The 57671-nt window shown below is 62.6% G+C and carries 49 protein-coding genes (1 of these 49 running past the window's edge); 14 read left to right on the top strand and 35 right to left on the bottom strand.

The window, feature by feature from the left end; translation table 11 throughout:
- The 3 genes in view from holA to HGQ17_RS08785 are tightly spaced (at most 31 nt apart) and all read right to left on the bottom strand, a layout consistent with a single transcriptional unit that may run on beyond the window.
- Positions 1 to 955, bottom strand: partial view of a DNA polymerase III subunit delta gene (holA, locus tag HGQ17_RS08795; RefSeq protein WP_168887579.1) — the 5' portion only. Its footprint begins 50 nt before the window's first position; the window shows 955 of its 1005 coding nt (coding positions 1–955); the start codon lies at positions 953 to 955; its stop codon lies beyond the left edge, outside the window.
- Positions 956 to 986: 31 nt separating this feature from the next.
- Positions 987 to 1475: a redoxin domain-containing protein gene (locus tag HGQ17_RS08790; RefSeq protein WP_324615235.1), complete on the bottom strand. Its 489-nt coding sequence runs from the start codon at positions 1473 to 1475 to the stop codon at positions 987 to 989.
- Positions 1466 to 1903, bottom strand: a complete 438-nt coding sequence (locus tag HGQ17_RS08785) for a DUF3052 domain-containing protein (protein WP_168887578.1) — start codon at positions 1901 to 1903, stop codon at positions 1466 to 1468. The genes HGQ17_RS08790 and HGQ17_RS08785 overlap by 10 nt, the downstream gene beginning before the upstream one ends.
- A 206-nt stretch (positions 1904 to 2109) precedes the next feature.
- On the opposite strand from HGQ17_RS08785, the gene aceE reads away from it, so the two are divergent.
- From aceE to fabF, 6 genes are all read left to right on the top strand, one after another.
- Positions 2110 to 4836 carry a pyruvate dehydrogenase (acetyl-transferring), homodimeric type gene (aceE, locus tag HGQ17_RS08780; RefSeq protein WP_168887577.1) on the top strand — a complete coding sequence of 909 codons (2727 nt, stop codon included), beginning with the start codon at positions 2110 to 2112 and terminating at the stop codon, positions 4834 to 4836.
- Between the two features lie 56 nt (positions 4837 to 4892).
- The gene (locus HGQ17_RS08775; RefSeq protein ID WP_168887576.1) at positions 4893 to 6068 is read left to right on the top strand and encodes a PucR family transcriptional regulator; all 1176 of its coding nucleotides are present in this window, start codon (positions 4893 to 4895) and stop codon (positions 6066 to 6068) included.
- Between the two features lie 92 nt (positions 6069 to 6160).
- Positions 6161 to 7096 carry an ACP S-malonyltransferase gene (locus HGQ17_RS08770; RefSeq protein ID WP_168887575.1) on the top strand — a complete coding sequence of 312 codons (936 nt, stop codon included), beginning with the start codon at positions 6161 to 6163 and terminating at the stop codon, positions 7094 to 7096.
- A 34-nt stretch (positions 7097 to 7130) separates the two neighbouring features.
- Complete coding sequence (locus HGQ17_RS08765) at positions 7131 to 8189, top strand: beta-ketoacyl-ACP synthase III (RefSeq protein ID WP_324615234.1); 1059 nt, start codon at positions 7131 to 7133, stop codon at positions 8187 to 8189.
- Positions 8190 to 8250: 61 nt separating this feature from the next.
- On the top strand, positions 8251 to 8496 hold the full coding sequence (locus HGQ17_RS08760; protein WP_168887574.1) for an acyl carrier protein: 246 nt from the start codon (positions 8251 to 8253) through the stop codon (positions 8494 to 8496).
- 90 nt (positions 8497 to 8586) lie between these two features.
- Positions 8587 to 9831: a beta-ketoacyl-ACP synthase II gene (gene fabF / locus HGQ17_RS08755; RefSeq protein ID WP_168887573.1), complete on the top strand. Its 1245-nt coding sequence runs from the start codon at positions 8587 to 8589 to the stop codon at positions 9829 to 9831.
- Positions 9832 to 10081: 250 nt separating this feature from the next.
- Here fabF and HGQ17_RS08750 read toward each other — a convergent pair whose 3' ends face one another.
- The 14 genes from HGQ17_RS08750 to ffh form a co-directional block, all read right to left on the bottom strand.
- Positions 10082 to 10588 carry a DUF3145 domain-containing protein gene (locus HGQ17_RS08750; RefSeq protein WP_168887572.1) on the bottom strand — a complete coding sequence of 169 codons (507 nt, stop codon included), beginning with the start codon at positions 10586 to 10588 and terminating at the stop codon, positions 10082 to 10084.
- A gap of 151 nt (positions 10589 to 10739) precedes the next feature.
- The gene (locus HGQ17_RS08745) at positions 10740 to 11681 is read right to left on the bottom strand and encodes a tyrosine recombinase XerC (protein WP_324615233.1); all 942 of its coding nucleotides are present in this window, start codon (positions 11679 to 11681) and stop codon (positions 10740 to 10742) included.
- Positions 11682 to 11691: 10 nt separating this feature from the next.
- A complete protein-coding gene (dprA, locus tag HGQ17_RS08740) occupies positions 11692 to 12918 on the bottom strand; it encodes a DNA-processing protein DprA (protein WP_168887570.1) in 1227 nt (408 codons plus the stop codon).
- 10 nt (positions 12919 to 12928) lie between these two features.
- The gene (locus tag HGQ17_RS08735) at positions 12929 to 14524 is read right to left on the bottom strand and encodes a YifB family Mg chelatase-like AAA ATPase (protein WP_168887569.1); all 1596 of its coding nucleotides are present in this window, start codon (positions 14522 to 14524) and stop codon (positions 12929 to 12931) included.
- Positions 14521 to 14898 (bottom strand): YraN family protein, encoded by a 378-nt coding sequence (locus HGQ17_RS08730; RefSeq protein WP_168887568.1) that lies wholly within the window; start codon positions 14896 to 14898, stop codon positions 14521 to 14523. The genes HGQ17_RS08735 and HGQ17_RS08730 overlap by 4 nt, the downstream gene beginning before the upstream one ends.
- 127 nt (positions 14899 to 15025) lie before the next feature.
- Entirely contained in the window at positions 15026 to 15694 is a 669-nt protein-coding gene (locus tag HGQ17_RS08725; RefSeq protein WP_168887567.1) for a ribonuclease HII, read from the bottom strand.
- The gene (gene lepB, locus HGQ17_RS08720; protein WP_168887566.1) at positions 15691 to 16425 is read right to left on the bottom strand and encodes a signal peptidase I; all 735 of its coding nucleotides are present in this window, start codon (positions 16423 to 16425) and stop codon (positions 15691 to 15693) included. The genes HGQ17_RS08725 and lepB (HGQ17_RS08720) overlap by 4 nt, the downstream gene beginning before the upstream one ends.
- Positions 16422 to 17066, bottom strand: a complete 645-nt coding sequence (gene lepB / locus HGQ17_RS08715; protein WP_324615231.1) for a signal peptidase I — start codon at positions 17064 to 17066, stop codon at positions 16422 to 16424. The genes lepB (HGQ17_RS08720) and lepB (HGQ17_RS08715) overlap by 4 nt, the downstream gene beginning before the upstream one ends.
- Before the next feature lie 24 nt (positions 17067 to 17090).
- Positions 17091 to 17489, bottom strand: a complete 399-nt coding sequence (gene rplS, locus HGQ17_RS08710; protein ID WP_168887565.1) for a 50S ribosomal protein L19 — start codon at positions 17487 to 17489, stop codon at positions 17091 to 17093.
- Positions 17490 to 17689: 200 nt separating this feature from the next.
- Positions 17690 to 18418, bottom strand: coding sequence for a tRNA (guanosine(37)-N1)-methyltransferase TrmD (gene trmD, locus HGQ17_RS08705; protein ID WP_168887564.1), 729 nt, complete (start codon positions 18416 to 18418; stop codon positions 17690 to 17692).
- Positions 18419 to 18514: 96 nt separating this feature from the next.
- Positions 18515 to 19036 carry a ribosome maturation factor RimM gene (gene rimM / locus HGQ17_RS08700; RefSeq protein ID WP_168887563.1) on the bottom strand — a complete coding sequence of 174 codons (522 nt, stop codon included), beginning with the start codon at positions 19034 to 19036 and terminating at the stop codon, positions 18515 to 18517.
- A gap of 7 nt (positions 19037 to 19043) precedes the next feature.
- Positions 19044 to 19301: an RNA-binding protein gene (locus HGQ17_RS08695; RefSeq protein WP_168887562.1), complete on the bottom strand. Its 258-nt coding sequence runs from the start codon at positions 19299 to 19301 to the stop codon at positions 19044 to 19046.
- The gene (gene rpsP / locus HGQ17_RS08690; RefSeq protein ID WP_168887561.1) at positions 19298 to 19732 is read right to left on the bottom strand and encodes a 30S ribosomal protein S16; all 435 of its coding nucleotides are present in this window, start codon (positions 19730 to 19732) and stop codon (positions 19298 to 19300) included. Before rpsP ends, HGQ17_RS08695 begins: the two co-directional genes overlap by 4 nt.
- A gap of 292 nt (positions 19733 to 20024) precedes the next feature.
- Positions 20025 to 21626 carry a signal recognition particle protein gene (gene ffh / locus HGQ17_RS08685; protein WP_168887560.1) on the bottom strand — a complete coding sequence of 534 codons (1602 nt, stop codon included), beginning with the start codon at positions 21624 to 21626 and terminating at the stop codon, positions 20025 to 20027.
- Between the two features lie 118 nt (positions 21627 to 21744).
- Between ffh and HGQ17_RS08680 the strand changes: the two genes are divergently transcribed.
- The 4 genes from HGQ17_RS08680 (at position 21745) to HGQ17_RS08665 (ending at position 25860) form a co-directional block, all read left to right on the top strand.
- A complete protein-coding gene (locus tag HGQ17_RS08680; RefSeq protein ID WP_168887559.1) occupies positions 21745 to 22284 on the top strand; it encodes a hypothetical protein in 540 nt (179 codons plus the stop codon).
- 35 nt (positions 22285 to 22319) lie between these two features.
- Positions 22320 to 23258: a DUF2730 family protein gene (locus tag HGQ17_RS08675; protein ID WP_168887558.1), complete on the top strand. Its 939-nt coding sequence runs from the start codon at positions 22320 to 22322 to the stop codon at positions 23256 to 23258.
- A gap of 37 nt (positions 23259 to 23295) precedes the next feature.
- The gene (ftsY, locus tag HGQ17_RS08670) at positions 23296 to 24480 is read left to right on the top strand and encodes a signal recognition particle-docking protein FtsY (RefSeq protein ID WP_324615230.1); all 1185 of its coding nucleotides are present in this window, start codon (positions 23296 to 23298) and stop codon (positions 24478 to 24480) included.
- Between the two features lie 129 nt (positions 24481 to 24609).
- Positions 24610 to 25860 carry an ammonium transporter gene (locus HGQ17_RS08665; RefSeq protein WP_168887557.1) on the top strand — a complete coding sequence of 417 codons (1251 nt, stop codon included), beginning with the start codon at positions 24610 to 24612 and terminating at the stop codon, positions 25858 to 25860.
- Positions 25861 to 25970: 110 nt separating this feature from the next.
- On the opposite strand, the gene HGQ17_RS08660 is transcribed toward HGQ17_RS08665, so the two are convergent.
- Positions 25971 to 27023, bottom strand: coding sequence for an ATP-grasp domain-containing protein (locus HGQ17_RS08660; protein ID WP_168887556.1), 1053 nt, complete (start codon positions 27021 to 27023; stop codon positions 25971 to 25973).
- Entirely contained in the window at positions 27016 to 28077 is a 1062-nt protein-coding gene (locus HGQ17_RS08655) for an ATP-binding protein (protein WP_267873180.1), read from the bottom strand. The genes HGQ17_RS08660 and HGQ17_RS08655 overlap by 8 nt, the downstream gene beginning before the upstream one ends.
- An 839-nt stretch (positions 28078 to 28916) precedes the next feature.
- On the opposite strand from HGQ17_RS08655, the gene HGQ17_RS08650 reads away from it, so the two are divergent.
- Positions 28917 to 30332, top strand: a complete 1416-nt coding sequence (locus HGQ17_RS08650) for an ATP-binding protein (RefSeq protein WP_168887554.1) — start codon at positions 28917 to 28919, stop codon at positions 30330 to 30332.
- 119 nt (positions 30333 to 30451) lie between these two features.
- Positions 30452 to 31843 (top strand): IS1380 family transposase, encoded by a 1392-nt coding sequence (locus tag HGQ17_RS08645; RefSeq protein ID WP_407670768.1) that lies wholly within the window; start codon positions 30452 to 30454, stop codon positions 31841 to 31843.
- Positions 31844 to 32005: 162 nt separating this feature from the next.
- Here HGQ17_RS08645 and HGQ17_RS08640 read toward each other — a convergent pair whose 3' ends face one another.
- From HGQ17_RS08640 to HGQ17_RS08615, 6 genes are all read right to left on the bottom strand, one after another.
- Positions 32006 to 33259, bottom strand: coding sequence for an MFS transporter (locus HGQ17_RS08640; RefSeq protein WP_324615229.1), 1254 nt, complete (start codon positions 33257 to 33259; stop codon positions 32006 to 32008).
- Positions 33260 to 33352: 93 nt separating this feature from the next.
- On the bottom strand, positions 33353 to 34408 hold the full coding sequence (locus tag HGQ17_RS08635) for a hypothetical protein (RefSeq protein ID WP_168887552.1): 1056 nt from the start codon (positions 34406 to 34408) through the stop codon (positions 33353 to 33355).
- On the bottom strand, positions 34405 to 35622 hold the full coding sequence (locus tag HGQ17_RS08630; RefSeq protein WP_229503436.1) for an ATP-grasp domain-containing protein: 1218 nt from the start codon (positions 35620 to 35622) through the stop codon (positions 34405 to 34407). The genes HGQ17_RS08635 and HGQ17_RS08630 overlap by 4 nt, the downstream gene beginning before the upstream one ends.
- Positions 35623 to 35719: 97 nt before the next feature.
- A complete protein-coding gene (locus tag HGQ17_RS08625; protein WP_168887550.1) occupies positions 35720 to 36544 on the bottom strand; it encodes a hypothetical protein in 825 nt (274 codons plus the stop codon).
- Positions 36545 to 36926: 382 nt separating this feature from the next.
- Positions 36927 to 39758, bottom strand: coding sequence for an ATP-binding protein (locus HGQ17_RS08620; protein ID WP_168887549.1), 2832 nt, complete (start codon positions 39756 to 39758; stop codon positions 36927 to 36929).
- Entirely contained in the window at positions 39755 to 43090 is a 3336-nt protein-coding gene (locus HGQ17_RS08615) for a chromosome segregation SMC family protein (RefSeq protein ID WP_168887548.1), read from the bottom strand. The genes HGQ17_RS08620 and HGQ17_RS08615 overlap by 4 nt, the downstream gene beginning before the upstream one ends.
- Positions 43091 to 43181: 91 nt before the next feature.
- On the opposite strand from HGQ17_RS08615, the gene HGQ17_RS08610 reads away from it, so the two are divergent.
- A complete protein-coding gene (locus HGQ17_RS08610) occupies positions 43182 to 44399 on the top strand; it encodes a sugar-transfer associated ATP-grasp domain-containing protein (protein WP_168887547.1) in 1218 nt (405 codons plus the stop codon).
- A 25-nt stretch (positions 44400 to 44424) separates the two neighbouring features.
- Here the strand turns inward: HGQ17_RS08610 and HGQ17_RS08605 are convergent, their stop codons facing one another.
- From HGQ17_RS08605 to ileS, 10 genes are all read right to left on the bottom strand, one after another.
- Positions 44425 to 44967: a hypothetical protein gene (locus HGQ17_RS08605; RefSeq protein ID WP_168887546.1), complete on the bottom strand. Its 543-nt coding sequence runs from the start codon at positions 44965 to 44967 to the stop codon at positions 44425 to 44427.
- The gene (locus HGQ17_RS08600) at positions 44960 to 46675 is read right to left on the bottom strand and encodes an asparagine synthase-related protein (RefSeq protein WP_168887545.1); all 1716 of its coding nucleotides are present in this window, start codon (positions 46673 to 46675) and stop codon (positions 44960 to 44962) included. The genes HGQ17_RS08605 and HGQ17_RS08600 overlap by 8 nt, the downstream gene beginning before the upstream one ends.
- Complete coding sequence (locus HGQ17_RS08595; protein ID WP_168887544.1) at positions 46672 to 47877, bottom strand: glycosyltransferase; 1206 nt, start codon at positions 47875 to 47877, stop codon at positions 46672 to 46674. The genes HGQ17_RS08600 and HGQ17_RS08595 overlap by 4 nt, the downstream gene beginning before the upstream one ends.
- Positions 47878 to 47896: 19 nt before the next feature.
- A complete protein-coding gene (locus tag HGQ17_RS08590; RefSeq protein ID WP_168887543.1) occupies positions 47897 to 48952 on the bottom strand; it encodes an ABC transporter ATP-binding protein in 1056 nt (351 codons plus the stop codon).
- A gap of 9 nt (positions 48953 to 48961) precedes the next feature.
- Positions 48962 to 49894: an ABC transporter permease gene (locus tag HGQ17_RS08585; RefSeq protein ID WP_168887542.1), complete on the bottom strand. Its 933-nt coding sequence runs from the start codon at positions 49892 to 49894 to the stop codon at positions 48962 to 48964.
- A 117-nt stretch (positions 49895 to 50011) separates the two neighbouring features.
- On the bottom strand, positions 50012 to 51121 hold the full coding sequence (locus tag HGQ17_RS08580; protein WP_168887541.1) for a hypothetical protein: 1110 nt from the start codon (positions 51119 to 51121) through the stop codon (positions 50012 to 50014).
- A 1-nt stretch (position 51122) separates the two neighbouring features.
- Entirely contained in the window at positions 51123 to 51536 is a 414-nt protein-coding gene (ndk, locus tag HGQ17_RS08575) for a nucleoside-diphosphate kinase (protein ID WP_168887540.1), read from the bottom strand.
- Complete coding sequence (locus HGQ17_RS08570) at positions 51533 to 52009, bottom strand: DUF4233 domain-containing protein (RefSeq protein WP_168887539.1); 477 nt, start codon at positions 52007 to 52009, stop codon at positions 51533 to 51535. The genes ndk and HGQ17_RS08570 overlap by 4 nt, the downstream gene beginning before the upstream one ends.
- A complete protein-coding gene (locus HGQ17_RS08565) occupies positions 52009 to 53394 on the bottom strand; it encodes a bifunctional folylpolyglutamate synthase/dihydrofolate synthase (protein ID WP_168887538.1) in 1386 nt (461 codons plus the stop codon). Before HGQ17_RS08565 ends, HGQ17_RS08570 begins: the two co-directional genes overlap by 1 nt.
- On the bottom strand, positions 53387 to 56698 hold the full coding sequence (ileS, locus tag HGQ17_RS08560) for an isoleucine--tRNA ligase (RefSeq protein WP_168887537.1): 3312 nt from the start codon (positions 56696 to 56698) through the stop codon (positions 53387 to 53389). The genes HGQ17_RS08565 and ileS overlap by 8 nt, the downstream gene beginning before the upstream one ends.
- Before the next feature lie 367 nt (positions 56699 to 57065).
- On the opposite strand from ileS, the gene HGQ17_RS08555 reads away from it, so the two are divergent.
- Positions 57066 to 57671 (top strand): MgtC/SapB family protein (locus tag HGQ17_RS08555; RefSeq protein ID WP_168887536.1); only part of this gene is annotated, 606 nt, incomplete at its 3' end.

Raw genomic sequence — 57671 nt, 5'->3', positions numbered from 1 at the left:
ATTCCGGCGCACGTGAGAGACCTTTGACCTCGGCATCGGCCTGGGCGACGGCTTCTACGGCATCTGCGGCGGCCCGCGGGCTCCACCGCCGGGCGGTCTCAGCGGCCTGGCGCAGCTGCCAGGGCGGCAGGCCCAGAGCCGATGCCAGCTGGTTCTGCGGACCCCGGTGATCGACCAGGGCCGCGATCTGCCGGCCCTTTCTGGCCAGGGCGGCGGTGATCGCAACCGGGGAGACACCGGTTGCCACCGCATGGCGGTAGAGCCGGGTAGCGGCCTCAGTTCGCCCTTCAAAGGCGGCATCGGCGACTTTGAAGGCACTGGCCTCAACGCGGCCGCCGAAGTATTTATCCACCTCTTCGGCGGTGATGTCACCGGTGATATCGCGCATCAGCTGCTGGGCAGCACTGCCGAGATCCGAGAGTGTGGAACCGGCGGCGGCCACCAGGGCCCGGGCGGCATCGGGGTGGATAGTCCGGGCAGCGGCCCGGAACTCCTGGCGCAGGAAGTCGAGTTTGTCGTTATCGGATTTCACCGGGGCACAGTCGACGACGACGGCCTTGGCACCCAGTGCATCCAGCAGCTTCTTGCCTCGGTTGCCCCCGGAGTGCCGGAAGATCAGGGTGACATCGGCATCGGCGGGCTCCTCCAGAAATTGCAGGGCCTCGCCGAGGAAGGTGTCGTTCATCTGGGCCAGATCCTCGGCCAAGATCAGCCGGGGTTCCCCGAAGAGGGAGGGTGAGGCCAGGGTGCTCAGTTCCCCGGGGGTGGCAGCGGAGACATCCAGGCGGGTGTACTCCAGTTCGGGGTGCCGGGACTTCAGCTCAGCTTTGACCCGGTCCAGGGCGCGGGTGGCCACATAGTCCTCGGAGCCTTTGAGCAGGATCAGCGGGGCAGGCTCCACGGCCCGGAAGTCTGTGCCGGTGGATTTGGCCCGGCTGCCTGAGCGTGGCGGCATGGTCTTCAGTCTACTCAGCGGCGCAGTCTACTCAGCGGGCCCGCGCCAGCGCCGCCAGTACCTCGTCGAGATCCCGCGGCTGGCCCATGGGGCTGGAGATCACCTGGGTGATCCGCTGACCGGGGTCCAGGATGAAGGTATTGCGCACTGGGCAGCCCTTTTCGGCGTCGAAGCTGTCATAGGCCTGAGCGACCTCGCCATGGGGCCAGAAATCGCTGAGCAGTTCGAAGCCCAGCCCCTGCGCATGATCCTCGGAGGGTTCAGCACTGAGTGCTTCGGCGTAGGCCCGCAGGGTATGCACCGGTTCACAGCTGATGGCCAGCAGTGCGGCATCGATATCGGCGAACTCCGCCCAGCGCTGGTGGATCTGGGCCAGCTCGGAGCCGCAGACGCGGCTGAAGGCGAAGGGGTAGAACATCACCGCAACTGGGCGCCCCGACCGCGCGGAGAGCGCTACAGTCTCACCGTGCTGGTTGCGCAGGCTGAACTCTGCCGCCTGCTGCCCCGGGGTCAGGACCACGATTTGCGGTGCACCAGCCGAGTGGCCGACCAGTCGGCGCTGACTCCGGCTGAGGATGTCACATGGAGTCCGGCATCGGTGGCGGCATCCTGGATCTCCACCGGGGCCACGGCACCATCACGGCCCGGCCGTGGAGTCATCAGCCAGACCACACCGTCCTCCTCGAGAGTGGTCAGCGCATCCATCAGCGCCTCGGTGAGATCATCCTCACCTTCGCGGAACCACAGCAGCACCGCATCAACCACCTCCTGCTCATCCTCATCGAGCAGCGGCTCAGCCAACTGCTCATCGAGGGCATCGCGCAGCGCATCGTCGACGTCGTCGTCAACGCCGATCTCTTGCACCAACGAATCGGTGCTCAGCCCAAGCTCCTCAAGGAGGTTTTGGTTGTCAACAACATTCGTGGCGGCATCGTAGTTCTGTCCCACAGAGCCAACGTTACGCGGATTCCGGCCTCAGCGGGAAGTGCGACACAACGTGAAACCGGTAGAGTTGCCACAAAAGACCCACGGCGGCCGCCACCCATGCGGACCACCGGGAGGTTGCCCCGGCTGTCTGGAGCGGCCTCAAAGACCTCGACAACGCCCCGCCAGAAGCGGAGCATAGGCAAGACAACGTCAGAAAGGTGCCCACAGTGAGCGCTGGCGAAGAGACTTCCCACATCCGCAGCAGCCTGATCGACCAGCTGCCGGATAAGGATCCTGAAGAGACTAGCGAGTGGCTAGAGGCCTTTGACCAGCTGGTCGAAACTCATGGCACCGGCCGGGCCGAATACATCATCCGGACCCTGCTGCAGCGTGCCGGTGCGAAGTCCATCGGCGTGCCGATGGTCACCACCACCGACTACGTCAACACCATCCCGGCCGATCAGGAGCCGGAGTTCCCCGGTGATGAGGAGATGGAGCGCCGCTACCGTCGCCTGCTGCGCTGGAACGCCGCAATCATGGTCCACCGGGCACAGCGTGAGGGCATCGCCGTCGGCGGTCATATCTCCTCCTACGCCGGTGTGGCCACGCTCTACGAAGTCGGGCATAACCACTTCTTCCGCGGTCAGGACCACCCCGGCGGCGGTGACCAGATCTTCTTCCAGGGGCACTCCTCCCCCGGCAACTACGCCCGCGCCTTCCTGGAGGGCCGGCTCTCGGAGGAGCACCTCGACGGTTTCCGCCAGGAGATCTCGGCTGCCCCGCACGGACTGAGCTCCTACCCGCATCCGCGGCTGATGCCCGAGTTCTGGCAGTTCCCCACCGTTTCGATGGGTATCGGCCCGATGAACGCGATCTACCAGGCGCAGTTCAACCGGTACCTGCACAACCGCGGAATCAAGGACACCTCGGATCAGAACGTCTGGGCATTCCTGGGCGACGGCGAGATGGACGAGCCCGAATCCCGTGGTCTGCTGCATCTGGCGGCCAACGAGAAGCTGGACAACCTGCACTTCGTGATCAACTGCAACCTGCAGCGCCTCGACGGGCCGGTGCGCGGCAACGGCAAGATCGTCCAGGAGCTGGAGGCCTTCTTCCGCGGTGCCGGCTGGAACGTCATCAAGGTCCTCTGGGGCCGTGAATGGGATCAGCTGCTGGCTAAGGACGACGACGGCGAGCTGGTCCGAGTGATGAACGAGACCCTCGACGGCGACTACCAGACCTATAAGGCTGAGTCCGGCGAGTTCGTCCGTGAGCACTTCTTCGGCCGCTCGGCTAAGACCAAGGAGATGGTCGCTGATCTCACCGATGACCAGATCTGGGGTCTCAAGCGCGGCGGCCACGACTACCAGAAGGTCTATGCGGCCTATAAGTCGGCGGTGGAGACCCGCGAGAAGCCCACTGTCATCCTGGCGCAGACCATCAAGGGCTACGGCCTGGGCCCCAGCTTCGAGGGACGCAATGCGACCCACCAGATGAAGAAGCTTACCGTCGATGACCTCAAGCGCTTCCGCGACACCCTGCGCATCCCGATCAGCGATGAGCAGATCGAGGCCGATCCCTACCAGGTGCCCTACTACCACCCCGGTGAGGACGCCGAGGAGATCGCCTATATGCGTGAGCGCCGCAAGGAGCTCGGCGGGCCCCTGCCGGAGCGTCGGGTCCCGGCCAACACCCTGGAACTGCCCGGCGAGAAGGCCTATGCCGGTGCCAAGAAGGGCTCCGGTAAGCAGCAGGCGGCCACCACGATGGCCTTTGTGCGTCTGCTCAAGGACCTCATGCGGGAGAAGGGCTTCGGCAACCGGATTGTGCCCATCGTCCCCGATGAGGCCCGCACCTTCGGTATGGACTCTTTCTTCCCCACCGCCAAGATCTACAACCCCAAGGGTCAGAACTACATCTCGGTGGACCGTGAGCTGATGCTCGCCTATAAGGAGTCCCCGCAGGGCCAGCTGCTGCACCCCGGTATCAACGAGGCCGGCGCAGTGGCAGCCTTCACCGCCGCAGGCACCAGCTACTCCACCCATGGTGAGCCGATGGTGCCCTTCTACATCTTCTACTCGATGTTCGGCTTCCAGCGCACCGGTGACTCCTTCTGGGCAGCAGCCGATCAGATGGCCCGCGGGTTCATCATCGGCGCCACCGCAGGTCGGACCACGCTGACCGGTGAGGGCCTGCAGCATGCCGATGGGCACTCCCCCATCCTGGCCTCCACCAACCCCGCGGTGAAGCACTTTGACCCCGCCTACGGCTACGAGATCGCCCACATCATCGAAAACGGGCTCCACGAGATGTACGGCAAGCACGATGGCGACCACAACGTCATGTACTACCTCACCGTCTACAACGAGCCGATCTCCCAGCTGCCCGAACCGGAGAATCTGGACATCGAGGGCGTCAAGCGCGGTATCTACAAGCTCAAGGCCAGCGAGGCTGAGGGCGAGAAGGTCCAGCTGCTGGCATCCGGTGTCTCGGTGCCCTGGGCCCTGGAGGCCCAGGAGATCCTCGCCGAGGAGTGGGGCGTCAGCGCCGATGTGTGGAGTGTGACCAGCTGGAACCAGCTGCGCCGCCAGGCCCTGGAGGTCGAACAGGCCGCCATGCTGGATCCCGAGCGGGAGCCTGAGGTGCCCTTCGTGACCCAGCAGCTGGAAGGTGCAGAGGGTCCGATCATCGCCTCCACCGACTACACCACCGCCCTGCCGGACCAGATCCGGCAGTTCGTGCCCAATGAGTTCGCCACCCTGGGCGCTGACAGCTACGGGTTCTCCGATACCCGGGCTGCCGCCCGCCGGCACTTCAAGATCGACTCCCACTCCATGGTGGTGCGCGCCCTGCAGATGCTGGGTAAGAAGAAGAAAGCCGCTCTGGCCATGGAGAAATACGATCTGGGCAACCCGCAGGCCGGAACCTCCGGCACCTCCGGGGGCGACGCCTAACTCAGTAATCCCACCGCACTCGTTTGTAGGGAGCCCACAATGTAGGCTCACTGATGATGAGTGTGGATACCGGGAAACTGCCCCCCGCAGTGCGGGTCAGTCAGGAAGCGCTGCAGGCGCTGCGCAGCAATTCGGGACTGCTGACCACTGAGGTCGGCCAGCACCTGGAGGAGAAGCTGCCGTGGTACCAGCAGCTGACCACTGAGGAACGTGCATCTCTGCGGCTGATTGCCCAGCGCGGTATCGCCGGGCTGGGCAATTGGCTGCGAGACCCCGGGGCACGCTCACTGCCCCTGGTCAACGAACTGTTGGGACCTGCCCCGACAGATCTCATGCGCACGATCTCCCTGCAGCGTGCCCTGCAGCTGATCCGCACGATCGTCGAAGCCGTTGAGGCCCGCTTACCGGGCCTGATGCCGGCAGCAGATCAGCCCGCGATTCTGGAGGCTGTGCTGCGCTACTCGCGTGAAGTGGCCTTCGCCATCGCCGATGTCTACGCCCGGGCCGCCGAATCCCGCGGCGCCTGGGACTCACGGCTTGAGGCACTGTTGGTCGACGCCGTACTGCGTGCCGAACCTACCGAGCAGATCGCCTCCCGGGCCGCAGCAGTTGGCTGGCAGTCCGGGGCCGGCGTCGTCGTCGTTGTCGGTTCCGCCCCTGATCAGGCCGATGCGGTCTTCCTCTCCCATCTGCGCCGGCAATGTGTGCGTTTCGCCGCCGATGCGGTGGTCGGTGTCCAGGGTGATCGGCTGATCCTGCTGCTGGGTGGGGTGAGCTCACTCAGTGAGGGACTCGAACGCGTGCTGCCGCATTTCGGGGAGGGCCCTGTGGTCTATGCCCAGTACGAGGGCACTGTCGCCCAGGCCTCACGCTGCGCCCAGTCGGCTTTTGCCGGGTTCACCGCTGCCGGGGCCTGGCCGCAGGCACCGCGGCCGGCAGCTGCCGGGGACCTCCTGCCAGAACGGGCGCTCTCCGGTGATCCGCTGGCCAAAGAGGCCCTGGTGGAGGGCATCCATACGGTGCTGAAGGAAGCCGGACACGGATTGCTGGAGACCGTGGAGGCCTATGTGACTACCGGGCATTCTCTGGAGGCCACCGCCAGGGAGCTGTATGTGCACACCAATACCGTCCGGTACCGGCTCAAACGCGTCACTGAGGTCACCGGATGGGATCCCATGGAACCGCGCGATGCCTATGTTCTGCAGACGGCCCTGGCACTGGGACGGCTCTGAGCTGAGCTTGTAGGGTTTCTACAACGAGGCGGGCTCGACGTGGTCAGCCTGAACCGGTCAGAACAGCGGACTCAGATGGGAAGGTTGAGACTGTGCTAGCGATCGTATGCCCAGGACAAGGTTCACAGACCCCCGCAATGCTCCAGCCATGGCTGGAATTCGATGAGGCCGCCGAGCATCTGGCTCGGTACACCGAGGCCTCAGGGGCTGATCTGCAGACCCATGGCACCACCTCGGATGAGGAGACGATTCGGGATACCGCTGTTGCCCAGCCGCTGCTGGCAGCCGGTGCCCTGATATCCGCCGGTGCGCTGGGCCTGACCCCGGATAAGCTGCCCGCCTACGGTGACTCCGTCCTCCTGGCCGGACACTCGGTCGGTGAGATCCCCGCTGCCGCTTTGGCCGGAGTGATCAGCGATACCACTGCCATGGAGCTGATCGGCATCCGTGGCCGCGCCATGGCAGAGGCCGCAGCCGCCGAGCCCACCGGCATGGCTGCAGTTCTCGGGGGCACCGAGGATGATGTGCTCACCGCCATTGAGAACGCCGGGCTCTCCCCCGCCAACGTCAACGGAGCCGGCCAGATCGTCGCCGCTGGTTCCACCGAAGGGATCACCACGCTCAGCGAGAACCCGCCGGCAAAGGCCCGGGTCATCCCGCTGAAGGTCGCAGGAGCATTCCACACCAGCTATATGGCACCGGCTGAGGGCACCCTGGCCCAGGCAGCCCAGCGCGCCGAGACCGCTGCCCCGGTGGTCCGTCTGGTCTCCAACCGCGACGGCGCGGCAGTCAGCACCGGTGATGAGGCCCTGAGCCGGATCGTTCAGCAGGTCACCCGCCCGGTGCGTTGGGATGCCTGCATGCAGTCCATGGGCGAGGCCGGGGTCACCGGTGTTCTGGAGCTGCTGCCCGGCGGAACGCTCTCCGGGCTGATCAAGCGCAGCCTGAAGGGCACCAAGACCTTCGCAGTGAAATCCCCAGAAGACCTTTCGGCCGCGGCTGAGTTCATCGAAGAGCACACCGCCTGAAAACCCTGGCATACCGACCCGAGAGATAGAGATCGTGACCCAGCACCCCGCACTGACTCCCACCCAGCCCATCGACGGCACTGCTGTGCTCGGCCTCGGCGTTCATCGGCCCAATGTGGTGGTGGACAATGAGCAGATCTGCCGGTGGATCGACTCCTCCGATGAGTGGATCCGGCAGCGCACCGGCATCGTGACCCGGCACCGTGCACCGGCCGATGTCTCCGTGGTGGATATGGCCGAGGCGGCCGCCCTGGATGCGCTCAAGGACGCCGGCATTGAGGCCTCCCAGCTGGGTGCGATCATCGTCTCCACGGTCACCCACCCCTATAAGACCCCCTCGGCTGCCGCAGCCCTGGCTGCCCGCCTGGGTGCAACCCCGGCACCGGCCTTCGATGTCTCGGCTGCCTGCGCGGGCTACTGCTACGGCGTGGCCCAGGCTGACTCGCTGGTCCGCTCCGGTCAGACCAAATACGCCCTGGTGGTCGGTGTGGAGAAGCTCTCCGACATCATCGACAACCACGAGCGCTCCATCTCCTTCCTGCTCGGCGACGGCGCCGGTGCTGTGGTGATCGGGCCCTCCGAGACACCGGGAATCTCCGCCAGTGTCTGGGGCTCCAAGGGTGAGAATTGGGAGTCGGTGGGGATGGACAGCTCCCTGCTGCGGCTGCGCGATGCCCTGGCCGAGGCCCAGGAGACCGGTGACGCCAGCCGCCTGCTCGACCGTGAGGAGCACCTCTGGCCGACCCTGCGCCAGGACGGCCAGACCGTCTTCCGCTGGGCGGTCTGGGAGATGGCCAAGACCGCGAAGCTCGCCCTGGAGAAGGCCGGCATCAACCCCGAGGACCTCTCGGCCTTCGTGCCTCATCAGGCCAATATGCGCATCATCGATGAGCTCTCCAAGCAGCTGAAACTGCCCGAGCATGTGCTGGTCGGCCGCGATATCGCCGATGCCGGCAACACCTCGGCTGCCTCGATTCCGCTGGCCCTGCACCGACTGCGCGAGGAGAACCCGGAGATCTCTGGCGGTCTGGCCCTGCAGATCGGCTTCGGCGCCGGCCTCGTCTACGGGGCACAAGTGGTCCTTATCCCGTAGGTTAGATCACGCAAAGATTTCGCACTACCCCAATAAACCGCAACACATGAGAGGAGCCCAAGTGGCTGACAAGAACGCAATCCTGGCTGGACTGGCAGAGATCGTCGAAGAGGAGACCGGCCTGGAGACCGAGGAGATCCAGCTGGAGAAGTCCTTCACCGAGGACCTGGACATCGACTCCATCTCGATGATGACCATCGTGGTCAACGCCGAGGAGAAGTTCGACGTGAAGATCCCCGACGAGGAGGTCAAGAACCTGACCACCGTGGGCGACGCCGTCGACTACATCGCTAACGCAGCTGGCTGATTTCGGCCTAACCGCTCAACATCTGTGAGTCGTGTGGGGGCTCCGGCCCCCACACCACCATTCGCTCAACATCAGTAGCAAGGAAAATCCATGTCGCAACGTCTAGTCATCACCGGACTCGGAGCAACCACCCCGCTCGGGGGCACAGTCCCCGAAACCTGGGACGCTGCGCTTGCTGGGACCCCCGGGGCGAAGACCCTCGAGCACGAGTGGGTGGCGCAGTACGAACTGCCGGTCACCTTCGCCGCTGAGGTCGCTGTCGAGCCCTCCGAGGTGCTCTCGCGCCCGGAGACCAAGCGGATGGATCGATCCACTCAGCTGGGCATGGTTGCTGCGCGGGAGGCCTGGGCTGATGCCGGGCTGAAAGATGTGGAGCTCGACGGCGAACGCGTCGGGGTCAGCTTTGCCACCGGTATCGGTGGGGTCTGGACCCTGCTGAACTCCTGGGACACTCTCCGGGAGAAGGGCCCCCGCCGGGTGCTGCCGATGACAGTGCCGATGCTGATGCCCAATGGCGCATCCGGGGCGATCAGCCTCGAGTTCGGCGCCAAGGCCGGCGCCCGCACAGCTGTCTCGGCCTGTGCCTCCGGTGTTGAGGCGCTGATCATGGCCCAGGAGCTTCTGGAGACCGGTCAGGCTGATGTAGTGCTTGCTGGTGGCACTGAGGCTGCTGTGCACCCGCTGCCCTTGGCCGCGTTCGCGAATATGCAGGCCCTCTCCCGCCGCAATGATGATCCTGCTGCAGCATCTCGGCCCTACGACGTCGACCGCGACGGTTTCGTCATGGGTGAGGGTGCTGGTGCTCTGGTCATTGAGACCGAGGAGCACGCTAAGGCTCGTGGCGCGACGATCTATGCAGAACTGGCCGGCGGTGCGGTGACCTCTGATGCTCACCACATCACCGCCCCGGATCCTGAGGGCCTGGGTGCTACCCGTGCACTGCGTCGGGCTCTGGAGTCCGCAGGTGCATCTGCTGCCGATGTCAGCCACGTCAACGCCCATGCAACCTCCACTCCCCTGGGCGATGTTCCCGAGTACATTGCGATGAAGGCCGCATTCGGCGATCACCTGGACAATGTCTGCGTCTCAGCGACGAAGTCCCAGACCGGGCACCTCCTCGGTGCCGCCGGTGCGGTGGAGTCGGTGCTGACAGTCAAGACTCTGGCTGACCGGAAGGCCCCGGTGACGATCAACCTGGATAACCAGGATCCGGAGATTCCCCTGGATGTAGTCAGCGGCACCGCGCGCGAACTGGGGGCCGAGGAGCAGGTGGGTATCTGCTCCAGCTTCGGCTTCGGCGGCCACAACGCCGTGGTCGCATTCCGCACTGTTTAGTCCCGGCGGCGCGCGCGCCGTGACGTGGCCCGCACAGATGCTCAGCATCTGCACGGGGCCCTGACGTCACGGTTCCTGTCGCGCCGCCTCTCGTTCCGCTCACGCGGAACTTCACACCTGAAGTCGCTGCTCGCATGGCTTGCAGCTCATGGGCACTGACGCCAGACGGCACAAAGACGAAAAGAACCTGTAGAAACCCGAGCCCCTCAGGGCCCGCAGTTTCTACAGGTTCTTTTCTTTGACCGCGGGGCTAGACTGCAGCGCTGCTGAGCCAGCGTACGGGGGCTCCTTCGGCGGCGTGCCGGAAGGGTTCGAGTTCTTCATCCCATGCTTCCCCTAGGGCCAGAGACAGCTCCTGGTACATGATGTTGGGATCGCCTGCGCCAAGTTCATAGGCGTAGCGGATGCGGTCCTCGGAGACCATGATGTTGCCGGCGTTGTCGACAGTGGCGTGGAAGATACCCAGCTCGGGGGTATGCGACCACCGGGAGCCGTCGATCCCTGGGGTGGGGTCCTCGGTGATCTCGAAACGCAGGTGGCCCAGGGTGCGCAGGGTGGAGGCCAGTTTGGCTCCCAGGCCCGGTGTTCCGGTCCACTGCAGTTCGGCCCGGTGGGTTCCGGGCGCAGCAGGTTGAAGGGTCCAAGCAAAGTCCACTCGGGCATCAACAGCTGAGGCCACTGCCCATTCGACATGTGGGCAGAGGGCGCTGGGTGCCGAGTGGATGTGCAGGACACCCCTGGCTGCGTATTCAGACATATCCATCCTCCACTGTTCGCGTCTCGGTACGTCTTCCCCTACGACCGATCACGATTCCGTGTGGTGAATGCGGTTCAATCTTAGCATCGACCCCATTCAGGGCTGATGGGACCGGAAATCTGGGGCGGCCAGGCGCGGTTGCCGCCGTGGCTCAGGCGCGTGGGTGCGCTTGTGCGTAGGCCTTGGTCAGCCGGTCCACGGAGACGTGGGTGTAGATCTGGGTCGTGGCCAGGGAGGCATGGCCCAGCATTTCTTGGACAGTTCTGAGATCAGCGCCGCCGTCCAGGAGGTGGGTGGCTGCTGTATGGCGTAGAGCATGGGGGCCGCGAGCCGAGGTGGTGCCGAGTCCGGCGAGCGCCTCGTCGATGACTTTGCGCACCACCCTGACGTTAATGCGGGCTCCGCGTTGTCCGATGAACAGTGCCTCACCGGAGTGGGGCTGTTCCAGCACGGGTCGGGCTTCGGTGATCCAGCGGTTGAGGGCTTCTTGGGCTGGAGCACCGTAGGGCACCATGCGTTCTTTACGCCCTTTGCCCAGCACCCGCACCATCCGCTGGGCGGGATCCAGTGCTTCCCGGTCCAACCCTGCCAGTTCGGAGACGCGGATGCCGGTGGCATAGAGCAGTTCGATCATGGCCTCATCCCGGACGGCCACTGCCCAGCCGGGGAGATCTTCGTCTTTGATCTTCTCGTAGGCCATGCGCATCTGTTGGGCCCCGTTGGTGAGGTCCTCGACGTGTCCGGATTGCAGGACATCGGGCAGATGGCTTCCTCGGGGTGCAGATTTCAGCCGGACGGCGGGGTCTTCGCTGAGGTAACCCCGTTGGTGGGCCCATGTGCTGAAGGCTCTGGCTGAGGCTGTTTTGCGGTTCAGGGTGCTGCGGCTGAGTCCGGCAGCGTGCAGATCGGCCAGCCAGGTGCGCAGACCGGCGAGGCTGAGTCGGGCCAGTCCCCCGGTATGCTCGCTCAGCTGGGTCAGATCCGAGATGTAGCCGCGGACGGTATGGGCAGAGAGCCGTCGCTGGTCGGAAAGATGTGCGGCGAATTCCTCGACCAGCGGGTCGGTGTCCTGTTGCCCTGGGGCCTGCTCCATGTGCATCACCTTAGCGGCCTTTGCGCCAATGCCCATTAGCTGCCTCGGCGAGGTTGAGTCTCTGCAGTTTGGTCAAGGTGGTCAGCACAGTCGGAATGGGCAGTCCCGCTACCTCGGCCAATTTGCCGGGGGCAGTGTATTTGCGCACCGGCAGGGCGTCGAAGATTCTGTCCTGAACCTCGGTGAGCTGGTCTTGGGCCGGCTCCTTCTCTTCCTCTGTGGGGGCCGGCTCCCCGTTCTGGGCGTGGGTAGGTTCGAGGTGCCCGCTGATCAGCTGGGCGGCATCTGCTGCATCGGTGATCAGTCGGGCTGGGGTCTCTTGGAGCAGGCGGTGGCAGCCTGCGGAGGCGGGTTCGAGGATGCTGCCTGGGACGGCACCGACTGCTCTTCCGATATTCAGTGCGTGGTTAGCGGTAGAAAGCGCTCCGGAGCGCCAGCGGGCTTGGACGACAACTGTTGCTGCGGCAAGTGCTGCGATGAGCCGGTTGCGGTGGAGGAAGCGGGATTTGGTCGGGGCTGATCCCGGTGCCATCTCGCTGAGCAGCAGTCCGTGCTCCTGGATCTGGCGCAGCAGTTTTTCGTTGCCTGCTGGATAGAGGCGGTCCACTCCCCCGGCCAGGACCGCCAATGTTGGCGATCGTGGGCATTCTTGGGCTCGGTTGAGGGCTCCGCGGTGGGCGGCGGCGTCGATCCCATAGGCACCGCCGGAGAGGACGGTGAGTCCATGGCCGGCCAGCTCGGCGGCGATTTCCCAGGCGATCCGGCCGCCGTAGTCGGTCATCTCCCGGGCCCCGACCAAGGCGATGCTCCGCCCTGGCTGTGGCAGACACCTCAGGCTGGGCTCCCCGCGGTACCAGAGTGCCAGGGGCTGGCCGGGGTGGAGGTCTTCCAGCTGCTGGGGCCAGGCCTCGTCTTCGGGGATGAGTAGCCCGCCGCTGAGTCTGCCGATGGCACGCAGCTGCTCAGCAGCATTGAGCTGACCCAGTCGGGTGCGCCATCTGGCAAGACCCTGCTCCAGGCTTCGCTGCCGAGGACCGAGCCCGGAGGCTTCGGCGGTCTCCCCTACTTTCTGCTGTTGTTGGGCTGTGGGGTTTGTCCCACCGGTGATCAGGCGATGCAGCTCCCCTGGACCTAGGGCCTGTACTGCGGTGGCCCCGAGGAGGTCTCCTGGTTCGATCAGGCGGCTGAGGTCAGCACGGATGAGGCGTAGCTGCTGAAGTTCTGTGGAGTGTGTCATGGTCTTTCCTCTAGGGGCGGTCCCCGGATGGCCGCAGGTGCATGGCGGCATCGATGTCATCGGCCTCCGGCTGAGGTTTGCCGCTGATATCTGCCAGGGTCCAGGCGATCCGTAGGACCCGGACGTAGCCGCGCAGGGATATCTGGGCCCGGTCCAGGGCGTGGTCGAGGGCTCGCAGGGTTCTGCCCGCCAGCCGCAGGTTGGAGGAGAGCAGTTTCAGGGGCGCTTGGCTGTTGAGCCTGAGCCCATGGGGTCCGAGACGTTCTGCCTGCTGGTGGCGAGCCTGGATGACTCGGGCTGCCACCTCGGCAGAGGATTCTGCTGCTGTTTCCAGGGCTAGGGCTGCTGACTGGGGCCTGTGTACCTGGATCTGGATATCGATCCGGTCCAGCAGGGGCCCGGAGATCCGGCTGAGGTAGTTGCGGCGCTGGGCCACTGAACAGCTGCAGTGGGTCCCTGGACCGATGTTCATGCCGCAGGGGCAGGGGTTGGCGGCCAGGACCAGTTGGAACTGGGCGGGGTAGGTGACCTGGCCGGCTGCGCGGTCCAGGGTGATGATGCCGGTCTCCAGGGGTTGGCGCAGGGAGTCCAGGGCTCGCCGTTGGAATTCGGGGGCTTCGTCTAAGAACAGTACGCCCAGATGTGCCCTGGTGACCGCTCCCGGTGCGGGGATTCTGGTTCCCCCGCCAACGATCGCTGGTGTGGAGGCACTGTGGTGAGGGGCTTCGAAGGGCCGGTTGCGCAGCAGATGGGTCACCGGTTGAGCACCCTGGCTGATGGAGGCTATTGCGGTTGCCTCCATGGCCTCTGTTTCGTCCAGCGGCGGCAGGATACTGGGCAGGCGTTCGGCCAGCATGGTCTTGCCTGCTCCTGGGGCTCCGAGGAGCATCATATGGTGTCCGCCGGCCGCTGCCAGCTCCAGGGCGAACCGCGCCTCAGCCTGTCCACGGACTTCGGCCAGATCCTTCTGCTGAGCCGGTGCCGGAGGCGGGGCTTGGCTGGTGTCCCCACCGAGGATTCGTTGGATGGGTTGGTCGCTGGCAGGCGCTGGTTCCTCGGCCTCCGGGGAGTAGAAGTGGGCTGCCACTTCGGCGGCGTGAGCGGCGGCCAGGATCTCCATTCCTGGGACCAGGGCGGCCTCAGCGGCGTTTTCAGGGCAGACCACCGCGGTGTTGATGCCAGCCTCGGCAGCTGCTGCAAGGGCCGGCAGCACGCCCTTGACCGGTCTGAGTCTTCCGTCGAGGCCCAGTTCGGCCAGGAAGACCACATCGGAGGTGCCCCTGAGGTGGCCATCAGCGGCCCATGCGCTGACCAGGATGGCCAAATCCAGTCCGGAGCCGGACTTCGGCAGTGAGGCCGGGAAGAGGTTAACGGTCAACCGGCGCCGGGGAAGGTCAAGCCCCGTGTTCTTGGCTGCCGAGCGGATCCGGTCCTGGCTTTCTCGCAGCGCGGCATCGGGCAGTCCGAGCAGAACGAATGCCGGCAGCGTCTGTCCGATATCTGCCTCGACCTCGATGACATATCCCGTCATCCCGACCAGGACCACCGAACGGGCTCTGCCCATCGTGGACGTTGCGTCCTCAGTTGGGGCTGTCGTGGTGCTCATCCCCGTAGGTCCTTGAGATAGTCCAGTTCAAGGACCTCCTCGTCCCCGCTGTGCTGAGGACTGCCCAGCAGCACGGAGACAGCATCGACCCGGCGAGGCAGCGCCCACATGTTATGGGCTGAGGCGTATTCGGTGATCAGCCGCTGGAGTCGTTGGAGTTTCTGGGCGGTGACGGCTTCCAGGGGGTGGCCGTAGCCGAGTCCGCGGCGGGTTTTGACTTCTACGGCGACCAGCTCGCCGTCGTGGAGGGTGACCAGGTCCAGTTCACCGGTTTTACACCGCCATCTTCGGTCCAGGATCCGGTGGCCGGCTTCCTGGAGGAAGTCGGCGGCTTTCTCCTCACCGATGAGGCCGGTGTGGTCTTTGGCTCGCATGGGTGTCCTCTCGCCTTCGGAAGACCTCCAGCATGCTGGGCCGCCTTACTGAGGAGGTGAGAAATTCTCCGAGCTGTGGAGACACCGGCGCGCCCTCAACCCCCAGCCCTCATCTGGGGAAAACTGGTTAGCCCAAGTTCCAGCTTCGCCGATGGTGCACGCTGGGGCCGCCTAGGCGGATGGCCTCCCGGTGGGCGGCGGAACCGTAGCCCTTATTGGAGGCCCAGCCGAACTGCGGGTATTCGCTGTCGAGTTCGGTCATCAGCTCATCGCGTTCAACTTTGGCCAGCACCGAGGCGCAGGCCACCGAGAGCGCCCGGGTATCTGCCTTGGCCATGGTGCGCACCCGCGGGCTGGCTCCCCCGGTGATCCAGTCGTGGATCCCATCGAGGATCACCATGTCCAATTCCCGGCCCAGCTGCCGTTCCACCTCGGTGAGTCCGGCCCGGCCGGCCGCACTCATCGCCCGGGTCAGGCCCTCGGCATCAATGGTCTCGGGGCCGCTGTGCTGAACACTGAAGGCTGAGGCGTGTTCGCAGATCTGGGGGTGCCACCGGGTGCGGGCAGCGGGAGTGAGAAGTTTGGAGTCCCGGACGCCGTCGAGCTTCGTCCACACTCCGGCAGGTTTGACCTCTTCGGGCAGCGCATCGAGATCGACGACGACGACCCCGATACTCACCGGTCCGGCCAGAGCACCTCGACCCACCTCGTCGACCCCAGCGATCAGTCGCGCGCCGGTCTCCCGGGCCAGTGCCAGTTCAGGAAGCAGGGTTGCCGGTGTTGCTGCCGGGCTCACTGCGGATCTGGAACGTGCTCGAAGGGCTCACGGTCGGAACCGCCACCGCCCCAACGGTCCACTGGCCAGACGATGCTCAGGGTCCGGCCGATCACATCTTCCTCAGGCACCGCGCCCTGGTCGGGCTCATGGGCGTGGGAGCGGGAATCGGCGGAGGCTGCCCGGTGGTCACCCAGCAGCCAGACATGATCCTCAGGCACGGTCACATCGAATTCCACCGAGCTGGGGTCATTGCCCGGGAAGACATAGGGCTCCTCGATGGGTTCACCGTTGACCAGGATGCGTCCCTGGTCGTCACAGCACTGCACCTGGTCGCCTTCGAGTCCCACCACGCGCTTGACCACGTAGTGCGAGGAGGTATCCGGTGCCAGGCCGATGAAGATCATCGCGTCCTGGATGGGATTGGTCTCCGGTGCCGGTTCGCCCCACCAGTTGCGGGTGTCTTCGAAGACCACAACGTCACCGCGGTGGATGTCCATCACCCCTGGGGCTAGGAGGTTGACCACGATCCGGTCATCGACCTCGAGGGTGGGCTGCATGGATTCTGAGGGGATGTAGAACGCCCTGAGGAAGAAGGTCTTGATGATGAAGGAGATCACCACGGCCAGACCGACGATGACGCCGAGTTCGATGAGGAAGGAGACGGCCCAGTGCCGTTTCTTCTTGCCCCGCTTCCCGCTGGCCTGGGGCTCTTCGGGTGGGATGGCGGCGTCGTTGTCTGCAGCGGTCACTGCCTGCCTCCTTCGATATCGCGCCGATCACCCCAGGGCCAGACCACTTGGGTCACTTCCCCGATGATGCGCTCCTGGCTGATCATACCGCCGCCGGGGGCGCCCAGCAGCGCACGGGAGTCTACGGAGTCCTCCCGATTATCGCCCATCACCCAGATTCTGCCCTCCGGGACCTCAGCCTCAAAACTGAGCTCAGATGCTGGTGTGTCCGGGCTGGGGCTTTCGGCAAGGTAATCCTCGTCCAGGGGTTCACCGTTGACGCTCATCTGTCCCTGGTCATCACAGCAGACGACCCGGTCGCCGCCGATACCGATGACCCGTTTGACGTAGACATCTGGGGGTGAGCCGATGCCGATCCAGTGCCCGGCCCTCTCCAGGGCCCGTTCAAGACTGGGGCCGCCGCGGTAGGGGGTGAAGGACCCTTCGCCATCGAAGATGACGATGTCCCCACGGGCGGGTTCATCCTCCTCGGGGTAGGACTTGGCGACCAGGACTCGTTCCCCGTCCCCGAGGGTGGGTTCCATGGATTCCTGGTTCACGGTGTAGATATCCACCGCGTAGACCCGCACCAGTGTGCTGATCACCAGAGCTAATACGACAACGACGCCGACACTGATAATCCAGCGTCGGCGTCGTGTCACAGCGTATGTGGGTATGCGAGGAGGTTAGGAAGCCTCGACGGTTTCCTCAACATCCTTACCCAGGGCGCGAGCCACCTGGGACTCACGCTTCTCCTTGATGCGGGCTGCCTTACCGTGGCGGTCGCGCATGTAGTACAGCTTGGCGCGGCGGACGTCACCGCGGGCGACGACCTCGATCTTCTCGATCACCGGGGAGTGCACCGGGAAGGTACGCTCCACGCCGACACCGAAGGACACCTTGCGCACGGTGAAGGTCTCGCGGACACCGCCGCCCTGGCGGCCGAGCACATAGCCCTTGAACACCTGGACACGGGTGGTCTTACCCTCAACGATGTTCACGTGAACGTTCACGGTGTCACCGGGGGCGAAATCGGGGACGTCATTGCGCAGGTTTGCTGCGTCGACGAAATCGAGCTTCTGCATTGTTCTCCTTCGCAGGCGCTGCCACAGGTCAACACCTCGATGTCAGGGACCCGGACCGCCTGATGCGCCGGTGGGCGTTGGCGGTGCTGGTCTTAAGGCTTGTATCCGGTCCGGGCGGTGGGCCGCGGTATCCGGGGCCTGTCTGTACGGCACCTATCCCCTATGGCAGAGTCGGCGCCCAGCAGGCACAGCTGTATATCTTACTCGCTCTGGGTCCGCTTTGCCACCAGACGGCGGGCCCAGAGGTCGGGGCGGATGCGTTTGGTCCGCGACTCTGCCTGTTCCTGACGCCACTGGTCGATTTTTGCGTGGTTTCCTGAGAGCAGGACCTCGGGGATCTGGTGGCCGCGCCATTCAGCCGGTTTGGTGTAGACGGGGTATTCCAGCAGCCCGTCGGTATGGGATTCCTCTTGGAGGGAGGCATCGTTGCCGATGACGCCGGGGATCAGCCGGGTGATCGCCTCGACCATGACTACTGTGGCGACCTCTCCCCCGTTGAGGACGTAGTCGCCGATGCTCAGCCGGCGCAGGTTGAAGTGTTCTGCAGCCCAGTCGGTGACCCGCTCATCGATGCCTTCGAACCGCCCGGGCGCGAAGACAAGGTGCTGGTGGGTGGCCAGTTCCTCGGCATGGGCCTGGGTGAAGACGTCACCGGAGGGGGTGGGGATAATCAGGGTGGGCTTGCTCTCTGCGGCCTCGGCGCCTTCGAGCACCGATTCCAGGGCCTTCGCCCACGGTTCGGGCTTCATGACCATGCCGGCTCCGCCTCCGGCTGGAGGTGAGTCCACGGTGCGGTGCTTATCGTTGGTGAAGTCCCGCAGGTTATGCCGGTTGATCTGCAGCAGTTGGTCCTGCTGGGCCCGGCCGATCAGGGAGAGGTCAAGGACCTCGAAGAACTCCGGAAAGATGGAGATCAGGTCAATCCGCATATCCCACTCCTCACTGATCTTCAGAGAGTTGTTGACTCTGCATAGAGCTATACCACTCTGCAGAGTCAACAGGTCTATGCATAATCGGGAAGCGGATCATGGGAAGAGCCCCTCGGGTGGGCGCAGGGTGATCTGTCCGGCCTCGGGGTCGATGCCGGGCACCAGTTCCTCCACAAAGGGAACCATGACTTCCTCGCCGGCGGGGGTACGGACTACCAGGAGGTCCTGGGCGGGGCCGGTGACAAGTTCGACGACGACGCCGAGCTGCTCACCGGTCTCGTCCACACAGCTCAGACCCTCCAGCTCGTGGGAGTACCACTCATCCTCACCCTCAGCGGTCTCTGGAGTCTCCACAAAGAGGGTGGTTCCACGCAGAGCCTCGGCCGCGTTCCGGTCGGGAATCTCCTCGAATCCGAGGAGGCAGATCTTTTTATTCCACCGCTGGGAGGTGATGGTCAGCGGGGTGGTGGCCTGGTCCTGGGTCTCAGTTCCGGGCTCACGAACCACAACGGCACCCGGGGAGAGGCGCGCCTCCGGCTCATCGGTGTAGAGCTGGACGGTGACCTCCCCACGGATGCCGTGGGGTTTGCCGATGCGCGCTACGCGCAGGGCTTCCATTGGTTTTTCAGCGACGACGGTCGGTGTCGACCACGTCTACCCGGACGTCATGGCCGCCGGGCAGTGCTGCGACCACAGTACGCAGAGCCTTGGCGGTCCGGCCGGCCCGGCCGATGACCCGGCCGAGGTCCTCGGGGTCGACCCGAACCTGGAGGGTGTCGTAGCGTCGGCCGTTCTTGCGGCGGACATCGACCTCCTCCGGGGAGTCGACGATCCCGCGGACCAGGTGCTCTAGTGCGTCAGTGAGCGCAGCGTCGGTGCTCATGCCTCGGTGTTCTCCTCAGCAGCTTCCTCGGCCGGAGCCTCGGCGGCTGCTTCCTCAGCGGGAGCCTCTTCCTTGGCGGGCTCCTCGGACTTCTCAACGATGACCGATCCCTTGGAGGGAGCGGTGAACTCCTCCTTGGGGGCCTTAGTCTTCAGAGTGCCCTCGGCGCCGTCGATGCCCTTGAACTTCTGCCAGTCACCGGTGACGTTAAGCAGTGCCTTGACCTGCTCGGTGGGCTGAGCGCCCACGGAGAGCCAGTACTGTGCCCGCTCGGAGTTGATCTCGATGAACGAGGGCTCCTCGGTGGGGTGGTACTTGCCGATCTCCTCGATGTTCTTACCGTCGCGCTTGGCGCGGGAGTCGGCAACAACAACGCGGTACTGGGGGGCAAACTTCTTGCCCATACGCTTCAGACGAATCTTGACTGCCACTTGTGTGGTTTCTCCTGTTATGTCTTGGGGTGCGCACTCATCCGCTGCGTGGGGGTATGCAAACAGCTGGTGCAGGTGCGCTGAACGTTGGTCAGATCAGCGAGAGTAGAGGGTGCCCGCCGAACCTGAGCAAAGTACCTGCCTATTCTGCCAGATAAACGGAAGTATCGCATGTTGCGGTGGGTGCCCCTCCGGCCCGACACCTCCTCCTTCACTCGCCGATCCGCCTTCGGCGGAGTCGGCTCCTCACAAGGGATCCTCCGGTGTCGGGGCTGCGACCCACCGCAGACGTCTACTTGAGGTACTTCTCGAAGCCGCTGGGCAGGTCGAGCTTCTCCGGGTCGAAGTCCTTGGCTCCGGCGCCGAAGCTGGCTCCGTCCATCTGCTTCTGCGCCCTGCGCTGCTCAGCCTCGCGAGCCTGCTGGGCCGCCTTAGCGGGGTTGCCGGACTTGCCCTTCTGCTTCTTGGGTTTGCCGCCCTTTTTCTTCTTGCCGCCACCGGCACCGCCCATCCCTGGGGGCATGCCGGGCATTCCGCCACCGGGCATTCCCGGCATACCACCTGGCATGCCGCCGCCACCGGCCATCTTCTTCATCATCTTCGCGGCCTGCCCGAAGCGCTCCAGCAGCTGGTTGACCTCGGAGACGTGGACACCGGAGCCCTTAGCGATACGGGCACGGCGTGAGCCGTTGATGATCTTCGGAGCATTGCGCTCATGCGGGGTCATCGAGTTGATGATCGCCTCGACCCGGTCCAGCTGGGAGTCGTCGAACTGCTCGAGCTGCTGGCGCATACCGGCAGCTCCGGGCATCATGCCCAGCAGCTTCTTCATCGAGCCCATCTTCTTGATCTGCTGCATCTGGGCGCGGAAGTCTTCGAGGGTGAAGTCCTCCTGGTCGGCGAACTTCTTGGCCATTTTGGCCGCTTCGGCCTTATCCCAGTTGGCCTCGGCCTGCTCGATGAGGCTGAGGATGTCGCCCATATCCAGGATCCGCTTGGCCATCCGGTCGGGGTGGAAGACTTCGAAGTCCTTCAGGCCCTCACCGGTGGAGGCATACATCACCGGTTTGCCGGTCACCTGCGCGACTGAGAGGGCAGCACCACCGCGGGCGTCGCCGTCGAGCTTGGTGAGCACCACGCCGGTGAAGTCCACACCTTCGTTGAAGGCCTGGGCGGTGTTGACCGCGTCCTGGCCGATCATCGCGTCGATGACGAACAGGGTCTCGTGAGCGCCGACGGCGGCCTTGATATTGGCAGCCTGGGCCATCAGCTCTTGGTCGACACCCAGGCGGCCTGCGGTATCGATGATGACCACATCGTGGAGCTTCTCCCGGGCGGTGCCGACACCGTCGCGGGCCACGGCAACTGGATCACCGGTGGGCACCTCGGCCTCGGAGCTGACGCCAGGATGCGGGGCGTAGACCGGAACTCCGGCGCGCTCACCGCCGACCTGGAGCTGTTTGACCGCATTGGGGCGCTGGAGGTCACAGGCCACCAGCAGTGGGGCGTGGCCCTTGCTCTTGAGGTGGTTGGCCAGCTTGCCGGCCAGGGTGGTCTTACCGGCACCCTGAAGACCAGCGAGCATGATGATGGTCGGCGGCTGCTTGGCCAGCTGCAGTTCGCGGGTCTGGCCGCCGAGGATGCCCACCAGCTCCTCGTTGACGATCTTGACCACCTGCTGGCCGGGGTTCAGCGCCCCGGAAACCTCGGCGCCCAGCGCGCGTGCTTTGATCCGGGCGATGAACTCGCGGACCACGGGCACGGCAACATCGGCATCGAGCAGCGCCCGGCGGATCTCGCGGGCGGTGCCGTCGATATCTGCCTCAGTGAGGCGACCCTTGCCGCGGAGGTTCTTAAACGTCGCTGTGAGGCGGTCGGAGAGGGAATTAAACACGTCTGGTGTGCTTCCTTAGTGACTCGTCTAGTTTGAAGTCTTCTTCGCACCGCCGGTGTTCAGCCCCAGCTTGAAGCTGACACCAGACGGTTAACTGCCAAAGCTCTAGAGTAACAATGTGAGCCAAACTGCCTCTGCCGACGCCGCGGTGATCCACTCTGCCCTGCAGACTCACCTGGCGTATCTGCGAACCGCTGAGAGTGCTCATCGCTCTGCTGGACGGGCGCTCAGCGGGCATCCCGACCTGTCTGTTTCGGCTGGTGGACAGAATCCGATCACGCTTTCGGCCGCCCACCGGGCTCGGTGTGCCTCCTATGGACAGCGCGCCGAATTCGTGGAGCAGCTGAACACCTTTCCGGTTGCTGGGCTGATGACTCTTTCTGCCCATGACATGCGCAGCCTGCAGGTTCCGGCCCATATCGGTGAAGCCGCGGTGCCGCCTGAGGTGGCGGCTCGGATTGCTGAGCGGGAGAACCAGGCTCGGGCTGCTGCTGCCCGTCCGGCGGCCAGGCCGGCCGCCGACCGGGCACGGGTCGGTGAGGATCAGGGTGCTGGACAGGATGCCCCGCCGCAGACCGGTCAGCATCCGGGGGCGCCGAAGCCCAAGACGCCTTGGCATAAGCGCAGTTTCAGCGACATCCTGTTCGGCCGCAGGTAGTACATCATCAGATCGCCATAGGGGACACTGAAGGCATGACAGAGAACACTCACCACCGCGATGAGGACCAGGGCCCTGCTGGGGGCCGCCCACCAGCACCGGAGGATTTCAGCCTGCCCGCTGATTTTTCGGATGAGGATCTCTTCGACACTGTTCCCGAAGACACCATCCCAGAAGCTTCAGCGGCCCAAAACCCGTCCTCCAGCGAGGATGCCACCGCGCCTGTACCCTCCCCCGCGGCAGAGACTGCCAGCACCGGAGCTGACCAGCCGGCAGATGAATCTGAGCCGCAGTCACCGGAGCCAGTGGAACCAGTAGAGCCAGCTGAGGCCGAGGAGCCGGCAGCTGCCGAGGCCGCTCTGCCCGCCGAGGAGGATCTGGACGAGTCCGAGGACGACGACGTCGTCGTCGAAGATGAGGAGCCCGAGGAGATCGTGGTCCCCACCGATATCGGGACCAATGCCCAGCAGGTGGTCACCGCGCTGCTGGGACATCAGCAGGATCTGGTCGCGGAGCTGCGCAGTGTGTACAACCGGCTGGAGGAGGTCCGCGAGGTCGACTACGCGGCCCTGCAGGAGCGGGTCACCGCTGCGGAGTCCACGGTGGATGCCACCCCGACCACCGCTGAGCTGGAGCAGCTGGTCAATCTTCTGGAGGAGATCTCCGGGTCTCTGAAGGATCAGGAGACCAAACAGGCTGAGCTGGAGGCCCAGCTGAAGGAGGCCACTGAGCAGCGGGCCGCCCAGCTGGCTGAGCGCGATGCCCGGATCTCTGCTCAGAACGCGCGGATCGAGGAGTTGGAGTCAGCGATCACGGCTGCCGCTGAGAGCGCCGACTCCGCCCATGAGCGCTTAGAGGCCCTCGCCCAGGAGACCGGATCCAGTGTCATCCACCGGGTTCAGGACCGGGTCTCCCCTGCCGCGCAGCAGGCGAAGAACGCTCTGAACAATATTCGCCGCCGCTTCAAGCGGTGACCTTGGCGAACTACGACTGTGTGGGAGACTGAGAAGCGTGGAAACCAGTGTCTTAATTACGTTCATTGTCCTTGGTGTCGTTCTGCTGTCCCTGCTGGGCCTGTTCCTGGTCAAGGGGCGGCCCGCCGCCGGTCAGGACTTGCCCACTGCAGCTCCGACTGGTGAGGAGGTTCCGCCTGGTGCCGCTGAGGATTCGGAGGCTGAGGGTTCAGACACCCTGGTTGCGGACCGACCCGAGGTTGAGGCTGAGGATGCGGTAGCCGAGCCGGAGACCGCTGAGCCTGAACTGGAGACCCCGGAGCCGGTGGGGACCCGTCTGGCGCGGCTGCGCGCCCGGCTGGTGAAGTCCAACAACATCTTTGGCAAATCCCTGCTGGCCCTGCTGAGTCAGGACAAGATCGACGACGACGTCTGGGATGAGATCGAAGAGACCCTGCTGACTGCCGATCTGGGTGCTGATTCCACCTTCGAGCTGGTCGAAACTCTGCGTGAGCGGGTCAAGGTTGAAGGCTCCAAGGACCCCGAGCGGGTCAAGGCACTGCTGCGCGAGGAGCTCATCAAGCTGGTCGACCCCGAGTTCGACCGCAAGCTTAATGTCGATACCCCCGGCCGCCCTTCGGTGGTGCTGGTCGTCGGCGTCAATGGTGTCGGTAAGACCACCACTGTGGGCAAGCTGGCCCGTGTCATGGTCGCCGAGGACAAGGATGTGATCCTCGGTGCAGCCGATACTTTCCGTGCCGCTGCTGCTGAGCAGCTGACCACCTGGGGCTCCCGGGTGGGCGTTCCGACCATCTCCTCCGATGTGGAGGGCGCTGATCCTGCATCGGTGGCCTTTGAAGCCGTGGATAAGGCTGTCGAGGACGAATACGACGTGGTGATGGTCGATACTGCAGGGCGACTGCAGAACAAGGCCAACCTCATGGACGAGCTGGGCAAGGTCAAGCGAGTCATTGAGAAGAAGTCCGAGGTGGATGAAGTCCTGCTGGTGCTGGATGCCACCACCGGGCAGAACGGCCTGAACCAGGCCAAGGTCTTCTCCGAGGTTGTCGATGTCACTGGCATCGTGCTGACCAAACTGGACGGCACCGCACGCGGCGGTATCGTCGTCGCTATCCAGAAGCAGCTGGGTGTTCCGGTCAAGCTCATCGGTCTCGGCGAGGGACCTGATGACCTCGCCCCGTTTGAGACCGAATCATTCGTAGATGCTCTCCTGGAGGAATAACCCATTCCCCAGGAGAGATTTAACTCTCCTGAAACATCAGGGCACTCGGCACGAAACACGTTAAGAGAAACATGGTCCCCAGCTCGCACCGGTGAGAGCCACCGGTGAGCAGTTTTCCTGGAGGGAACCATGGAAGTTTATGAAGTGGTCTGGCTCATTGTGGCCGGTGCCCTGGTCCTGTTCATGACCCCTGGCCTGGCCCTGTTCTACGGTGGCCTTTCCAAGGCGAAGTCCGCGGTCAACATGATGATGATGAGCTTTGCCGCCATGGGTCTGGTCGCCTTGGTCTGGGCCCTGTGGGGCGACAGCATGGCGTTCGGCGAATCAGTCGGAGCACTGTTCGGCAACCCCGCGGATAACTTTGCCCAGAGCGATATGGTCGGCTCTGAAGACCAGTACGCCCTGGTGGAGGTTGGATTCGGTGCGACCTTCGCGATTATCACCACTGCGCTGATCTCCGGTGCTATCGCCGACCGGGCGAAGTTCTCCACCTGGATGATCTTCGTTCCGATCTGGATGACCCTGGTCTACGCTCCCCTGGCCCACTGGGTATGGGGCGATGGCCTGCTGACCACCGGCCCCATCGGCTCCGCCGTGGGTGAGGCTGTTGACTTCGCTGGTGGCCTGGTGGTGCACATGTGCGCCGGTCTGGCTGCCCTGGCCCTGGTCCTGGTGATCGGCCCGCGTAGTGACTTCGCCCCGACCCGCGGTCACAATATGCCGCTGGTTCTGCTGGGTGCTTCGATCCTGTGGTTCGGTTGGTTCGGCTTCAACGTTGGTGAGGCCGGCGACGCCGCCCAGGTGGGAATCAACTGGATCAACACTATGCTCTGCCCCGCTGCTGCCCTAGTGGCTTGGCTGATCACTGAGTGGGCCCGTGGCCAGAAGCCCACTGCCACAGGTGCTGCATCCGGCATCGTTGCTGGTCTGGTCGCCATCACTCCGGCCTGTGCCTATGTGACTCCGATCTGGGCGATCGTCATCGGTATCGTCTCCGGTGTCATCTGCCAGATCGCTGTGAACCTGAAGTTCACTCTGAAGTACGACGACACTCTGGATGTTGTGGGTCTGCACTTCGTTGCTGGCCTGTGGGGCACTATCGCGATCGGTCTGTTCGCCGATGAGAGCCTGCTGGCTGCCGACGAGTTCGAGTACGCCGGTGGCCTGCTCACCGGTGGTGGCATCGACCTCCTGATCGCTCAGGCTGTCGCATGCCTGGTCACCCTGGTGTTCACCTTCGTGGTGACTTACATCATCGGTCTGGCCCTGCACAAGACGATTGGCTTCCGTGTGGAGCCCGATGTGGAGGAAGAGGGTATCGACTCCGCTGCTCACGGCGAGACCGCCTACGAGCTGGCTGCACCTGCTGCCAAGGAGTAACTCCACCAGCGACTCATCACCGCACCTTGAGGAAGGGGCGGGTGTCAGTTCTCAATGACTGGCACCCGCCCCTTCTGTCATGCCGGGGCAAGTGGGTCGGTCTGCTCGAGCTACTCCGCCATGTCAAAGGTCTCCACCATGTGGGCGGACTCTCCATCGGCCAGCCCAATACCGGCGCGGGTGACCAGCATGGCGATGTCACTGGGACGCCCCTCGATGTTCAGCTCTGCCCCGTCTGGAATGATCCGGGCATCGCCATCCGGGCGAGTTAGCCCCAAGCTGTCAGCAAACTCGTTGATGCCCAGGCCCAGTCGTTCAGGGGCGGCGGCCCCGGTGAACCGTATTCGAAGAGCCCGAGACTCCTGGGCAGGTGGAAGGCTGAAGCCGCGTTCCTCGGCTGCATCCGTCACGAAACGTTCTGCAAGCCGCTGGGCTTCCCGCCGTGACCCTCGAGAAAATTCACGCAGATGAGGATGGTGGTTGACTCTCTCAAGGATCGCGCCCTCGGCACTCTCCAGTGTGGCTACTGCCAGAGTCACACTGGCCATATCCAGACCCGGCATCGCTTCAACCGCTTGAATCGCAAGCTCTTGGAGGCCCGAATCCAGATCGTTCAGGGAGAGCTCTTCCTTACGTCTCTCACCCGCAACCGCCAATACGGCTCCACCCCGCACCAGTATCCGCACTATCTGGTGTCCGGGTGTGGTGGAGACTAGTAAGGACTCCTCAAGCTTTGAGTTGAGTTCAGTGACTGCTTCGCGAACCGCTGCCGGCTTCTCCGCAACTCGTCGATGACTTCCGGACTGCGAAGAGACTAGCACTGGTAGCCCGGCCAACCGGGCGAACAGCACCGCTTTTCCGCCCGCATTCTTCGGAACGGTTCGGAATCGAGGGACAGGCAGTCCCGAAGCGTCCACGGTCATCCAAGTCCGGGGCAGGGACCGCGCCTGCCCCATCCCGGCGTAGGTGGTGCCATATGAGCCGAGGTGTTTGTAGGCCAAGGCAACCTCTCCCCCCACGCGGGCAAACACCATGTCTCCGGGCATGCTCGTGGTTGCAAGGCCCCTTGCCAGCATCGCAGTTCGCAAGCACCAAGCATCGTACTGGCCGGTGTTCAACGACGCAGGATTCGTCAAGGATTTCGCCTTCTTCGTGTCAGGCATGAATCACTTCCACTTTCTTGGGATCCAGACCGTAGGGGCTGTGGATACTCAAAGCCAGCCATGCTGCGACAGGTTCTGCTCCACCCTGAAGGTCGACTTTAATTCTTCTGCTCCCGATGGGACGAAGCCGGCAGTCGAGGCCGAGATCCATTGCCTGTCGTCGCAGCCACCTCCGGTAGCGGGGGTTCCTATCAGTGGCGTCTATTTCAGCGTGGACTGACAAATGAGGGTTATATTCACGGAGGCTTATTCCTGCAGCCTCGGCGGAGGCCTCCACCATTTTCCGCGGCACAGAAATGGGCTCCCCGTAAAGGGGGTACTCATGTGAATCCACTGAAGGCATTGAGTTGATCTCACAGATCGCGGCCCGCTGCTGGTCGAGAGGTTTCTCAATATCGGAAATGATGAAGTCAACACCTCCGAACCCGAGTCCGGGTAGGGCCTTGACCGACTCCACACTGGCCTCAAGGATCGATGGGTGCATACGGTCTAGGACCTGAGCGTGTTCACCACCCTGGCTGGTATTCGAACCATAGGTGATCTCTACGGTCCGGCCGGGCTCCAGGACGGAATCGAGAGTGACGTCTTGTCTGGCCAACAGGTGGGTCAGCCGGCTCCCCCTTCGAATGGGTCGTGCCATCAGATGGGGGTTCAACAGCCGCTGTTGCTGTCGTTCCTCGATAAGCTCCCTAACCGTTTTCTCACCATCGCCGGTGACGGCACCTCGTCGGCTGATCAGTGCCGAGACTACTTCGTCTCCAAGCACGATAATCCGATAGGCCTCTCCCTCGATGTGTTCTTCCAGAATGACATCGTCGCGTGCATGCGCAGATTTCGCGAGACTATCGAAGGCCCAAGCCAGTTCCTTCTCATCCGAGATTCCGGTGACGACCCCTCGCCCATGGGTGCCCCGCAGCGGCTTCACGACGACGGGATAGCCGATCTCCTCGGCATAGGATGCAGCCTCAGCGAACCTCTCCTGGGAGAACAGCCGCCCTTTCGGGGCAGGAACTCCAACCTGCTGGAGCAGCATCCTGGTGGAGTGCTTATCCATGGTCAACGGGGCAGCCGGGCGGGAGCTGAGCACAGTGCCGCTCTTGTTGAAGGGCAGACGACGCCCCTGGGAGTCTTCAGCAATGAAACTCTGCCGTGATGTGCGCAGGGTGGTGAGCCCGTACGCCAGGCACTCTCGTTCCAGCAGGGAATTGGTTAGCTCTGTCTGGCCGAGCTGCCGGAGCGGTTTCGCGATGGGATAAACATTCGCTGACAGCATTCGTACACGATGCACATTGTTCCTGGACGCCGGCTAGTTATTCACAGAGTGTTCCTGTACAGCAGACTCTCCGGGACTGCAGTTCGAGTTCCCGTGGCGGCGCTAATCGAATGAGCCCGGACAACCCGCGGACCGCCAGTGAGCGGCTCCCCGAAGCCGGCGAGACACCTGGACGCTGCGCGGAATCGATAAGCTCACCCATTCCGACGACGGCAATGGCCACCAAGAGCGGGACCCTCGTATGGCACGACTGAAAAGTGGGTGGGGCCGAAACGCGACTGATGAGGTAGGCGGCGATGAAGGCCTGTCGAGATATTCGAAGGTGCCGAAACCCTGGACTCGACACGCAGGTGCAAAACCGCATGTGCCAAAGCCAAGTCGAGTCCTTCAGGTACGTCGCCATTGGTCACGAAAACGCAAAAAAGAGCCTCTTACACCGTGCATCAGTCTGCTGAATGACAACTAAAGATCCGGTAGTTCACCCACACCATATTCCGGCTGCCATCGACTCCCGGCGGGGCGCGCCCAATATGACAGGGGAAAAGATAGGCTGACATCCAGATACGAGGCCTGTCGTGGCCTTCCCTGCAGGGACCCAATGATTTTAAAAGGAGTGCGCTATGGAGCGCGAATGGCCGGAGTATTTCACCCCGGACGTGGTCAGTTCATCCTTCGGCTCAGGGGTGTTATCAAGTCATACAATCGCTCTTGAAGCGTGGCGGCGCGGCCTGCGCGTAAAGCTCCTGGCGCCCAATGGCAGGAAGCTCGAACTTTCTGACGGCGTCCGCACCGTTCGCTTCGACCGCTCACGAGCTTCGAGTGAAATCTCGCGCAACGCCTACAACACTGTGGAATCGAAATACGCGACGACCGCGTCTCTACGTGCTGCCGGGGTACCCGTGCCGAAGTCCCAAGAGCTCCGGACATCGGAAACGACTGCCGGAGCATTAGCCGATCGCGCTGGGCAACTGGGTTATCCTGTGGTCCTCAAACCATCCCACGGATCGCGTGGCCGAGGAGTCTTCGCGAATATTCAAGACGCATCACAACTTGAGGAATGTTATACGCACCTTGTAGATGAACTGCGCGTACAGAAAGTCGTCCTTGAACGCCACCATTCTGGCGACGACTACCGAATCTACGTTGTGGGAGACAAATTCGTAGCAGCTGTCCGCCGCATCCCAGCCCACGTAATCGGGGACGGCACACGCAGTGTAAGCCAACTGATTGCTGACAAGAACCAGGAACGAAGAAAGAACCCGTTCCTCGCTTCGGGGCTCATCAGAAAGGACTATGAGGTCCGTTCGATGCTAAATCGGCGAGAAATGACGCTCTCCTCAATTCCAGCAGAAGGCGCCCATATTCAGCTACGGGAAAAAGCAAACGCCAGCGCTGGAGGAGACGTCGAAGACGTTACTGAACTAGTGCCAGAACACCTCAGGGAAGCTTCTATCCGGGCCATAGCCGCGATTCCAGGCCTGCCTGCGGCCGCCGTCGACGTCATTTGGAACCGAGATCCTCAATCTGAACAGGATAATGACTTTGTCATTATCGAGCTCAATTCACGGGCTCACATTGGAGTGAACATGTACCCAACTCGCGGTACTGGTCGCGACCTCCCTAAGGCGATTATCGATCACTTCTTCCCGGATACGCCGCGACCCCAGGACCAAAAAATCAAAACACTGACCTTTCACAGGCCAGATGTTCTACAGCCTTTGCTTAATGGAACTTCAAGCGCTGTTGAGCTAACACCTCTCCCTGAGAATCGCTTACCTCTGCGTCAAGAGTATTCAATATCAGCTACCACGGCGAAGCTGCCCCTCAATCAGCAACGACTCCGCGTAGCCTATCGGCGAACTGGAGTTAGCGGGAGACTGCACACAAGTGATGATCCACCCCGACTGACCGTCGCAGGGGATCCCGACTCGATACGACAGTGGCATGAAAGAGTCACGCATGCTTTGGGGGAGGCCCCCATGCTAGTCGGGCCGTACGACGGAGTGATCTGTTTAGGGTTTGGAGTCCGGGATTAACCTGGGTCTTTCATGACACGAGGGTTTGAGAGGCCATAGATAGACGAGAGTGCCGCTCTGACCTGGGATGATGGGAGTTGTCGAAGCTCCAAAACCCCAAGTCGGAGGGCACTCTCAAAGTGAAGCGTATCCCGGGTACTGGCCGCATGAAAGTCTCCGCCGACGGGGAGGGAGTCGTGTCGCATGCCGGGGTCGGGATGCTGCGAGAACTTGCCGAGCGCACTGGCCTGGTGGCCGGGCTTTCGGAGTCGCTTCTGGACTCCTATAAGGGGTTGCCGGTGCACGCCCCGGGTCGGGTGCTCACTGATTTGGCGGCCGCGGTCGCCGACGGGGCCACCAACATCTCAGGAATCCAGACGTTGACTGATCGCCAGGATGTTTTCGGACCGGTAGCCTCGATGCCCACCACCTGGCGAGTACTGGACCGCGTCACTGAGCAGAGGCTGCCGGCGATCCGGACAGCGCGTACTGACGCGCGCGCCAGGGCCTGGGATGCTGGTGCCGGGCCTGACCTTGGTGCTGAGGATCCTGGGCCTTTGGTGATCGATGTTGATGCCACCATCAGCATTGCCCACTCAGAGAAAGAGAACGCCGCCGCCACCTGGAAACGCTCCTTCGGTTTCCATCCGCTGTTGGCGTTTCTGGACCGGCCAGAAATCAGCGGCGGTGAGGCCCTGGCCGGGATCCTGCGGCCTGGCAACGCCGGGGCGAACACTGCTGCTGATCACATCACTGAGATTGATCAGGCCGTCGAAGCCCTGCCAGAACATGTACGTCCTGGTGTTGAAGGCGGTCCTGGTGTGCTGGTGCGCAGCGACAGTGCTGGAGCTTCCCATGCGTTCGCTGACCACTGCCGGGATCTCGGGGTCGAGTTCTCTTTCGGCTACTTCATCACCCAGCCCGTCCAACAGGTGGTCGATCAGATCCCCGCCCATCTGTGGCAGGCAGCGATCAACACCGACAGCTCAATCCGGGAGGGCGCGTGGGTGGTTGATGCCACTGACTACGTGAACATCACCAGCTGGCCAGCCGGGACCCGGCTGATCCTGCGCAAGGAGCGCCCGCATCCTGGGGCTCAGCTGTCCTTCACTGACGCCGACGGGCACCGAGTCACCGCGTTCATCACCGACACCGACCCAGAAACCGTGGACCACAAAATCCAGGGCCTGGAGCTGCGCCATCGTCAGCATGCCAGGGTCGAAGACCGGATCCGGCAGGCCAAAGCCACCGGCCTCGCCCGATTCCCCGCCGAAGGATTCGCCGAGAACCTAGCATGGCTGCAGGTAGTAATGATCGCCAACGACCTGATCACCTGGACCAAACTGATTGCCTACCAGCACCACCCGGCCATCGGTCGGGCAGAGATCGCTGCGTTCCGGTACATGATCCTGCACACCGCCGCCAGGATCACCCGCGGCGCCAGGCAGATCCGGCTACGCGTCGATGCTGGCTGGCGATGGGCCACCGAGGTCGCCCACGGCTACATCGCAATCCGCGAGGCCTTCACATGACGATCCAGCCCATCTGCCCCAACGACTGAGGAAAACCTGGAGAACCGGCCACCCGAGACGGCACCCTCGGGCCACACCCCTGCCCTGACCTTCTTCTTGGCCTGAATCAGCTCACCAGCCGGCCCTCAGCTCCGCTCAACGGTGTCCCATGAAAGAAGGAGGTTAAGACTCTTCCAAGTTTTTCCCATTACCAAAGTTGCGGTTCTTTCTGACCAACGTTTCCGGCGCAACCACCCAAGCCCCTGCTGCGAGCATCAAAATCAGCCCAGCGAGGCCAAAGGCCCAAGTGTACCCGCCGTGGTCTACCAGAAGCCCCGCCAGGAGCGGGCCAATGATGCCGCCTAGGTCCTGCACCATTTGAAAAGTGGAAATGACGGTACCACCGTTGCGCCCCTCCCCCACAATGTCCCCCAGGGCCGCCTGCTGGGCAGGCACAATCAGGCCGGTACCAGCACCGCCAATGAGGCTGAGAAGCAACAGCACCCACGGCTCAGGGGAGAACCCTAGGGCTCCTGTGGCGACTCCTGCGGTAAGCAGTCCAACGATGATGGGCGGGCGCCGCCCCCATGAGTCGGAGCGTTTGGCGAGAGTAAGCACTATAGCAACGTTGCCCAAGGCAAAACATGCCAGGGCAATGCCTGCAAGCTGGCCAGAGTCGATGAACCAGCTGGTACCGACGAAGGCTGATGCAGCAAAGAGTGGAACCACGGAGTTTCGTAGTCCGAAGGTTGCCCACCCGTTCGCAAAGCCAGAGGCCAGGGCAGCCCTATAGCTACCGTTACCTAACGCTTCCTTGACTGATGCTCGCTCGCGATTATCCTTGGTTTTCCGGTCCTCAAGACGGGACTTGCGGAGTATGAAGAACACGACCCCTGCTGCAGCGACCAGCGCCGCCCCGTAGACGAGGAACGGGACCCGCTGGCCGAAGATTAGCAGTGCAGAGCCCAGCACGGGTCCGGCGACGTTACCGATGAGAAAGGCTGAGGCATATGCGCCCATAACCCGGCCCCTGATGTGGGGCGGGGATTTCCGGGCGAGGAAGGTCATAGCGGCGACGGTGAAGAACGTCGACCCGATGCCGCCCAGCGCACGGAACAAAAGGAGAAGCTCGTAGGTGGGAGCATAGGCTGTAGCAATCATCGAGGCAGCAACAATCAGGAGGCCAATCACGTAGACCGGAGTCTCCCCCAGGACGTGTGTCAGCTTGCCAGAGGCGGGTGCGAAAATTAGCCGGAAGAGTCCGAATGCTGACACAACCGCGGAAACCGCCATAGCTGAGACGCCGAAGTCTGAGGCGTACTGCGGCAGGATCGGTGACACGATGCCGAAGCCGATGGCGATGATGAAAGCCGAAACTATCATCACCTTCAGCTCGGAAGGGATGGGAGTCTTCGCACCAGCGTCATCTCTAGTCACACCATTTGGTCAACTCATTTCGCCACTGATGTGTTCCCTCCCCCGAGTTCCTCATGCACTGGGGAACAATCCAACCAATGTTATGGTGCCGGCTTATAAATGAGTGAGCGAAACCATCGGTGCCCGACGGTTTTCATGTCCCACGCCGGCGATCGCTTTAATTGCAGCAAGAGCGAGATTCTCCCCCTCAGCGCGCAGCTCAATATGAAGGACTTCCTCGGCGGGGTACTGCACTGGCCCCAGGACCTCATATCGTGGGGGTACTAATACCTCCGAGAATGAGCGCCAAAAAGTCTCGGCTGCGACAAGACCGGTACATTCGACGGCCACAGCGTGCCTGACGCCACCTCGCTGGGGCTCGATTCCGTTTAGTTTCAGCTCGTGATTGACAACTGTACGGGCCACCTCGAGGTGCGTTTCGATGGGGGCTCCTCCGAAGTCCTGCAGCTTAGGCGAAGACCTCACTGTCACGACCTGTGCATCTTGACCGTTTGGGGTGCTCTGGACATCATCGGCTTCAATACGGACGACACCAAACTCCAATCCCGGAACTGCCCGGAGTGCCGCAGCACCAAGGCTGACGAACCCTTCATGCACAGTCTCAGGCATAATGATCTGCGGCAGCCGGCCCCGGAGCCCGCCCAGCAGCAACTTGTCCCCCAGGAACAGCAAGTCGAAGGTGCCTCCGGGCCTTTTCTTCCGCACAATTGCCCGACGGTGAGGTGACTTAGGGCCAGCACGGAGCGAGGTCATCGCTTCCAACAGCTCTGTCTCCGAACTGGCAGTCCAGGTGCGTTCACCCTTTTCCCTTCCAAGCTCCACTGGGTACCCGATACGAGCCGCGAAGGCGGAAGCGGCCTTAGTACCTGTGACACGGAATGACTTCCAGGCCGGAACAGGTAGCCCCTCCGAGCCTAGAAGCGACCAAATGCCGGGCCTCTTCTTCGAAAGCAGCATTCCGCCGAAGGTGCTTGTCGATGCACTCAAGCCCATAAAGGACAGATCAGACTGTAGGGGATCCACGTACACCACGCCGCCTGGCAGAAAGTTGACGTTGAACCCAGAATTGATCAAGTGGGATGCGACGAGCCACGTATCGTAGCTCGGCGCATCCTCTGCGGCAGGGTTCTGCGTGTCAAGAGGACTCATAGTTCCGCCGCCTCCGTAGTAGTCACCGACGTTGAAGTTCCGCCGCGGTGGGCCACTCCCACACTCTTCACAGGGCTGCCTCGCAGGCCGAGGTGGGCGAACGAAACAAGGATGCTGACCATATGCGGGGAGCCGAACCACGCCCCTGAAGCACGAGTGGACGTTATTCTCGCGACTTCTCCGGTCACTCCGAGGGACTTAGCCTTCTCATTTAACCACTCCACGTAGGTCTGATCTTTGAACCGACCCACGATCTCAACGTCAACGTCAACGTCGGTAGCGGGGGAGTTGCGAAGACGCACCCCTGATTCACTTGCCGAATGAAGTAAAAGTTCACTGATTACTGGCCGAGGCTCACCAATCAGCGGATATTCATGCGTATCTGCACCCGGAACTGAATTTACTTCGCAGATGGCCGCGCCCTGCGTCTCGATGGGTTGAGTCGGATCTTCGATGAGAAAATCCACTCCAGCGAATTTGAGTCCTGGAATCGCCTTCACTGCTTCCACACTTGCCTCAAGGTACGAACTATGCACCTGACTGATGACCTGGGCATGTTCGCCCCCTTGATGTGTGTTCGAACTATAGGTGATGAGAACTTCTTCGCCTTCTGCCGGTACTGATTCCAAACCATAGCCCTGCTGGGAGAGGAGCTGATTCGTCGCCTCAGTAACTTTCAGAGGACGTGATAGCAAGTGTGGGTTTGCCCGCCGGAAAGCCTGCTTCTCCTCAATCAGTGCGCCTACACTCTTCGACCCATCCCCGACAATACGCCCCCGGCGCTTATAGAGAACGGACACGACTCTGTCCCTGATGACCAGGAAACGGTATGCTTCCCCCCGAATTTGCTCTTCGACGAGGATGTCACCGCCTCCATAGGCTGATTCCTCTACATGGGAGAACGCCCATTCGAGCTGAGCCTTGGACATAACATCAGTTACGACGCCCTTGCCCTCCATGCCGTTCAGAGGTTTCACGACTACTGGATACCCCAGAGACTCTGCATACTCCTCTGCCCAAAGAAGATCAGAAAACCTGAAGCTTCTGCCCTTGGGCACAGGAATGCCCGCTCGTTGAAGCACGAGACGGGTCGAGTGCTTATTCTTCGTAATCGGCCCTGCCACTCGCTGAGTCAAGGATGACCCCGTACGGGAGAATGCAAGTGACCTCCCTTCCGTATCCCAGGCAACAAAATCGGCAGCCGCTGTCCGCATGAGGTCAAGTCCATATGCGAGAGAATCCCTTGCAAGCAGAATTGTACTTAGGGGGCGTTTCCCAAACTCTTCCAAATGTTTGGCGATGGGGTACGTATTAATGTTCAACACTTACCTCCACCGCCATGGCCGGTTCGGGAAGAAGATCACCAGAGACGGCAAGCTCCAGAAAGAGCGCCACTTCGCCCACCCCACCGGTGAGACTGCCGTGGACCTTGCCTGCCACCGCATCCCGGGTGCCTAGTTCGATATGGAGCCCTGAAGAGGCAGCGACGGTTTCCAGTACACTGCAGTCGCGGTCGACTTGGGAAAGGCCGTCGAAGGCAAAGTCCACAGTCACTTCTGCCCATTCTGAGGCAGCTTGCGATGAACTATCCGAGCTCCCAGCCTGTAGCACCTTGTCCGCAAGCTCCGCCATCGCAGTGGGGTTTACCCGGTGCTGTACATGTAGCCAGGGGCGTTCAGAAACTGCGACCACTGTAGCTATGTTGTCCGTGCCAAAGGCGGAAGTAGCATCAGGCACCTTGATATCAATCATCCCGACTGACATTCCCGGTATCGCCTGGTGGCAAGTCTCTAGGAGACGCACGATATCTCCGTGGACCTGCCCAACGATTTCCCGTGCCTGCGCTGTCGCGGACCAGGGGCCCTCCTGCAGGTGAACGGCTGAAACGAGTTCGCCATCTACAGTGAGCAGCCGAACATAGTCTCCCTCGGGGCTCTCCTCGACCAGATACCGATAGGTACCCCGGGCGCGAGTGCTGGTACTGGTCTTGGGAGTCAGAATCTGGGTGAATGCATAGGAGGAAGTGGTGAAATGAGGCCTCCCAGTAGGCACACGACCGTAGTACCGGATGGCTTGGGAGAGTTCTTCCTCATCGGCGATGCTTTCGAAGACCTCGATTGTGGACTCGCCGATCATTGGCCGCAGAGTCACGGGGTATCCCAGCTCATGGGCAAAGGCCATGGCATAGGGGGCGCCGCGCCGAATGGAAAAGCTGCGTCCGCGAGGAACCCGAATTCCGGCTGCTTCCAATTGATCGCGAGTCATCCGTTTGTCTTGGACCAGGGTCGCAGTGGACAGCCACGTGGTATTGGGCACCCCATGTGCGAAGGCGGCGCCATGCGCGGGGTCGTCACCGGTATATGTCATCAATGCCTGCCCAGGAAAGAGTAGAGTGCTCTGGCCCCTATGAAGCGCCGCGGCATGGACCAGCCAGCCGTCAGCCAACTCTGCTGGGCAGGACCGCAGAACTCCCCGATACCCGGTGTTAACCGGGTGAATGGGAGCCGGTTCGAGGGTCTCAAGCTCTGCTGGATTCGTCATGCTCTGCTTCCTCTGCTCGGTCCTCAAGTTCCTCAGCGCTGACCTGTTCAGCCTCGTTGGGAGCATATTCCTCAAGATGTTCCTGACGCTGATCTTCGGAGTTGAGCGTCTCGAAGACCTCTTCGAAGTCCTCTACATCACTGCCGGAGCCGGGTTCGCCAACCTTAGCGCCGACTAGGTCCTGATCTTCATCCAGGACAGTGAAGCCTTCCTCTGTTGGGGCAGCACCCAGATGCGTGCTCTTTACAGATTCCGGTGCAGACTTTGGCGGTCCCAGGACTGCAAGAGTGGCCATCGCCGTCACCGCTTCCACCGATCCGGAGATGACCGCCTCAGCCTCTCGTTCCCCTGTACTGCGGATCCAGCCGCGAAGTCCGGAGCGCTCGGCGCGGCGTCCGAACCATCGCCTGTAGCCCACGCCTGTAATGCCTCCGCGGATAACAAGTTTCAGGTGAAGCTGTTCGGCCCGCTCAGGCCATACTTCAAGGCCAAAGTCCTTAGCGCATTCAAGGATGAAGCGCTCTGAGAGCCGACGCGGAGTGCCGTACATGGGATACTCCGCCACCGGCAGTGCTGCCATAGCGTTGAGCTCGCAGATGGCTGCATCCTGTTCATCCAGCGGTTTCGTGTGGTCTTCCAGCAGGAAGTCGACACCGCAGTACCCCATCCCGGGCACCGCTTTAACCGCTTTGACGCAGGCCTCCTTGATGCTGGGGTGGAGATCATCCAAGATCTCGATGGAGTCGCCGCCCTGGGTGAGGTTGTTGGTGCTCAGGAGATAAATGCGCTTTCCTTCTGGCACAATGCTATTGATGGATAGCCCCTGCTTCTCGAGCTCGTATTCCACCGCGGGGGTCCATTTGATCTTCAACGGGCCCAGGTGGGAGTTCTCCCGCCTGGCCATGTTCTTATCGATGATCAGCTGCGCAACAGTCTGTTGACCGTCACCGGTGATATTGGCGGGAATCCGCTCAACTGCCGCCGCAACCTCGTCGCCGATCACCATGATGCGATAGTCCCCGCCGTTGATGTGCTTTTCGACGATGAACTCGTTATTGCCGTGGGCTGTGGTGGAGAAGAGCTCCAAGGCACGAACCAGTTCCTCTTCAGAGCGGATATTGGCCATCACGCCGACACCCATGGATCCCTCGGCAGGCTTCAGGACCACGGGGTATCCGATACGGGCTGCGTACTGAAGGGCGAGGCTCTGGTCGTTGCCGTGAAAGGTACGCCCCTCGGGTACTGGGCAGCCGGCTCGCTTCAACAGGATGCGCGTGGCTTCCTTATGGCGTGCCACCGAAGAGGCCACCACACCCGATTTGGGCCAACGGGTGGTGCGGAACGGGAGCTTCTTGCCGTGATCATCGCTGACCACAATGCTGGACTTGGTGAAGCGCCAACTGTTGAGCCCGCGGGCCAGCGCTTCCCGCTCCACGATATGCCCGTGGACGGCGTATGACCCGATGGGGGCGATGTAGTCCACATCGCTGTAGGTGTTCGGCGGAGTGTCCCCGAACTGGGCCGTTGAATTTGGTTTGGGGTGCCGCACACGAGCCCGGGAGCGGGAGATGAGGTCCTTATAGTCGGGAATGAGACCGGTTCCCCTGCGCAGAAGGGGTGAGCGCAGTTTTGAGGAGGCCCGGCGCGAAACGTGAAACCTCTTGTCGACCTCAGCCGAGGCGGTGGCCCAGGTCAGTTGCGGCAGAACCTTAGCGAGGTCCCGGTGGACGATCTGAGTGACTCGAGAGGCTCCAGGTGACTGGGTCAACAGCAGCTTGGCTTCCGGCGCAGTGGAGCTGATCTTCTCTGCGGTCTCCAGGGTTCGCAGGATGCCGCCGAGTTGGGCCGGACGCAAGTTGATTGCACGAAGCCTATTGCCCAAAGTGTTGATGAGCTCCGCGGTGTCATTGGGACCTGCGCTGCGCCGCAGAATGTGAATATCCGGTCCCTGCTCTCCCAGAGAGTTGAGGGAATCACTGAACTGTTGCAGGTCTGGCGCGCCGGGATCAGGCCGCTGGCTGGTCGGGTTCTGGATAATGATGGTCTGGGGCAGGTGCCCAGCAGCGGATTCCGAGTGAATCTGGCGGATGGCGTCCTGGGCCGTCTCAAAGTCGTACCGGCTTCGGAAGTTCACCCACAGGGGTTCATCGTTCAGCCGGGGACGCTGTGTGCGGCGGATCTCGGTGACCTTACGCATATGGGCCACGTCGTCGTCGACGGTTTCGCCCCCGACCACACGTACCGGGCCCCGGTAGTTTCGCGGCAGTCCTGCGAAGAACTCCTCGATATCGTAGTCTTCCTTGGCCCGGAGCACACGAGGGGTCTCCGATGAGCTCAGCCGCCGCCGTCCCAGCAGATCCGCCAGGGTTACTTTCTTGGCCTTGGCAGCGAGGTCCATAAGGGCTGTCTCCAGTCCCATAACAGTCGCCCGGTTTCGGAAGACGACGTTCTCCTCATCTGTTCCGGCTTCAGCCTCCATATAGGCCACCCACTGCCGAATATCTTCGAGTGGATCGTTGAGCTTGAGCTCGAAGCCCACCAGCTCTTCCAGCAGTCGGTCCAGGAACGGCCAAGACTGTTCGTGCAGGTCGCCTGTCTGATTAGCACGTGGCTGGGCTTCCCCCACGCCCACATATTCCTCTCCCTGCGAGGAACGTGCCTTGAGGGTGATGAGGTAGTTGAAGGGAGCTACTGTCCGCTGAGATTCCTCTGCCGTGAGGTCCATGGGGACGCGGTAGGCAATCGCTTCTGTCTCAACGATGGCCAGAGTGGCCGGGCGTTTGCCTGGGATAGGGATGGAAAGTCTCATACGGGTTCCTTCGTAGGCTTGGCCTCTTGCGTATCGCGTAGCCGCTGGGACACTACCCGAGTAGACCCGTCCTGGCGCATGGACACGCCATAGAGTGCGTCTGCGATCTCCATAGTCCGTTTCTGGTGAGTGATGACGATCAGCTGAGAATTCTCCCGCAGCTCTTCGAAGATCACCAACAGGCGGGAGAGGTTGGTGTCATCGAGGGCTGCCTCCACCTCGTCCATCACATAGAAGGGAGAGGGCCGGGCTTTGAAGATCGCCACCAACAGCGCCACCGCGGTCAGCGAGCGCTCCCCGCCGGAGAGCAGTGAGAGACGGCGGATCCGCTTCCCCGGGGGCCGAGCCTGGACTTCGATGCCTGTGTTGAGCATATCCTCGGGGTTAGTCAGCTCCAGCTTTCCCTCTCCCCCAGGGAACAGACGCCCGAAGACCCGCTCGAACTGCACTCGTGTGTCTTCCCAGGCTTCGGTGAAGACCCGATGAACGGTGGAGTCGACCTCAGCGATGATGTCCAGGAGGTCCTGGCGGGATTTCTTGAGATCGGCCAGCTGCTCCTGCAGATAGGTATGCCGTTCCTCCAGGGCAGCATGTTCTTCCAGCGCCAGCGGATTGACCTTGCCGAGAGCTTTGAGATCTTTGCGTGCCCGTTCCAGACGGGTTTCCTGCTCCGCCCGGATATAGGGCACCCCGGCCTCTCCCTCCTCCTCGGAGTCAGTTTCCGCCTCCGGGTCAGGGATCAGCTGGTCGGGGCCGTAGTGCTCAATGAGGTACTCAGGAGTGAGGCTCAGTTCCTCCTCAGCCCGGCTCTCAGCTGCTTCCAGGGCCAACCGAAGCTCTGTCTGCCGGACTTCTGCCTGGTGCAGCCGGGCGGTGACCTCTTCCAACTCTCCGGACTCGACGGCACGCGCCTCGGTGAGCTCAGCGACTTTGGCCTTCAGCTGCTGGTGGGCCTCCTGGGCGGCTTCCTTGGCAGCCTGTACTGCAGCCAGCTGGCTCTCGATGCGTCCCACGGCTTCTTCGGCCTCTGCACCGATCTCCTCTGCCTTATCGGCTCGCTCGGAGCGTATGGCTGCGGCTCGCTTGGCCTGTTCGCGCCGGTGCTCCTCGGCTTGGGCGGACCGGCGCAGGGAGGCTGCTCGTTCCAGCAGCTGCTTGTGCTGGTCTTCTGCCGCCCGCAGGGCCAGTCGGGCATCGACCTCGTCCCGTCGTTTGGCTGAGGCTGCTTCGGCCAGCTGGTCCCGTTCTGCGGTGGAGGGTTCCTCCACCAGCTCGTCATTCTCGGCTGCCTCCAGTCGTGAGCTGACCTCCTGGAGCTGTTCGGCGGCATCAGCGGCAGCAGTTTCAGCTTCTGCGATTTCCTTAGCTGCTGCTTCGATCCGCTCCTGGGACCTGGAGGTTTCCTTGTTCAGTCGTTGCAGCTGCTCAGTGGCGGTCTTGACTGCCGACTCACTGGCCTGCAGGGCGTCAGAGGCCTCATTGGCCTTCAGCTCGGCGGCGGTGACCTCGCTGCGGCTGGCTTCCAGTTTCTTGGCCACCTCCTGCAGCTGCTGCTCGGCTTCCTGCAGTCTGTTGGTGAATTCCTCGCTCTGGGCGCGTAGGGTTGCCGCTGTGGACTCTCCTGCCACCCATTCACCGTCGCGGATAACTGCCTGACCCAGGGCCAGGGCGGCTGCGGCCTGGCCGTTGTCGACCAAACGCTGCCCAAAGTCCTTGTCATCGACGACGACGGCCCCCTCCAGGGTCTTCTCCAAGGACTCGGCGAGGTCGGTGCTTGCCTGGACAAGTTCCAGGGGGAAAGCTGCTCCGGGTTCGTTGAGTTTGACGGTCTCCTCAGCGGCGGCGAGCGCAGTTTCCAACCCTGAGATGCGGGCCCGGTATTCGCTGACAGCAATCTCGAGCCGGCGTTGTTCGGCAGAGAGCTCGTCATGGGTGGCCCTGAGCTGCTCATAATGCCGCCGTGCGATCCGGTAGGCCTCTTCCAGGCTGTTCTCACCGGTTTCCAGTTCTGCCAGCTTCTGTTCGAGCTCCTGGCGTTCGGCCTGGGAGCTCTCCAGGGAGATCTGCTCGTTCTCCTGCTGCTGTTCAGCACGGCGTTTCCTAGCCTGGGCGGCATCGACCCGGCCCTGCGCGGTCTCGACTCTGCCGCGCAGGGTGGCAAGACCTGCTTTGCGGTCGGCCACGGCCCGCAGCTGTTCGGTGATGAGGTTCTCCTCGGCCTTGAGTTGTTCCTCGGTCTCGGCCCTGGCTTGGCTGATCGTCTCCAAGTTCTGCTGGGCGGACAGGACCTCTGCGTGCTGAGTTTCCGCCTCCTGGGTCATCTCCTCGGCCTGAGCGCGCAGCTGCTGTGGATCGCGCCCGGTGGAGAACTCCACTGTGCTGTTGCTGCGCAGGCTGCGGGCCCGTTCGGCTGCCAGAGAAGCCACTGACCGGAGCCGCTCCTGGACTTGGGAGAGCCTGTGGTGCCCACCGGCAAGTTTCTCCGCCTGGCTGCGCTGGGCCTCAGCCGCGGCACTGAGTTCATTGATCCGGGCATCCTGTTCAGCCAGGGCGGCCTTGAGCCGGACTGCGGCATCATGATCCTGCTGCTCACCCTGAGATGAGGCCTGCAGGGCTGTTGCAGCGGCTACGAGGTCATCGGCGATGATCCGGGAGAGCGCATCCCGCAGGTCGTATTGGATGCGTTGTGCCCGGCGGGCGACCTTGGCTTGGCGGCCCAGTGGGGCAAGCTGGCGTGAGATCTCGCCGATGAGATCCTCGAGGCGTTCGAGGTTGGTCTGCATGGATTCCAGCTTGCGTACTGAACGCTCCCGGCGCCGTCGGTGTTTGAGCACTCCTGCGGCCTCTTCGATGAAGCCTCGGCGCTGTTCCGGGGTGGCGTGCAGGATCTGGTCCAGCTGTCCCTGGCCGACGATGACATGCATCTCACGGCCGAGACCGGAGTCCGAGAGCAGTTCCTGGATGTCCAGCAGGCGGCATTTGGTCCCGTTGATGGTGTATTCGGACCCCCCGGATCGGAACATGGTCCGGGAGATGGTGACCTCGGTGTAGTCGATGGGCAGAGCGCCGTCGGAGTTATCGATGGTCAGTGAGACTGAGGCTCGGCCTAGGGGCTGTCGTTCGGCTGTGCCGGCGAAGATGACGTCTTCCATGGACCCGCCTCGCAGGGACTTCGCCCCCTGCTCCCCCATGACCCAGGCCAGTGCGTCGACCACATTGGATTTACCTGACCCGTTGGGGCCGACCACCGCGGTGACTCCGGGTTCGAATTCGAAGGTGGTGGCAGAGGCGAAGGATTTGAATCCGCGGACAGTCAGGGTCTTCAGATGCACCGGTGCGGGCCACCTCCTTTACACGGATCAGATATCGGCTCTGCGAGGACAATCCCCACTATTCTGCCTGATGCCCGGTAGCATCGCCTCCATGGCTGATTCTCCGCGCTCCTCAGAGGTGCCCGAAAACGCTCCCCGCGACCCCAATCCGGGTTTCGTCAAACCCGGTTTCGTCAAGCGGTTCGCTCAGCGGGCGGTGGAAAACGTCAAGGATCCCCTGGGCGTTCCGGAGCGTACTGCGCGGACTCTTCGTTACCGGCGCCGTCAGCTCAATACTGCCCGGCTGTTCCTGCGTAAGGAGTTCCGCTGGGAGACTCAGTGGTCGAACCGCAAGCCGGAGTGGTGGCGGCGTGGCTTCCTGTCCCGTTCGGTCACTCTGTATGGGCTGCCGGAGAACGACCCCTCCCTCTACATCAATGACGTTCAGCGGTATCTGCGCACCAAGCGGATGGTCAGCCCCCATCTGCAGGAGGTGCTGGACAATAAGTTCTCCTTCTTCCTGCTGGTGAACTCGCTGGGACTGGAGTCCGACGTCGTCGATCTTCTGGGTGTGCACACCCGCGGGTTCGTCCACCCCTTCCCGGAGGCCGGCCGGTTGGAGATCTCTGAGTTCCTGAGCCAGTCCCTCGATGAGCGCGGTCATATCTTCGTCAAGCCTCTCCATGGTGCCGAGGCCAATGGGGTCCGCTCCCTGAAGAAGACCCCGGAGGGCGGTTACCGGATGGATGGTCAGCCCACCAGCATCGAGGAGATGGCTGACTGGGTGCGGGAGTTCCCCAAGCCCCTGCTTTTCGAGGCTGCTGTAGCCCAGCATCCTGAGCAGGCGGGCCTGAACCCCCATTCGACCAACACCATCCGTCTGCTGACCATGCCGGATGTCACCGATGACTGGCAGCCGTTCATCGCCCGAGCCTCGCAGCGGGTCGGCTCGGTGCGTTCCGGCCATATCGACAACTGGACCAAGGGTGGGTTCAGCGCCAATGTGGACCTCGAGACCGGCAAGCTCTCGGCGGCCACTCAGCTGCCTGAGGATGATTCCCTGCATTGGTTCAGTGCGCATCCGGACTCCGGAGCCCAGATCGAAGGCCATCAGGTGCCCTTCTGGGAGGAAACTCGAGAGCTGATTCTGGATGCGGCCCGCCGGCTGTCCTTCTTTGAGTACATCGGCTGGGATGTCATCATCAGCCCCAAAGGTCCGGTGATCCTGGAAGCCAATATCAACTCCGGGATGAATGTGCTCCAAGCCCATGGCCCGCTGCTGGCTGATCCCCGGGCCGCCGCCTACTACAAGCTGCGCCGGGTTATCTGAGCCTGCTACGCCCCTGAGCGGCCCCTTAGGCGCCGGGTCGGAAGTGGGCGCTGGTCAACTCCAGGAGGATACGGGTCACCGCTGTGCGGTTGGTCGGCTGCTCCAGCAGCATCGTCCGCTCAGCACCGGCGAAATCTCGCAGGGGCCCCAGCAGCTGGTGATCAGCGGTCACCAGATGGGTGACTACTGCTGCCAGCGGAGTCTCTAACTGCTGGGCTGCCTCGACTACCAGCACTGTCGGCACGCTGTGGGTCTCTGCGCGGATCAGCATATTGCGGACGGTGGGAGCAATCACCACCGCCGCTCCAGTACCGTGTTCCTCTGAGACTGTGCTGGGACCGATCACCATGGCATCCAGACCTCTCAGCCGCGCGGTTTTGATCTGTGGGCTCTGCAGGTCCATCGCCTTGCCGGGTAACGCCAGGCCGGTGGTTCCAAGAACGGCAATTCGTGGGGCGATCTGGCTGCGCAGGTTCCGCCATCGGCGGCTTATCCGGCGTTGCTGGCGGCGCAGCACAGGCAGTGCCTTCTGCGCGAACCAGCCGGTTGCCATGGGTTTATCAGGCATTCTGCACCCCCTTGACCGGGTCGCTGTCTTTCAGCTGCCCCTGGTGCTCCTGCAGCCAGAGGGTCAGCATCGCCAGACCACGGATGAGGTGCTGCGGGCGCTGGCTGTTGAGCATGCGCTGCCAGGTCATTAGCCCCCCGGGTGCAGAGAGATCAGCCTCTCGCAACTGCGGGGCGAGTAGCCCGGAGGCTGGGCCGTTCTGGATCAGCCCACCCAGATAGGCAGCAGCCTCCACACTGGCGATGCGCCGTTTGTGGTGCCGGCGGCCCATGAGGTCATCTGCTGTCTCCATACCCTCCAGCCGGGGGTCCGCAGCCTTGAGCAGATACGGGTACCAGGCACCATCGGCTTTGACCTCGTGCGGCAGACTCAAGGCCAACTGAGCCACGGGATCGCTGACCATGGGCATCAGCGTGGGTTGGGCCCTGCCGAGGACCTTAGCCGGGGCTGGCGCAATACCCGGTACGGTACGCAGGAGGTAAGAGGTCAGCGTATGTCCATTGGGATGGTCGAGGTACTGCTGGGCGACAGGCTCCGCAGCTGCCGAACTGCGGCTGCTGACACCGGCAGCGGCTGTCTCAGCCAGCACCTTCTGCGCCTCGGTGAGGTAGCGAGCCCGGGACCCAATACGGGCTGCGACGAGATCCTGCCGGCTCAACCGGTGGGCGTTCGGGGGATCTGCGAAACCGCCCCCGAGCAGCACTCCCCCGCCGATACCGTCGAAGATGGGCCCCGGTGTCTCCTTAAGCCGGCGCACCACCGGCATCAGCCAGAAGTGGAAGGATGCCTGATAGTCCACCGCATCGGCGTACTCCGTGAAGTCCTGGGCGAATTGGCTGTACCGCCCGGTGATGATCCGGTGGTCGACCTCCAGAGTCTCGGCCACCTGTGCGGCAATGAGCTCCTCCAGGGCTGTCCCGGAATCTGAGCTGGTGGTCCAGGCGGTGACCTCAGTGGTCTCGGCAGATTCATTCAGGGCCAGGGCAGTGAGCATGCGGGAGTCCCGCCCCCCGGAGAGCATGGGATTGGCAGTGCCTGCCTCGGCGATATAGGGCCGCATCTGGGCTGACATATGCCCGATCGTTGCCTCGGTGATGTCCTGGAGATCTGATACCGGTTGTGGGGTGTAGTCCTCCCAGGCCCAGTGTGCTGCGCCTCGGTTGACTCGCCCCTCCCCTGTGGTCTCGAGGTACTCCATGGGCTTCAGACGGTGGATGCCTGCGAAGGTGGTCCGTCCAGAGAGGGGCGCACCGAAGGCGATGATCTCGGTCCAGGACTGCCAGTCCGGGCTCAGCTGCTCTGCGGCCCTGGTCAGCCAGCGCAGCCGGGTGGAGAAGAGAACGACGCCGCCTGGGGCCTCGTAGACATAGAGCACCTGGGTGCCGGATACGCTGCCGTGCAGGATCCAGGAGCCGTCGCTGCGCTGATGAATGCCACAGGCATCAGCCTCCCGGGCTGCAGCAGTCCAGTCTGTGGCGGGGTTCTTGGTAGGAGCCAGTGCCGCTGGGAGTTCTCCGGCGGCATTCCACAAGACGCTCGCCACACCTGCCGCGGAGGTTCCGGCTGCTGTGTAGAAGATCCCGGTCTCGTTGTGTCCTGCCGCCTGGAGCTCAACTCCCTCCTGCTGGGCGGCGGTGACCATGTCCTCAGCCTGTTGCTGGGAGGCGGGTGTCAGCTGCCCGAGCACTCCGCATACTGGCGTACTCATTCAGCCATCACTCCGTGGTCAGCCAGACGTGCGAGGTGACGTGCGGGACCGTAGTTCAGGGCGAACTCCTGGCCGAGCCGGGACTGCGCGAGGTATGCCTCTTCGTCATTTGAGATGCGGTCGATCAGCTTGCTCACCCCGGCGGGGTCGCTGTAGAGGGCTGCCTCTCCAAAGACGGCCTTCAGATAAGTGGGCAGGATGACCACACATCCTGCAGCCAGGGCTTCGATGATGGCCCGGCCGAAGGCTTCCTTCCATTCTGGGTGGTGCATATACACCCAGAAGTCCACCCCCTGGAGGAAGTCCGCAGGTTTGGCAGCACCGAAGGGCAACACCTCCCAGGAGTGCGGGACTCGGCCGAGAACTTTCTCTGGGATCTCCCCCCCGCCGAGGATTCGCACCGGGTGCTGTCCGTTCTCGGGGTATGCCGCCAACATTTCCTCAGCCGTTGCCGGCCATTTCTCCTTCTGCGGCCGGGAGTGCCGGCCGATAATCGGCGGGTGGGCTGTGAATCCGGTACGGGGCGTCGCCGTCGTCTCGGTGCCGAAGATATTGACCCAGTCCTGCTCACGCAGTTGGATACGGGAGACTTCCTGGGCGGCGATGGAGTCCCGGACCACGGGGCTGATCGGAGCCCAGAGAGGATCTGTGCCGAAGAGTTCGGTGAGCCGGGCTGTGGTGGCTGCAACGTCGTAGTGCCATGTCCCTGCCGCATCCACCGCGGGATGGTTGGCCACCAGGAGTACAGATTCGGCGCTGATGTGTTTGAAGCCTGCTGCAGCGGTCTGGGCCACCAGGGGGTGCCGGACCACCAGGAGTTCGGCGTGCAGTGCTGCACGGGGCGAGACCACGTGGACACCAGGGAGATCCATTACGGCCTGGATGTGCTTGCTGAAGCCGGTGGAGGTTTTGGTGGCCTCACTCTGGGCGTGGATCAGAGCAGTGGTGAGCCCTGCGGCTGACTGGGCACGGACTTCCTCGGCAATGGAGGCGGTGGTTCCGCCGGGGAGCCGGAAGTCGGAGACCAGGGCGATATCGACCTCACGGGGCTGGTCGCTGCCCAGAACGTCCAGTTTTGCTGAGAGGATGCTGACCTCCCCGGCGAGTTCGGCCACTGTCTTCTGTACTGCGGCCAGTTCCTCTTCGGTGGCACTGCGGGAGATGCGGCCCAGGCGGCGGCGGAGGTCCGTGAATCGGCTCATCAGCGCAACTCTATCGCTGTCAGCCGGCCCGAGTGGGGCGGGTGCCCTCGGAGAACTCCACCTGGACCGGGGCCAGTTTCAGCAGCGTCCGGTCATAGACGATCTGGGCTGAACGCATCCGGCCATTGGATTTGTGATCTGTGTACTCCTCATATTGGGCGCAGACCCATTCGGGGTCGCCGTCGGCGAGCATTCGGCCCTGTTCGATCCAGATGACTCGGGTGCACATCTGTTTGATAGTGCCTAGGGAGTGCGAGACCAGGAAGACACAGCCTGCTTGGCTGCGGACTTGGTCCAGGCGCTTCTTGGTGCGGGCCCGGAACTGGGCGTCACCGGTATTCAGGGCTTCGTCGATGAGCAGGATATCCGGGTCCACGCTGGTGGCAATCGCGAACTGCAGGCGGGCTGCCATACCCGAGGAGTAGGCTTTCAGGGGCATGTTCAGTGCGTCCTCGTCGAGACCGGAGAGTTCGACAATCATGTCGTATTTCTCGGCGGCCTGTTTGGGTGAGAGCCCCATGGCCAGACAGCCCAGTTTGATGTTCTCCCGGCCGGAGATCTCTTTGACAAGGGCGGCGTTGACACCCAGCATTATCGGCGTAGAAGTGGCGTAGACCTCTCCGGTGGTAGGCCGCACCTTACCGGTCAGCAATTTCATGAGTGTGGACTTACCGGAGCCGTTGGTGCCGATGACGCCCACCGTCTCCCCACGATTGACCACAAAGCTGACTTCTTCCAGGGCTGGGATTTCTGCCCACCCAGAGCCCAGCACCCGCTGAACTTGTTTGCGGATGCGTTTCTTAGACTTGAAGTGCTCATTACCGGAGCGAACGCGGTAGATCTTGGACGCATAGTCCACCACCACAGACACTTTATTCTGGTCCACGGGTTCGACCACAGGGGCGGAGTGTGTAAAGGGAGCGTCGTCCCAGTGAATCTCTTCGATCTCCTCGAAACCGTAACCAGACTCATCAAGCAGTTCAGGATCGAGATCGAGGTTCTCCTCGACACCGCTGTTCGAGGTGGCCAGCCAATTAGCCCGGCGTGGGGTGTAGTTGGAAGTTGGAGTGCTCATATTTAGATCTCAGCGCTCCCTGCCGTAGGTCTCTTCACCACGCCAGAAGAACCACAGGCCGAAGAGCATGGCTCCCACGCCCCAGGCGGCCAGCACAATCCAGCGATAGGGCTCGCCCCAGCCGTCATAAAGCCAAGCATCGCGGATGATGTCCAGCACGCAGAAGGCTGGGTTGTGGTGCATGATCGGGGTAACCCAATCTGCCCCAGCCTCAGCAAAACGGTCCACCGAGAAGATCACTGCCGAAGTGTAGAACCAGATACGAGTGCCGATGCTGACTAGGTGTTTAACGTCATTATGCGCATTGACCATGCGGGCAAGGATTAGCCCCAGTCCGGTCATCACCATCAGCGCCAGGGCGATGACGGGGAAGAACAGCAGCCAGTGCCAGCTCAGGCTGACGTCCGTGCTGATGGCTCCGGGGATGTGGAAGTCGCCGATAACCAGCACGAGGATCGCCATGACCACAAAGACGGGGACTGTGGCGAATAGTTCACGTACTGCCGCAGAAATTGGTAAGGCAGCACGCGGGAAGTTAAAGGACTGGACCACCCTTTGATTCCCTGCAATGGAGTTGGAGGCGCTGGTAACTGCTCCGGTAATAAATCGGAAAGTCAGTACCCCAATGATGAGGTAGCCGATGAAGTTCACCACACCACGGCTAGTCTCCAGGATGATGCCGAACAGGGTGAGGTAGATGGCTGCCTGCAGCAGTGGGTTGACTACCATCCAAACGCGACCCATGGAGTCCAGGTTGTTCTGGGACGACACCCGAGACTGGGAGTCGTACCAGAGGAAGTGGCGGAATCTCCAGAGGTCGCGGATGTACTGGAAGAAGGTTGGCCGGGCCCCTACTCGGACCAGCCGGCGACCATCCATCTGGACTACACGCTGGGTTCCCAGTTGGAATCCATCGTGCCGTTCAGCGGCAGGTGCTGCCATGTCTCAAGTCCTCCCGAGGTGAAATGCGCGCCGGTTGTTTATCCAGGCGGCAGAGCGCGGCCAAGTCTATCAGCGGCTGCTCAGCAGCCGTGGAAGCCGAGCGGGGGTGTATGCAGATCAGTCGTCGTCTTCGTTGTCGTCGTCAGACCTGACTTGGGCCGGACGGATGGGCTTGTCCCAGTACTCTGCGCGCAGGCGGGTCTGCCGGGCCACCACCGAGGCCAGTCGACGTCCACGGCCGAAGGCCGGGTACCGATGGGGCCCCATGCTCGCGCGGCAGTCTGCGTCCAGCAGTACCGCATCAGTGGCACTGTCCAATCTGGTGGTCAGGAGATCGATACAGGTCATTCCCAGCCCGGGGATCGCCGCAGCTGCCTGCTCTGCCAGAGCTTTCAGGTCCTCGCTAACTTCTCTTGTCACGTCCAGTGGCAAACTTCCCCTAGGCATATTCGTCACCTCGTTGAGGATATGTAGATCGCCCTTCTGCGGAATATCGGTCAACCGTGGCGCACGAGGCGAAAGAAGTCGCTCGTTGATTTCCGGCAGTGCTCGGCGCAGCGCTACGTGCCGGCGGCGGTGTTCGAAACTCTCCTCCAGTAATTGATGCACAGTCTTGTGACCATCACCGAGGACGAACAAAGGCGTCCTGAGTAGTGCAGCCCACGCCTGCCCTGCAATCACGAAGAACCGAAGGTTTATTCCGTCATAGAACTTCTCCAAAAGCAGTTCCTGACTAACCCTGCCATCCTGCGGAAGGTTCGCTCGAGCTTTCTGCCACGCGTGGGTGAACTCTTCTTTGGAAACCACAGGAAGGCTGACACCACGGCCGTAGCGTGCTGAGTCCAACTTCACGACCCAGGACCTGCCCTTGCAAATCAACTTTGAAGCCTGAGCATCTTCACCCTGGGCAAAACGGTGGGTCTCTATCACTGGCAGGCCAGCACTAGACCAATATGCGCGACTCAATGTCTTTGAGGCCGTGGCCTCAGCCGCCTGGTCGCTGATTAACGTCGTCAGCCGAACTTGTCTGCCGCCGACCACGCTACCGTTGTAAAGAAAAGCTACTCGTGACCCCCCAAACTGGTGGGTTCGAATGCCGTGGCGGTTCAGCATGACGTTCATCGCTTGATTGTGCGTATATACAGAGCGGTACGCATTGAGGTCCTCCCACTGGGGAAGGACCTGTTCGGTGATGAACTGGCCGACCGGGCGTGCAGCGTCGTTCACGTCAGTTGAACCAGATGCCGATCTCGCGTTCTGCGGATTCGATGGAGTCCGAGCCGTGGACGAGGTTCTTCTGGACCTTCTCGCCCCAGTCCCGGCCGAGGTCACCACGGATGGTGCCGGGTGCTGCGGTGGTGGGATCGGTCTGTCCGGCCAGGGAACGGAATCCGGGGATTACACCCTCGCCTTCGGCGACGGCGGCCACAATGGGCCCGGAGAGCATGAAGTCCACCAGGGGCTGGTAGAAGGGTTTGCCCTCATGCTCGGCGTAGTGGGCGGCCAGCTGCTCGGCGGTGGCAGTGGTCTTCTTCAGCTCGGCGATCACGTATCCCTTGGCCTCGATGCGGCGCAGGATTTCGCCGGTGAGCCCACGGGCTACACCGTCAGGTTTGATCAGCACCAGGGTGCGTTCGCTCATGAGTCAGTCTCCTCATTGTCGTTAAGTCGTTGTTCCAGTCTGTATCTTTCCATCTTTTCGACGTCCAGCTGGGCGCCTTTGTCCACGGCGTACCACCAGCAGGCGGCGAAGGCCATCCCCGGCAGGACGGCCATAGTCATCACAAGTCCTTCGGCGGTGACCATGGCCCCTGCGACGAAGCTGGCGATGATCACACCCTGCAGCGCCCAGCCGGCAGCGTAGCCCCATGGCTTGTGCAGCACCGCGCAGGTCATCACACAGACTACGGCGAGCACACAGGCTCCGCCGAAGATCCACCAGGCGAACCATTCGTTCTGATTCAGCCCCCATGCGGCCAGTCCGAAGAAGAACATCAGTGCGCCTTCCAGACAGAGCACACTGGATGCGAAGAGGGCTTTGACCGAGCGCGGAGGCTTGGGCTGATCGGGGTCCCATTCGCGCTGAGACCGTGTCTGACGTGGCTTCTTGGCCATCACACCTCTCCTTCCGGGATACCGGTGCCGGAAATGCCGAACAGGGCGCGGGCCTCCCCTACCAGAGTGATGGAACCGGTGATCAGGATTCCACCGGTCTCACTGGCTTCCTCCTCGTCAATGCGCTCCACTGACCAGGCCACGGCCTCATCCAGCCGGCCGGTGGTGTGGATGTCCTCCTCGCGGAAGCCAGCATCCAGTGCCATCTCTGCCAGATCTGCAGCCGGGATAGCCCGCGGGGAGGTGGATTCGGTGAAGCAGATTTCGCTGGCCAGTCCGCTGTACTGGTCGAAAAGTGTCTTCAGCATTGTCGCGGCGTCCTTCTCCGCGAGGATGCCCACCACCAGGACCAGTTTGGTGAATCCGAAGCTCTCCCGCAGCGCCAGGGCGCTGGCCTCAATGCCTGCGGGGTTATGGGCAGCGTCGACGACGACGGCAGGTGAGCTGCGCAGGGTCTCCAACCGTCCTGGGGAGGTGATGTGCTCGCAGGCGGTGCGAAGGTGCTCGATATTGAGCTCCTGCTCTCCTCCCCCGATGAAGGCTTCCAGAGCGGCGATCGCCAGCGCGAAGTTCTCCGCCTGGTGGGCACCCAGCAGAGGCAGCAGCAGATCAGGGTAGCGTCCGGCGATGCCCTGGATGGTCAGCTGCTGACCGCCCACGCCGGGCAGTCGGTCTGCCACGCCGAATTCCACCCCTTCGAACCGGAAGGGCACTCCGGCTCGCTGGGCGGCTTCGAGCAGCACATCGGCGACATCGCGCTGTTGGGCAGCGGAGATGAGGAAGCCTCCGGGTTTGATGATCCCGGCCTTCTCCTCAGCGATCTCCTCCTCGGTCTCGCCGAGCATATCGGTGTGATCGAGGCTGATCGGGGCGATGACCTGGACACTGCCTTCGGCGACATTGGTGGCATCCCAGGAACCGCCGAGGCCCACCTCCAGGACGATCACATCCACGGGTTCATCGGCGAAGACCGCGAAGGCCAGCACGGTCAGCAGTTCAAAGAGGGTCAGCGGCTGTTCTCCGCGGGCCTCCAGCTGCTGGTCGACCAGGCTGATCGGTGGGCGGATCTCGTCCCAGATGCGTACGAAGGTCTCATCTGACACCGGCTGACCGTCAATGCTGATCCGCTCGGTGACCGATCCCATATGCGGTGAGCTGTAGCGTCCCACCCGCAGGTCATGGGCCAGCAGTCCGGCCTCGACCATCCGGGCGATGGAGGTCTTGCCGTTGGTGCCGCCGATATGGATGACCGGGGCTGATTTCTGCGGCTGGCCCAGGACTTCCATGGCCAGCTGCATCGGTTCGATGCGCGGGCGCATATCGTTCTCCGGGGCACGGGAGAGCAGCTCAGCGTAGATGCTGGCCACAGAGTATTCATCAGCCATTTTGGGTCTCCACCACTTCCACGCTTGCGCGGGTCTCCTCGGTGCCTTCACCGGCCACCAAGTTCAGATCCAGGGTCAGGGTTTCGGTCTTCACCAGTTCCGCATGGGCCTCCACTGCGGCCACCACCCCGGGGGCGGCGGTCAGGGTGGCGCGGATCCGGTCGGAGACCTCCAGGTCAGCGTCCTTTCGGGCGGCCTGGATAGTGCGGATCACGTCTCGGGCGGTGCCCTCAGCGACCAATTCATCAGTCAGTTCGGTATCCAGCACCAGGAAGCCTCCCGCTGACTCCAGCACGGTGACTGCCTTATCTCCCTGTTCATCGGAGACAGTGGTGGTCAGGGTGTACTCCCCCTCTGTGAGCGCCAAACCACCGGCGACGACGGCGCCATCGGCCCCTACACTCCAGTCACCGGATTTAGCACCCTTGATGGCCTGCTGGACGTCCTTGCCCAGACGGGGGCCGGCCACCCGGGCGTTGACCACCAGCTGCTGGCCGATGCCGTATTCCTCAGCGGAGACCTCGGCAGTGTCCTTCAGCTCGACTTCTTTGATATTCAGCTCATCGGCGATGATCTGCTCATAGGTCCCGCGCAGGGCCTCAGCACCGGGCACAGCCACAGTGAGTGTGGCCAGCGGCTGGCGGACCCTGCGCTTGGCCTGCTTGCGCAGGGCTGAGCCTGCGGAAGTGATGCTGCGGGTCAGATCCATCAGTTCCACCGCGCGTTCGTCCTTGACATAGGACTCCGGGTCAGGCCAGTCGGCCAGGTGGACGCTGCGCCCGCCGGTGAGTCCGCGCCAGATCTCTTCACTGACCAGGGGCAGCAGCGGAGCTGCGACCCGGGTGAAGGTCTCCAGAGCGGTGTAGAGGACATCATAGGCGGTGAAGTCCTCATCGTAGAACCGCTGACGGGACCGACGGATGTACCAGTTGGTCAGGGTTTCGGCATAGCGACGCAGGGCCTCACAGGCCGAGGAGACATCAAACTCGTCCAGTGCCTCAGTGGCCTCGCGGACGAGGTCGCCGGTGGCGGCCAGAATGTAGTGATCCAGGGGGGTGAGGCGATCGTCGTCGTCGTTGACTGCCTTGGCCTGGTATCCGGCACCCTTATTGGCGGTGTTGGCGTAGAGGGCGAAGAAGTGCCAGGCATTCCACATCGGCAGCAACACCTGACGGACACCTTCGCGGATGCCCTCCTCGGTGACGACGAGGTTGCCCCCGCGCAGGATCGGTGAGCTCATCAGGAACCAGCGCATGGCATCGGAGCCGTCGCGGTCGAAGACCTCGTTGACATCCGGATAGTTCTGCAGGGATTTGGACATCTTCTGCCCGTCGGAGCCCAGCACGATGCCGTGGCTGATCACATTGGAGAAGGCCGGCCGGTCAAACAGGGCGGTGGCCAGAATGTGCATGGTGTAGAACCAGCCGCGGGTCTGGCCGATGTACTCCACGATGAAGTCGGCCGGGTTGTGGCCTTCGAACCAGTCGGCGTTCTCGAAGGGGTAGTGCACCTGGGCAAACGGCATGGAGCCGGAGTCGAACCAGACATCGAGGACGTCTTCGACCCGTCGCATCGTGGACTGGCCGGTGGGGTCATCGGGGTTGGGCCGGGTCAGCTGGTCGATCCAGGGCCGGTGCAGATCCGGCTCTCCTGCGGCGTTGCGCGGGTAGTCACCGAAGGCCTCTTTGAGTTCCTCCAGTGAGCCGTAGACCTCCATCCGGGGGTATTCGGGGTTATCGGATACCCAGACCGGGATGGGGCTGCCCCAGTACCGGTTTCGGGAGATGGACCAGTCGCGGGCGTTCTCCAGCCATTTGCCGAACTGGCCGTGTTTGACGTTCTCCGGGATCCAGTTGATCTCGTTATTGATGGCCAGCATCCGGTCTTTGAACTCGGTGACGGCCACGTACCAGGAGGTCACGGCCTTGTAGATCAGCGGTGTCCGGCAGCGCCAGCAGTGCGGGTAAGAGTGGGCATAGGACTGTTCACGCACCAGGCGCCCGTCTGCCTTGAGCACGTTGATGATCTCGCGGTTGGCCTCGAAGACCTGCTTGCCGGCGATTGCCGCCAGGGGGCTGTCGCCCTTGGGGGTGGGTTCGGCGAACATCGGCAGGAATTCGGCGGCGGCGTTGACCGAGAGGATCACCGGGATCCCGGCCTCCTCTGAGGACCTCTGGTCCTCTTCACCATAGGCGCTTGCCTGGTGAACCAGGCCGGTTCCGTCGGTGGTGGTCACATAGTCCTCGACGAGGACCCGCCATGCGTTCTGGGTGCCCCAGGATTCGGCATCGGCGTAGTAGTGCCACAGCGGCTCGTACTCGAGCTGGGCGAGGTCCTTGCCGAGGTACCGGCCGATGATGGCAGCCCGCGCGCTCTCTGCTGCGGGGACGTCGTCGTGGTCCTCGAAGCCCAGTTCCTTGGCGTAGTTACCGACCAGTTCGGCAGCCAACATGTGCTTACCGGGCAGAGGCCCATCCTCGGGGGCCTGGACGACGGCGTATTCCACCTCGGGGCCGACTGCCACCGAGAAGTTGGTGGGCAGGGTCCAGGGGGTGGTGGTCCAGGCCAGGAGGTTCACGCCTTCGAGCTGGTCACCGAGGTGTCCGCCGCCGGTGATGGGGAAGGTCACGGTGACCGAGGGATCCTGGCGTTCCTTGTAGACCTCGTCGTCCATCCGCAGTTCGTGGTTGGACAGTGGGGTCTCGTCCTTCCAGCAGTAGGGCAGCACCCGGAAGCCCTGGTAGGTCAGACCCTTGTCGTAGAGCTGTTTGAACGCCCAGATGACCGATTCCATGAACTCGACGTTCAGGGTCTTATAGTCGTTTTCGAAGTCCACCCAGCGGGCCTGCCGGTTGACGTAGGCCTCCCATTCCTTGGTGAACTTCAGGACGTTATTGCGGCAAGCGTCGTTGAAGTGCTCGATGCCCATGGACTCGATCTCGGCCTTATCGGTCATGCCGAGGTCTTTCATCGCGGAGAGTTCGGCGGGCAGGCCGTGGGTGTCCCAGCCGAAGCGGCGCTCGACCTTCTTTCCGCGCATGGTCTGGTAGCGGGGCACGAGGTCCTTCACATAGCCGGTCAACAGGTGACCGTAGTGGGGCAGACCATTGGCGAAGGGTGGGCCGTCGTAGAAGACGAACTCTTCGGTGTCGGGACGGTTGTCTACCGAGGCCTTGAAGGTTCCGTCGGCTTCCCAATACTTCAGGATCCGCTCTTCGATCTCCGGGAATCGCACGGAGGTGGGGACCTGGCGCTCTTTGGCAGAGGTCGCGCGCGGGTAGACGTCAGCGGTGTTGTCAGTCATGAAGGCAATCCTGATGGTACGGGCCGGTTATGGGTCACTTACCACAAGGACGCTCATCCACCGAGGGATTTCAACCCTCCGTTTGTAAGCGCGGTACCACCTTGCTTATGCCAGCGATTCGGTCTACGTAACCGAAGGTCTGGCACCTCTTCATGACTGCTGTAACGGGCTTACCCGTCCGGTTCTACTGAGGAACAGCGGCTGACGCCGCCTTTCCCGTTCTTCCGGAAGCTCACCGGTGATGGCCGGTTCAACGCTGATGGGCGTTATTCTACGCGAGACTCATCAATCCACAGAAAACGTGTGAACTGGGTTTTCTGGCTCCGGTACCTAGCTGAAGCTACCAGAGGGTGCGTAGTCTCGGATTATGGAGCTTGAGCTGATTCCGGACTCCTTGGGCACCGAGGCCCTGCTGCTGGGCTGCGCTTTTGTGCTCTCAGCGGTGATCGGTCTGGAGCGGGAGCTGCGGCAGAAATCTGCCGGGGCCAGAACTCATATTCTGGTGGGCCTTGGCTCTGCTCTGTTCACCCTGGTCTCGGCCTATGGCTTCGCCCATCTGCTCGGCGACGACGTCGTCCTGGATCCTTCTCGTATCGCGGCTCAGATCGTCTCGGGTATCGGCTTCATCGGCGCCGGGGTGATCTTCGTCCGGCAGAACATCGTCTCCGGGCTCACCACTGCCGGCTCCATCTGGGTCACTGCGGCTGTGGGGATGGCATGTGGTGCGGGCATGCCGCTGATCGCGACCCTGACTGTGATCTTCTATATTCTCGCGGTCACTCTGGTGACCTGGGTGGCCAGAAAGATCCCCAAACACGGCCGGACCCAGCAGTTCATGGTTCGTTACCAGGATGGGCACGGGATCCTGCGAGATGTCCTGCAGGCAGCCTGGGAGTTGGGATATCAATCCGGCCATTCGCGGTTGAGCGTGGAGGTGTGTCGAGTCAAGGGGCTCGCGCCCTTATTGGATGAT

The sequence above is a fragment of the Nesterenkonia sedimenti genome, from assembly GCF_012641515.1.
Lineage (GTDB): Bacteria > Actinomycetota > Actinomycetes > Actinomycetales > Micrococcaceae > Nesterenkonia > Nesterenkonia sedimenti.
Note: the sequence above shows the minus strand (reverse complement) of the source record. Positions and strands in the feature narration are given on the sequence as shown.

Bases quoted from the DNA above. Each gene is read 5' to 3' on its own strand.
- HGQ17_RS08775 (WP_168887576.1), top strand. From the start codon at position 4,893: ATGAGTGTGGATACCGGGAAACTGCCCCCCGCAGTGCGGGTCAGTCAG.
- fabF (WP_168887573.1), top strand. From the start codon at position 8,587: ATGTCGCAACGTCTAGTCATCACCGGACTCGGAGCAACCACCCCGCTC.
- HGQ17_RS08750 (WP_168887572.1), bottom strand. From the start codon at position 10,588: ATGTCTGAATACGCAGCCAGGGGTGTCCTGCACATCCACTCGGCACCC.
- HGQ17_RS08745 (WP_324615233.1), bottom strand. From the start codon at position 11,681: ATGGAGCAGGCCCCAGGGCAACAGGACACCGACCCGCTGGTCGAGGAA.
- dprA (WP_168887570.1), bottom strand. From the start codon at position 12,918: ATGACACACTCCACAGAACTTCAGCAGCTACGCCTCATCCGTGCTGAC.
- HGQ17_RS08735 (WP_168887569.1), bottom strand. From the start codon at position 14,524: ATGAGCACCACGACAGCCCCAACTGAGGACGCAACGTCCACGATGGGC.
- HGQ17_RS08730 (WP_168887568.1), bottom strand. From the start codon at position 14,898: ATGCGAGCCAAAGACCACACCGGCCTCATCGGTGAGGAGAAAGCCGCC.
- rplS (WP_168887565.1), bottom strand. From the start codon at position 17,489: ATGCAGAAGCTCGATTTCGTCGACGCAGCAAACCTGCGCAATGACGTC.
- trmD (WP_168887564.1), bottom strand. From the start codon at position 18,418: ATGCGGATTGACCTGATCTCCATCTTTCCGGAGTTCTTCGAGGTCCTT.
- rimM (WP_168887563.1), bottom strand. From the start codon at position 19,036: ATGGAAGCCCTGCGCGTAGCGCGCATCGGCAAACCCCACGGCATCCGT.
- HGQ17_RS08695 (WP_168887562.1), bottom strand. From the start codon at position 19,301: ATGAGCACCGACGCTGCGCTCACTGACGCACTAGAGCACCTGGTCCGC.
- HGQ17_RS08675 (WP_168887558.1), top strand. From the start codon at position 22,320: ATGACAGAGAACACTCACCACCGCGATGAGGACCAGGGCCCTGCTGGG.
- HGQ17_RS08665 (WP_168887557.1), top strand. From the start codon at position 24,610: ATGGAAGTTTATGAAGTGGTCTGGCTCATTGTGGCCGGTGCCCTGGTC.
- HGQ17_RS08660 (WP_168887556.1), bottom strand. From the start codon at position 27,023: ATGCCTGACACGAAGAAGGCGAAATCCTTGACGAATCCTGCGTCGTTG.
- HGQ17_RS08655 (WP_267873180.1), bottom strand. From the start codon at position 28,077: ATGGATAAGCACTCCACCAGGATGCTGCTCCAGCAGGTTGGAGTTCCT.
- HGQ17_RS08650 (WP_168887554.1), top strand. From the start codon at position 28,917: ATGGAGCGCGAATGGCCGGAGTATTTCACCCCGGACGTGGTCAGTTCA.
- HGQ17_RS08635 (WP_168887552.1), bottom strand. From the start codon at position 34,408: ATGAGTCCTCTTGACACGCAGAACCCTGCCGCAGAGGATGCGCCGAGC.
- HGQ17_RS08630 (WP_229503436.1), bottom strand. From the start codon at position 35,622: ATGCGGACAGCGGCTGCCGATTTTGTTGCCTGGGATACGGAAGGGAGG.
- HGQ17_RS08625 (WP_168887550.1), bottom strand. From the start codon at position 36,544: ATGATCGGCGAGTCCACAATCGAGGTCTTCGAAAGCATCGCCGATGAG.
- HGQ17_RS08620 (WP_168887549.1), bottom strand. From the start codon at position 39,758: ATGAGACTTTCCATCCCTATCCCAGGCAAACGCCCGGCCACTCTGGCC.
- HGQ17_RS08610 (WP_168887547.1), top strand. From the start codon at position 43,182: ATGGCTGATTCTCCGCGCTCCTCAGAGGTGCCCGAAAACGCTCCCCGC.
- HGQ17_RS08605 (WP_168887546.1), bottom strand. From the start codon at position 44,967: ATGCCTGATAAACCCATGGCAACCGGCTGGTTCGCGCAGAAGGCACTG.
- HGQ17_RS08600 (WP_168887545.1), bottom strand. From the start codon at position 46,675: ATGAGTACGCCAGTATGCGGAGTGCTCGGGCAGCTGACACCCGCCTCC.
- HGQ17_RS08595 (WP_168887544.1), bottom strand. From the start codon at position 47,877: ATGAGCCGATTCACGGACCTCCGCCGCCGCCTGGGCCGCATCTCCCGC.
- HGQ17_RS08590 (WP_168887543.1), bottom strand. From the start codon at position 48,952: ATGAGCACTCCAACTTCCAACTACACCCCACGCCGGGCTAATTGGCTG.
- HGQ17_RS08585 (WP_168887542.1), bottom strand. From the start codon at position 49,894: ATGGCAGCACCTGCCGCTGAACGGCACGATGGATTCCAACTGGGAACC.
- ndk (WP_168887540.1), bottom strand. From the start codon at position 51,536: ATGAGCGAACGCACCCTGGTGCTGATCAAACCTGACGGTGTAGCCCGT.
- HGQ17_RS08570 (WP_168887539.1), bottom strand. From the start codon at position 52,009: ATGGCCAAGAAGCCACGTCAGACACGGTCTCAGCGCGAATGGGACCCC.
- HGQ17_RS08565 (WP_168887538.1), bottom strand. From the start codon at position 53,394: ATGGCTGATGAATACTCTGTGGCCAGCATCTACGCTGAGCTGCTCTCC.
- ileS (WP_168887537.1), bottom strand. From the start codon at position 56,698: ATGACTGACAACACCGCTGACGTCTACCCGCGCGCGACCTCTGCCAAA.